The organism is Shigella sp. FC1544 (genome assembly GCF_001722145.1).
GTDB lineage: Bacteria > Pseudomonadota > Gammaproteobacteria > Enterobacterales > Enterobacteriaceae > Escherichia > Escherichia coli.
On the sequence record NZ_MECT01000044.1, the window covers coordinates 1 to 42,355 of the forward strand.

Consider the following 42,355-nt stretch of genomic DNA (forward strand, 5'->3'; position numbering starts at 1 on the left):
TGAGCGACATAATCTGAATCTGAGACAACATCTGGCAAGGCTGGGACGGAAGTCACTGTCGTTCTCAAAATCGGTGGAGCTGCATGACAAGGTCATCGGGCATTATCTGAACATAAAACACTATCAGTAAGTTGGAGTCATTACCGACCCCAAATACAAAATAATGGCAAATCATCATGGGATAATTTTTGATGAGCAGCGAAAACGTTACATTATAGGATCGATAACAGTCTCTATTGATGAAATGACCAATGCTCTCGATCCGGTCGAATTAGCGGAAATTATTAATAAAAAGCACCATGCTGTAATTAATGGCAAAAAGTTTAAAAATAGCCGGGCTATCTCTTGTCGATCCTTTAATCGTTATTTTTCTGTTTCGACAGATTACAGACCTAAACTTGAAGCACTATTAGCATGCTCACAAATGTTAGGTATAAATCAAGTTGTTGCACATAACGGTAATGGTGGAAGAGAATGTATAGGTGAAACGGGGACAGTTTTAGGTCTTAACGCCCGTGACAGTAAACATGCTGGAAGAATGTTCAGCATGCATAATTGCCAAATTAACCCTGGTGCAGGGCCTGAGATAACCACTCCCTGGAAGTCTTACCAGCATGAAAAAAACAGAAATGGACTTATGCCTTTGATTAGAAGGCGCACAATGTTACAGCTCTGAACCATAGACAACATGAATATTAATGTTACTATCTGGTTGAGACTGTTGATAAAACGTAAAAAGGAATGCTCTGTTCCTGCAACTGAACAGGCGTGAAACGCGATCCAACAGGATGGATACCGTTTTGTCAGCCAGTTTTATAGATCACACTTATGAGTATGCGTGTTTCATTTACGGCCAGGAATGCTGATGATGACAACATTACTACCCGTTTTCACTAAGCCTTCCCCGTTGGCGCTCAATGCTCTGCGCGCTGGTCGTATTTGTCGTTTCCTTCTTATCCCGGATGGAAGAATCCGCTGAACGTCGTTCGGCGGCAGTTGTAACACGCGTCGTTTGCTTACAGGGATTATGGCGGGCCGATTATGGATAAGAGTAAGCGCCATCTGGCGTGGTGGGTTGTCGGGGCACTGGCGGTGGCTGCCGTCGTGGCGTGGTGGCTGTTGCGCCCGGCGGGTGTGCCGGAAGGCTTTGCTGTCAGCAATGGGCGCATTGAAGCGACGGAAGTGGATATCGCCAGCAAAATTGCCGGGCGTATCGACACCATTCTGGTGAAAGAAGGCCAGTTTGTTCGCGAAGGTGAAGTGCTGGCGAAGATGGATACTCGCGTGTTGCAGGAACAGCGACTGGAAGCCATCGCGCAAATCAAAGAGGCACAAAGCGCCGTTGCCGCCGCGCAGGCTTTGCTGGAGCAACGACAAAGCGAAACTCGCGCCGCGCAGTCGCTGGTTAATCAACGCCAGGCAGAACTGGACTCCGTAGCAAAACGTCATATGCGTTCCCGTTCACTGGCCCAACGAGGGGCTATTTCTGCGCAACAGCTGGATGACGACCGCGCCGCCGCTGAGAGCGCCCGAGCTGCGCTGGAATCGGCAAAAGCTCAGGTTTCTGCTTCTGAAGCCGCTATAGAGGCGGCACGTACCAATATCATTCAGGCGCAAACCCGCGTCGAAGCGGCACAAGCCACTGAACGGCGCATTGCCGCAGATATCGATGATAGCGAACTGAAAGCCCCGCGTGACGGACGCGTGCAGTATCGGGTTGCCGAGCCAGGGGAAGTGCTGGCGGCAGGCGGTCGGGTGCTGAATATGGTCGATCTCAGCGACGTCTATATGACTTTCTTCCTGCCAACCGAACAGGCGGGCACGCTAAAACTGGGCGGTGAAGCACGGCTGATCCTCGATGCCGCGCCAGATCTGCGTATTCCGGCGACCATCAGTTTTGTCGCCAGCGTCGCCCAGTTCACGCCAAAAACCGTCGAAACCAGCGATGAACGGCTGAAACTGATGTTCCGCGTCAAAGCGCGTATCCCACCGGAATTACTCCAGCAGCATCTGGAATATGTCAAAACGGGCTTGCCGGGCGTAGCGTGGGTGCGGGTGAATGAAGAACTTCCGTGGCCTGACGACCTGGTGGTGAGGTTGCCGCAATGACGCATCTGGAACTGGTTCCCGTCCCGCCTGTCGCGCAACTGGCGGGCGTGAGCCAGCATTATGGAAAAACCGTTGCGCTGAACAATATCACTCTAGATATTCCGGCCCGCTGTATGGTCGGGCTGATTGGCCCGGACGGCGTCGGGAAGTCGAGTTTGTTGTCGTTGATTTCCGGTGCTCGTGTCATTGAGCAGGGCAATGTGATGGTGCTGGGCGGCGATATGCGCGACCCGAAGCATCGCCGCGACGTCTGCCCGCGCATCGCCTGGATGCCGCAGGGGCTGGGCAAAAACCTCTACCACACCTTGTCGGTGTATGAAAACGTCGATTTTTTCGCCCGCCTGTTCGGTCACGACAAAGCGGAGCGGGAAGTGCGAATTAATGAGCTGCTGACCAGCACGGGGTTAGCACCGTTTCGCGATCGTCCGGCAGGGAAACTCTCCGGCGGGATGAAGCAAAAACTTGGGCTGTGCTGCGCGTTAATCCACGACCCGGAACTGTTGATCCTTGATGAGCCAACAACGGGGGTTGACCCGCTCTCCCGCGCCCAGTTCTGGGATCTGATCGACAGTATTCGCCAGCGGCAGAGCAATATGAGCGTGCTGGTCGCCACCGCCTATATGGAAGAGGCCGAACGCTTCGACTGGCTGGTAGCGATGAATGCCGGAGAAGTGCTGGCAACCGGCAGCGCCGAAGAGCTGCGGCAGCAAACGCAAAGCGCCACGCTGGAAGAAGCATTTATTAATCTGTTACCGCAAGCGCAACGCCAGGCGCATCAGGCGGTAGTGATCCCACCGTATCAACCTGAAAACGCAGAGATTGCCATCGAAGCGCGCGATCTGACCATGCGTTTTGGTTCCTTCGTTGCCGTTGATCACGTCAATTTCCGCATTCCACGCGGGGAGATTTTTGGATTCCTTGGTTCGAACGGCTGCGGTAAATCCACCACCATGAAAATGCTTACCGGACTGCTGCCCGCCAGCGAAGGTGAGGCGTGGCTATTTGGGCAACCGGTTGATCCAAAAGATATCGATACCCGCCGTCGTGTGGGCTATATGTCGCAGGCGTTTTCGCTCTATAACGAACTCACCGTGCGGCAAAACCTGGAGTTACATGCCCGTTTGTTTCACATCCCGGAAGCGGAAATTCCCGCGCGAGTGGCTGAAATGAGCGAGCGTTTTAAGCTCAACGACGTTGAAGATGTTCTGCCGGAGTCATTGCCGCTCGGCATTCGCCAGCGGCTTTCGCTGGCGGTGGCGGTGATTCATCGCCCGGAGATGTTAATCCTCGATGAGCCTACTTCTGGTGTCGATCCGGTGGCGAGGGATATGTTCTGGCAGTTGATGGTCGATCTCTCGCGCCAGGACAAAGTGACTATCTTCATCTCCACCCACTTTATGAACGAAGCGGAACGTTGCGACCGCATCTCACTGATGCACGCCGGAAAAGTGCTTGCCAGCGGTACACCGCAGGAACTGGTTGAGAAACGCGGAGCCGCCAGTCTGGAAGAGGCATTTATCGCCTATTTGCAGGAAGCGGCAGGGCAGAGCAACGAAGCCGAAGCGCCGCCCGTGGTACACGACACCACCCACGCGCCGCGTCAGGGATTTAGCCTGCGCCGTCTGTTTAGCTACAGCCGCCGCGAAGCGCTGGAACTGCGACGCGATCCAGTACGTTCGACGCTGGCGCTGATGGGAACGGTGATCCTGATGCTGATAATGGGTTACGGCATCAGTATGGATGTGGAAAACCTGCGCTTTGCGGTGCTCGACCGCGACCAGACCGTCAGTAGCCAGGCGTGGACACTCAACCTCTCCGGTTCCCGTTACTTTATCGAACAGCCGCCGCTCACCAGTTATGACGAGCTTGATCGTCGGATGCGTGCGGGCGATATCACGGTGGCGATTGAGATCCCGCCCAATTTCGGGCGCGATATCGCGCGTGGTACGCCCGTGGAACTCGGCGTCTGGATCGACGGAGCGATGCCCAGTCGTGCCGAAACGGTAAAAGGTTACGTGCAGGCAATGCACCAGAGTTGGCTTCAGGATGTGGCGAGCCGACAATCGACACCCGCCAGCCAAAGCGGGCTGATGAACATTGAGACGCGTTATCGCTATAACCCGGACGTAAAAAGCCTGCCAGCAATTGTTCCGGCGGTGATCCCGCTTCTGCTGATGATGATCCCGTCAATGCTAAGCACCCTTAGCGTGGTGCGGGAAAAAGAGCTTGGGTCGATTATCAACCTTTACGTGACCCCCACCACGCGTAGTGAATTTTTGCTTGGTAAACAGTTGCCATACATCGCGCTGGGGATGCTGAACTTTTTCCTGCTCTGCGGCCTGTCGGTGTTTGTGTTTGGCGTACCGCATAAAGGCAGTTTCCTGACGCTCACCTTGGCGGCGCTGCTGTATATCATCATTGCCACCGGAATAGGGCTGCTGATCTCCACCTTTATGAAAAGCCAGATTGCCGCAATTTTCGGAACGGCGATTATCACGTTGATCCCGGCGACACAGTTTTCCGGGATGATCGATCCGGTAGCTTCGCTGGAAGGGCCTGGACGTTGGATCGGCGAGGTTTACCCGACCAGTCATTTTCTGACTATCGCCCGCGGGACGTTCTCGAAAGCGCTGGATCTGACTGATTTGTGGCAACTTTTTATCCCGTTGCTGATAGCCATCCCGCTGGTGATGGGCTTAAGTATCCTGCTGCTGAAAAAACAGGAGGGATGATGCGCCATTTACGCAATATTTTTAATCTGGGAATCAAAGAGTTGCGCAGTCTGCTCGGTGATAAAGCGATGCTGACGCTGATTGTCTTCTCGTTTACGGTGTCGGTGTATTCGTCAGCGACCGTTACGCCAGGATCGTTGAACCTCGCGCCGATCGCCATTGCCGATATGGATCAATCGCAGTTATCGAACCGGATCGTTAACAGCTTCTATCGTCCGTGGTTTTTGCCACCGGAGATGATCACCGCCGATGAGATGGATGCCGGACTGGACGCCGGACGCTATACCTTCGCGATAAATATTCCGCCTAATTTTCAGCGTGATGTCCTCGCCGGACGCCAGCCGGATATTCAGGTGAACGTCGATGCCACGCGCATGAGCCAGGCATTTACCGGCAATGGGTATATCCAGAATATTATCAACGGTGAAGTGAACAGCTTTGTCGCGCGCTACCGTGATAACAGCGAACCGTTGGTATCGCTGGAAACCCGGATGCGCTTTAACCCGAACCTTGATCCCGCGTGGTTTGGCGGGGTGATGGCGATCATCAACAACATTACCATGCTGGCGATTGTATTGACCGGATCGGCGCTGATCCGCGAGCGTGAACACGGCACGGTGGAACACTTACTGGTGATGCCGATAACGCCGTTTGAGATCATGATGGCGAAGATCTGGTCGATGGGGCTGGTGGTGCTGGTGGTATCGGGATTATCGCTGGTGCTGATGGTGAAAGGTGTACTGGGCGTACCGATTGAAGGCTCGATCCCGCTGTTTATGCTGGGCGTGGCGCTCAGTCTGTTTGCCACCACGTCAATCGGCATTTTTATGGGGACGATAGCGCGTTCAATGCCGCAACTGGGGCTGCTGGTGATTCTGGTGCTGCTGCCGCTGCAAATGCTTTCCGGTGGATCCACGCCGCGCGAAAGTATGCCGCAGATGGTGCAGGACATTATGCTGACCATGCCGACGACACACTTTGTTAGCCTCGCGCAGGCCATTCTCTACCGGGGTGCCGGATTCGAAATCGTCTGGCCGCAGTTCCTGACGCTGATGGCAATTGGCGGCGCGTTTTTCACCATTGCGCTGCTGCGATTTAGGAAGACGATTGGGACAATGGCGTAAGGAAGGGAAACTTGACTTCATACTGTGATGTCATACTATTGATGTCATAAAGTGAAGTCATAAGGACATGCCATGAGAACCAAGGTACAGGCTTTACGGAAGAAACAAAAAAATACATTGGATCAAATATTTAAAACTCCTGTTCCTCAAGGGATCAAGTGGTCTGATATAGAGTCACTGGTTAAAGCATTAGGCGGAGAAATTAAGGAAGGAAGAGGTTCGCGTTGTAAGTTCATACTAAATATGAGCGTTGCGTGTTTCCATCGGCCTCATCCGTCGCCAGATACCGATAAAGGCGCTGTAGAAAGCGTGCGTGACTGGTTACTAAGTATAGGGGTAAAACCATGATCAAACTGAAGACGCCAAACACTATGGAGATTGCCGGGCAACCAGCTGTTATTACCTACGTGCCAGAACTGAATGCATTTCGTGGCAAATTCCTGGGCTTGTCAGGTTATTGTGATTTTGTCTCTGACAGCATTCAGGGGCTGCAAAAAGAAGGGGAACTTTCCCTGCTAGAGTATCTTGAGGATTGTAAAGCTGCGGGTATTGAGCCGTATGCGCGTACAGAAAAGATTAAGACCTTTACGTTACGCTATCCAGAATCGCTGAGTGAACGCCTTAATAATGCGGCTGCGCAGCAACAAGTCTCTGTTAATACCTATATTATTGAAACACTGAATGAGCGTTTGAATCATTTATAAATTTTAGCGGCGTACATTACGCAGAATATCTGCCTTTACAGGATCTATCTATGCAACTGAACTTAATTTTATAAATTAAGTTCAGTTAATATCTTTTCTTTCCTCGTTTCAGAAATAACTCAATCTTCCTTCGGCAAGCACTGCAAATGCCCATGCCGCACGCCGCGCTGGGCGATAACGTCATCGGCAAAATGCTGCACGTCGCCCATATCACCTTTCAGCACGGCGATTTCCAGACAGTCGTCGTGATTGATATGCACATGCAGCGTGGCGACGGAGAGATCGTGGTGATGGTGCTGGGTGGAGACAATGCGGCTGGCTAAGTCGCGTTTTTCGTGTTCATACACATAGGAGAGCACCGCGAAACCTTGCGTGCCGTGCTGCTGAGTGGCCTCCTGGGCCAGGGCGCTACGCAGAATATCGCGGATAGCTTCGGAACGGTTGTTATAACCACGACGCTGGCTCAGGCTGTCCAGCGTCTCCAGTAAATCGTCATCAAGCGTGATGGTGACTCGTTGCATTTGCGTTAAACCTTTTCTGTGGCGCGACGGCGCACGGGGAATGCGGGTAATACCGCGTTTTGTAGCACACGTCCGGCGTCAGAGGAAAAGGTTAATTTATCTCCCACCGCCTGGGTTTCGACGATTTGTCCGTTGTCCATCACCATCACCCGCTGGCAAAAGCGTTCTACAAGACGTAAGTCGTGGGTGATGAACAGGCAGGCGGTGCCAAACTGTTGTTGCAGCTTTTTCAGCAGGCGAATGACGCCCGCCTGTAACACGAGATCAAGGTTAGAAACGGTTTCATCCAGAATCAGCAATTTCGGTTCGACCGCCAGCGCGCGTGCCAGGCAGACGCGCTGGAGCTGGCCGCCGCTTAACTGCGGTGGGCGTTTGTCGAGAACGCTGTCATCGAGATCGACCGCCTTCAGCATTTCGCTGGCGCGCGCCAGTTGTTCGGATTTTTTCAGTGATAGCAGGTGGCGCATCGGTTCACGCAGGATCTCGCGCACGGTTTTGCGCGGATTCACGGCACTGATGGAGTCCTGAAACACCATCTGAATATCACGGCGGAAGGCTTTACGTTGGGCGCGATTAAGTTTCGCCAGCGATTCGCCGCGCCAGCTAATATACCCTTGTGAGGGAGACTCTAAGCCTACCAGCAGCCGCGCGAGGGTGCTTTTTCCGCAGCCGCTGCGTCCCAGCAGGGCGACGGTTTCGCCGCTTTTCAGGGTCAGGGAAACGTTATTCAGCACCGCCTGATGTTGATGTTTTCCGCTAAATCCACCGTGGGCATAGTGATGGGAAAGGCCGCTGACGTTAAGTAAGGTCATGATGCCAGCTCCATACCGTAGAGGGCGAGATGAGCGGAAACCAGGCTGCGCGTCACCGTATGTTTGGGGGCGTTAAACAGCGTTTCTACATCGCCCTGTTCGACAATTTTACCTTGTGACATCACCGCCACGTCATCCGCCAGACGCGCCACAACGCCCATATCATGGGTGACCAGCAGCATTCCCGGCGCTTGTTTTTGCATAATGCTTTCCAGCAGATCGAGGATGCGCGCCTGTGCTACCACGTCGAGGTCGGTGGTCAGTTCATCGGCGATGATAAACGGTGATTCACACAGCACCGCCATCGCAATCATCATGCGCTGCAACATGCCGCCGCTCATCTCGAACGGGTACAGCTTCAGCACGCGCGCGGCGTTTTCCAGCCCCACCGCTTCTATGGCAGCGGTAAGCGTAGCGTCATCGGCGGGTTTCCCTAACGCCAGGCAGGTTTCCCGCGCGTGGGTGTGCATGGTGTGTAGCGGATTAAAGGCGCTGCGCGGGTTCTGCATGATGGTGGCAATTTTGATGCCGCGCAGGGCGCAGGGATAAACCGCTTTGCCATCGGCTAAAATTTCCCCCGCCGTCTGGCGAACGCCAGCGGGCAAAATGCCCAGCGTCGCGGCGCAGGTTAATGATTTCCCGCTGCCGCTACCGCCGACTAACGCCAGCACGCGCCCGCGTTGCAGGGTTAACGATACACCGTGTACCAGCGGCTGCGCGGCCTGTAGCGCGATATTACGTAGTTCAATCTGTTGCGGCATTAGTGTGCGTGCTCCGTCACCAGATGAGGGTCCAGATGATCGCGCAGTGCGTCACCCACCAGGTTAAAGGCCATCACGCTGATAAACAGCGCCAGCCCCGGCCAGAACATTTGCAGCGGCTGGGTCCAGATATACTGGCGCGCGTCGTTAATCATCACGCCCCATTCGGCGGTCGGCGCGGTCACACCGAGGCCAAGGAAAGACATCCCCGAGACGTGCAGCATCATATGGCCGATATCCAGCGTTGCCAGCACCAGCAGCGAAGGGATCACCGCGCCTGCCAGATGATCGACAAACACTCGCACATGGCCCGCACCGGAAAGCCGTGACGCCAGCACAAACTCGCGTTGGCGTAGTGAAATCACCAGGCTGCGCACCATGCGTGCATACCACGCCCAGTGCGACAGGGCGATGGCGATAATTACGTTGGTCAGCCCGGTGCCGAGCACGCCAACCATAAAGAACGACAGAATCGAGGTCGGGAAGGTCATAAACATATCGGCGACGCGCATGGTGGCCTGATCAACGCGCCCGCCAATCAACCCGGCGCTGCCGCCAATAACCAGCCCTAATGTCAGCACCAGCAGCAGGCAGGCCATTACCGAACCGAGCGACACGCGGGTCGCTGCCATCAGCCGCGAGAAAATATCGCGACCTAAGTGATCGGTGCCCAGCCAGTGCTGCGCATCCGGCGAAAGCAGGCGCGACGGCAAATCAATCGCCTGGGGGTCATACGGCAGCCACCACTGGCTGGTGAGCGCAATCAGCGCCAGCAGGGCGATAATGATCAGCGCCAGGCGTACCGACCAGCGGGAAGAGAGGAAAAAGTTCACGCGTGCGCTCCTTCATGACGACGAATGCGCGGGTCCAGCGCGGCGTTGAGCAAATCGACAATCAAATTACAGACCACAAAAACCACCACCATCATCAGCGTAAAGCACTGAATCACCGGATAGTCACGGTTAAAAATCGCCGACACCGCATAGCGCCCGACGCCAGGCCAGGCAAAGATGTTTTCGATAATCATCGTCCCGCCAATCAATTCGCCAATGTGCATCCCCACGGCGGTGATCATCGGCAGCGAGGCATTGCGCAGAATATGGCGGCGTTCGGTCTGTTTGTCATTCAGGCCGCGTAGCCGCGCCCAGGTGACGTGACGCTGACCGGCGACGTCCAGCATACTGGCGCGCAGCAGTCGCGCGTTAATCGCCAGCGACATAAAGGCGATGGAAACCGCAGGCAAAATGATGTGCTGCCAGCCGCCGTAGCCCATCGCGGGTAGCCATTGCAGATACACCGAAAACGCCATCACTAGCAAAAATGCCAGCCAGAAGTTGGGCATCGACACGCCAAGAAACGCGATAAAGCGCACGGCGAAATCCGGCAAACGATCGCGGTGGCGCGCCGCCCAGATACCGAGCGGTACGGAAGTGAGCAGAATTAATACCAGCGCCGCACCTGCAAGTTCCAGCGTGGCGGGCAGGAAGTTCAGCATATCGTCCAGCACCGGGCGTTGGCTGGCGAATGAGATACCAAAGTCAAGATGCAGCGCCTTCCACAACCAGGTGCCGTACTGGACGTACAGCGGCTGATCCAGTCCGAGCATGGTGCGGGTAGAGGCCAGCATCTCCGGCGTCGGCGGCAGGTTAGACAGACGCAAATAATCGAGCGCCGGGTCGCCGGTACCGAGGCGCAGCATCAGAAAAATGATCACCGAGGCGGCGAGCACCATCGGGATCAGCAGCAGAAAGCGGCGTAATACGTAACGCAACATTAAGGTTTCACCGGTTTAATCTGTTCGAACGGAATTTCGGTGGCGATCGGCGCGTAGGGGATGTTACCCAGCTCCGGTTTTGATACCACCATCATTGAGATGTAACTGATAGGCAGATAAACCGCCTCGTCATGCAGACGGGTCAGAATGTCGCGATACAGCGCCTGACGTTGCGTTTCGTCATGGGTCGCCAGCACTTCGCCGATCTCTTTATCAATCAGCGGTTTGTCGGCTAATCCTTGCTGTGCCTGGAAGTCAGCGTGCGACGGTACGCGCATTGAACTCAGGAAGGCGTGTGGATCGTATGGCGCGCCCCAGGTGCGGTGGAAAATCATGCCAAAACGACCGTCGCGCTGACGAGCATAGATACTGCTCTCTTCTTCGCCAATCAGCGAGACATCTGCGCCAATCTGGCGCATATCAGCCTGAATGATTTCCGCCATCGATTTGCTTAACGCATCGGTGCCGATGAACGACAGTTCAATGCGCAGCGGCTGACCATTTTTCTCGCGGATGTCTTTGCCCGCAGGCAGCGTCCAACCGGCTTTTTCCAGCAACGCTTTCGCTTTCTGCGGATCGTACTGGCGCGGTTTCAGGCCGAGGTTGGCGTAGGGCACAGAAGGGGCAAACAGGGTGTCGGCGACCTGCTGGGTGCCATACAACGCGTTATCAATCAGCGATTTTTTGTTTACCGCGTAATTAAGAGCTTCACGTACTGCCAGCTCATTGGTGGGGGTTTTGGCGGTATTAAGCGCCAGCATCACGGTTTCGATCGGCTGTGACAGTTGGGTATGGTAAGCCGGGTTCTGGCTAAAGCGGGCGAAGGTATCGAGCGGTAATAACCCTTCGTTTCCGTACAGCAGGTCGATATCGCCAGTTTCAAACGCCACCGCGCGGGTAGTCGGGTCCGGGATGACGTTAAAGGTGATCTTTTTAATCGCTGGCTTTTCGCCCCAGTAGTTTTCGTTACGGACGAAGACATCGTACTGATTCAGTTTCGATTCCTGCAAAATCCACGGTCCGGTGCCAATCGGCGCTTTAATTCCGTTCATGGTTTCATGGTTTTTAAACTGCGAGGGAGCGATAAAACGGAAAGGACGGGGCAGGGCCAGTTCTTGCAGGAAAGGATAGTAGGCGCTTTTCAGGGTAATTTGCAGCTCTGTTTTACTGAGTGCTTTAACATCAACAATCTGGTTTGCCAGCTCCAGCCAGGCGTGACGTTGACGGTTATCGAGCACTGCGCGGAAGTTTTCTGCCGCCGCCTCGGCATCGAACGGTTCACCGTTGGATAATTTCACGTCATCACGCAGGGTGAAGGTCCAGGTTTTACCATCTTCTGAATGAGTCCAGCTTTTTGCCAGCCACGGGATCACCGAACCGTCTGCCTGATATTTCACCAATGGTTCATAAACCATGCTCTGGGCGAACATCTGGTTAGGCGTGTAAAGGTGCGGGTTTAGTGGCCCGACATTCACCGGCCAGGCGGTAGTGATTTCATCTGGTGCAGCGGCATGGACGATAAAAGACGCACAAGCCAGCAGCGCAAATAGAGTGCGGCGGAGTGTGGAGAGCATGATAATCCCAATGGATTAAAATAGATGGCGGAAATAAGTATGACGATTTTAAGTATTCGTCATACTGATTACCTGTTCTGGATCAATAGATGGGCAGTCGGGTGGGCGGATCAGTTAACTGAATCGATCCATTGCACACTGTCGGCGGTGAGCGTAAAGGGGGTGGGGGTGCAGATCGCAAGGCTTAAATTTTCTAGCTGACAATGGCTGACTGACAGCGAGGAGTGATAGGTGCTATCTACGCTGACGATTTGCCAGGCGCTGCCGCCACGCTGTTTAACGATGGCTTCTTTGCGCGTCCAGATGCGCCAGAACATTTCCAGTTGCTGATCAGGATGCACGGCGTCCATTTCAGCGTGTTCCCCGAGGCTGAACACGGCGTTCGCCAGCCAGCGCCAGTTGGCGCGCGGGCGAATCACTTCGATATCGCAGCCGACTTCGCCTTCATCGCTCAACAGCAGAGCGATATCGTCACCGCTATGGCTTAAGTTGAACCATAGCGGCGTTTCCGGCGCGAATGCAGGTTTGCCTTGTTCGCCATAGATGATCTCCGGTAGCGGGGAAAGCGTGTGCGAAAGCAATGCACGCCCCGCCAGCCAGCGTTCGCGTCGTGGACCTTGCGGTGCTTGCTCGCGTAAACCCGGTGGCAGTGGAGCTGCGCTTAAGGTCGAAACTTTCCCCAGAACTATCCGATACATATCAGGGCCAACGTTTAATGGAAAATGAAAGTGCGTATCGTATCACTTGTCGCCTCATCCCGGTAACCGACTTTTCGGTCTGCCTGGCCCCAGTAAAATCGCCAGTTTGCTACCGCCTTTGGTGGTTTCCATCCAGATTTTACACACGCTGGTTAATGGCACCGAAAGTAGCATCCCTACCGGGCCGAGCAGCCATCCCCAAATTAACAATGAAAGAAATACCACCATGGTGGACATCCCCAGGCGATGGCCCATCATCCGTGGTTCTAAAATATTGCCGATGACCATATGGACCACTAAAAACAATGCGCCGACCAGAATACATTCGTAAACACCATTAAACAGCAGCACCTGAATCATTGGCGGTACGGCGGAAATTACCGCGCCGATATTGGGCACGTAGTTGAGCAAAAACGCCAGTACTGCCCACATCAGCGCAAACTGTACGCCCATTAGCGCCAGCCCCAGCCAGACGATGACACCTGTCCATAAACTGAGTAGCGTCTTTAACGCCAGATAATGCGAAACGCCTTTAAGTGCGCGGTGTAATCCTGCGATGTGAATCTGTGGGTTATTCAGCGCAAAACGCATTTTGTAAGGGACGTGGCGCACTTCAAACAGCATAAAAACTACGGTCATCACCAGCAAAAGCACGCTCGCCATTGCCCCGGAAAGCCCGGTCATTAGCGCTGTGGTGAAGGTAACCACTTTTTCCGAGTCCATCCGCTGCAGCATTCGCTCCGGCGACATATGCAAATTAAGAAAAGGCAACATCTCCTGCAATTTAAAAAGTTTGCGCGTCAGCTCCTTATTAAACTTCGGCAGCATAGAGATAAATTCGTTAAACGATGCCGCCAGTACGCCGACCAGCGCGGTTAGTGCGATCAGCATCACCACCACTACAATCGTAATGGCAACGGGGCGTTGTACTCCCCGACGAATAAACCAGGTAACGAGCGGGTTGAGGACGATGGCAAAAAACAGCGCCAGTAACAGCTGCACAATGATATCTGCCGCTGCGTGAATGCCCGCGAGGATCACTACCAGCGAGGCCAACTTGAGCAGAATGTGCATGCCCGTTTTATCGGGTTGAGGGGTTTCCATTGGGGCTTCCTTGTGACTTTTTGTGTTAAGTGTAGCGGGAGTCACGCCAGCAATATTCTGATTCTTACTGCTGATTTTCACGTCAGCACGTGGTAAAAATGAAACACTGTTGTAAAAATGTGGTGATCCTCATACCCGAACCCGTAGCCGAACCCGCGCTAAACGGATTGCGCCTGAATTTGCGCATTGTCTCCATTGTCATGTTTAACTTCGCCAGCTACCTCACCATCGGGTTGCCGCTCGCTGTATTACCGGGCTATGTCCATGATGTGATGGGCTTTAGCGCTTTCTGGGCAGGATTGGTTATCAGCCTGCAATATTTCGCCACCTTGCTGAGCCGTCCTCATGCCGGACGTTACGCCGATTTGCTGGGCCCCAAAAAGATTGTCGTCTTCGGTTTATGCGGCTGCTTTTTGAGCGGTCTGGGATATCTGACGGCAGGATTAACCGCCAGTCTGCCCGTCATCAGCCTGTTATTACTTTGCCTGGGACGCGTGATCCTTGGGATTGGGCAAAGTTTTGCCGGAACGGGATCGACCCTGTGGGGCGTTGGCGTGGTTGGCTCGCTGCATATCGGGCGAGTGATTTCGTGGAACGGCATTGTCACTTACGGGGCGATGGCGATGGGTGCGCCGTTAGGCGTCGTGTTTTATCACTGGGGCGGCTTGCAGGCGTTAGCGTTAATCATTATGGGCGTGGCGCTGGTGGCCATTTTGTTGGCGATCCCGCGTCCGACGGTAAAAGCCAGTAAAGGCAAACCGCTGCCGTTTCGCGCGGTGCTTGGGCGCGTCTGGCTGTACGGTATGGCACTGGCTTCTGCCGGATTTGGCGTCATCGCCACCTTTATCACGCTGTTTTATGACGCTAAAAGTTGGGACGGTGCGGCTTTCGCGCTGACGCTGTTTAGCTGTGCGTTTGTCGGTACGCGTTTGTTATTCCCTAACGGCATTAACCGTATCGGCGGCTTAAACGTAGCGATGATTTGCTTTAGCGTTGAGATAATCGGCCTGCTACTGGTTGGCGTGGCGACTATGCCGTGGATGGCGAAAATCGGCGTCTTACTGGCGGGGGCAGGGTTTTCGCTGGTGTTCCCGGCATTAGGTGTAGTGGCGGTAAAAGCGGTTCCGCAGCAAAATCAGGGGGCGGCGCTGGCAACTTACACCGTATTTATGGATTTATCGCTTGGCGTGACCGGACCACTGGCTGGGCTGGTGATGAGCTGGGCGGGCGTACCGGTGATTTATCTGGCGGCGGCGGGACTGGTCGCAATCGCGTTATTACTGACGTGGCGATTAAAAAAACGGCCTCCGGAACACGTCCCTGAGGCCGCCTCATCATCTTAAAACTTACTGAATAACCAGCGTATTAATGATGTTTTCTGCGGTGGTCTGCGCTTTTTGCTGATCGTCAGCGGGCAGCGTAATTTGCATGGTCAGCAGTTGATTACCCACGTTACCCAGAATAACGGAAGAGTACGCCGTCTGGCCTTTCGCGGAGATAATACTGTCTAACTGCTGCATTTTGTGACCTTTCAGCTCAATGGCTTTATTGGTTACCACTTGCAGCTGCGGATCGTGGCTACGTTGCTGATCTTCCAGACGCTTCGCCAGCACCGCCAGATCTTCTTTCGGATCATCGCCCATGATGACGATGACTGCTTTCTGCCCGGTGGCGTCGGACCAGACATGCATGTTATTGGCCTGCGTTCCCAGCTTACCGCTCTGGTCGGTCATATCCGCTGGCAGCGAGAAACTTAACTTGCCATCAAGCAGGTTGACGGGATTCCCGGTAGCGTTACTTTCCGCGACCGAACCCTGCGCCGTAGCGTTAGTGTCTTTATCATCACAGGCCGCAAGCCCCATAACCAGCAGGCCAATTCCGACATATTTAACCAGATTGCGCATTGACTTCTTCCTTTCGATAAACGGCCATAACGGCTCATTCATCCATCTTATCACAACTCTGATAACGAACCTTTAACTCGCCTGCAAAGCGTTGATTTCGGATTTATCTGCCAGTCTTTTCAACAGCATATTGAGTAATACGCCATACATTGGCAGGAAGAAAACGATACTGATTAACACTTTGAAACAGTAATCGACCAGCGCGATTTCCATCCAGTGTTCAGCCATAAAGGCATCCGGGCTACGCCAGAAGGCAATGAAGAAAAAGGCCAGCGTGTCGCTGACGTTACCGAACAGTGTGGACGCTGTCGGTGCCAGCCACCAGCGGCGACTCTGACGCAGGCGGTTAAAAACGTGCACGTTGAGGATCTGTCCCAGCGCGTAGGCCATGAAACTGGCGGTGGCGATACGGGCGACAAACAGGTTGAAGTGGGCGAGTGCGCCGAATCCCTGCCAGGAACCCATATAGAATAGCGACGAGATGACGTAGGAGATCAGCAACGCCGGGATCATCACCGCAAAGATGATACGACGGGCCAGCGGTGCGCCAAAAATACGCACGGTCAGGTCGGTAGCAAGGAAAATAAACGGGAAGCTAAACGCGCCCCAGGTGGTATGGAAACCCAAAATGGAGACGGGAAGCTGAACCAGATAGTTACTGGAGGTGATCACCAGCAGATGAAATAACGATAACCAGAACAACGCCTTATAGCGTTGAGTTTGCGAGAAAACGTTCATATTGTACCTTTTTGATTAACCATTGGGGTGAGGGAACCCAATACGTACGACACGTCTGTTACCTTAACATAATAACGTGCTTACCCTTTTTTCGAGCCGCAGCATGATACTGCTTTACGTTGACAATGCAATGGTTAATTTTCACGCAATCGTTAACCTGGTTTGCTTACGGACTCACAGGGCGTAAACTAGCGCCGTTTTTTTATGTGATGAGAAGAAAATGACCGATCTCTTTTCCAGCCCTGACCACACACTCGACGCACTTGGCCTGCGCTGCCCGGAACCCGTAATGATGGTGCGCAAAACTGTGCGCAATATGCAGCCCGGCGAAACGTTGCTGATTATCGCCGACGATCCGGCCACTACCCGCGATATTCCTGGGTTTTGTACCTTTATGGAACACGAACTGGTTGCGAAAGAGACGGATGGACTGCCTTATCGTTATTTGATTCGTAAAGGCGGTTGATGGGGGCTGATTGGCTTCGATGCCGCCTTTTCCCCTCACCCTAACCCTCTCCCCAGAGGGGCGAGGGGACCGATCGCGCTCAATGTTGCGATCGGTTTGCCTTATCTCCTGCGCAACAATCTTAACGCATTCGCTGTCACCAGCACCGTCGCACCCGTATCTGCCAGCACCGCCAGCCATAGTCCGGTCATCCCTAAAAGCGTGGTGACGAGGAAGATCCCTTTCAGTCCCAGCGCAATGGTGATGTTCTGGCGGATATTGGCGTGAGTGGCGCGTGCCAGTTCAATCATTTGCACCAGGCCGCGCAGGTGGTTATGGGTTAATGCTGCATCAGCGGTTTCCAGCGCCACGTCTGTGCCACTGCCCATTGCAATCCCAATGGCGGCAGCTTTCATCGCTGGCGCGTCGTTAATACCGTCACCGACCATCGCCAGCGGCGCATGTTGATTCAGCTCGGTCACCGCTTTGACTTTATCTTCCGGCAACAGGCCCGCTTTAAACTCCAGCCCCAGCTCCCCGGCAATTGCCGCCGCTGCGCGTGGATTATCGCCGGTGAGGATCACCCCTTTGACGCCCAGCGCGTTCAGTTCACTGATGGCAGTTGCAGCATCGGCGCGCAGGGTATCCTGCAATGCAATGATACCCAGCACGTCATCATTACGTACTACCAGCACAACCGTTTGCCCGGCGCTTTCCAGTTCATTAATCAAACCAGCAAATGCATCAGCGGGATGTTTCCCGGCAGCGCATATCAACACGCGCTCACCGTTAACCTGCGCTTCAATGCCAGACCCGACCAGCGCCCGCTGTGATTCGGCGGCGGGAATGGCGAGTGCAGCAACCTGTGCTTCGCGCACGATGGCCTGCGCCAGTGGATGCGTCGCGCTCTGCTCGACCGCCGCCGCCAGTGTCAGCAGTTCAGATTCACTAATACCCGTTGCCGGATGAATCGCGGTAACGCGCGGTTTACCGACGGTCAGCGTACCGGTTTTATCAAACGCCACCTGAGTAACACGACCTAGTTGTTCCAGCGCCGCTCCGCCTTTAATCAACGCCCCACGACGCGCTGCTGCCGCCAGCCCGGAGGTAATCGCCGCGGGCGTGGAGATAACTAACGCACACGGGCAGCCAATCAGCAGCAGCGTCAGGCCTTTATAAATCCACTCCTGCCAGCTGGCGGCAAACAGCAGCGGTGGCACCAGCGTCACCAGCAGGGCGACGGCCATAATCGCTGGCGTATAAATACGGCTGAAACGGTCGATAAACCGCTCAATGGGGGCGCGGCGCTCTTCGGCTTCTTCGATCAGTTTCAGAATCCGGTCAATGGCGCTGGCACCCGGTTCTGACAGCACTTCCAGCGTTACCAGACGGTCTACGCTGGTGGCTCCTGCAGGAACTTTATCGCCCGTCGCGCGCTCCACCGGAATGGATTCTCCGGTCAGGGCGCTTTCATCAAAACTGGCAAACGGTGAGAGCAGTTTACCGTCGGCAGGCAAACGCCCACCTGCGGCGACTTCAATCACATCGCCAGGCCGCAGGCTGTTAATCGCCACCTCTTCCCGCTCACCGTTACGCAGGCGCGTGGCGGTTTCTGGTTTCAGCGCCATTAACGCGCTAACGCCCTGACGCGCGCGGCTGGCGGCCCAGCCTTCCAGTCGTTCACCAATCAAAAACAGCAGCAACACCATCGCAGCTTCAGCCGTTGCGCCAATAAACAGTGCACCAATAGCGGCTACGCTCATTAAGGTTTCAATGGCGAAGTAGCTGCCGGATTTGATCAGCCGTAATGCCTGATGAGCAATCGGGTACAGCCCAACCAGCGTGGTCGCGATAAACGCCAGTTGCCCGAACGGATGATTGAACTGCTCCAGACCCCAGCTGATTGCCATCATCACGATTAGTGTAATCAGCGGCAGATTCTCTTTCAGGCGCGATGCTTGTGGCTCGTCGGCGGCCTGCCCATCGCGCAGGGAATAGCCCGCTTTTTGCACCGCAGATTCAACTTGTGCACGAATGTCATTGTCGGCATCAACCACCAGTTTTTCGGTGGCGAACAACACCTGCACCTGATTCACACCTGCAAGCTGGCGCACGGCATTTTCTACCTTGCGCGCACAGGTGGCGCAGTCCATGCCACTGACTTTCCAGCTATAGCGGGTGCCGGAGACGTTTTCAGAGAGCGTTGGCGAGCTGGAGCATGCGCCGTCGCAGCAACAGTCGTTGGCGTTCTGTACCGTGGTTAGCGGTTTGAACGCAGCAAATTGAGGGGCTTTCTTGCCGTGATTGTCAGGTGTCGACATGGCATACTCCGGTTAAGTTTTTTCTCATTAACCGAAGGATACACTCTGGAGTCGACTCCAGAGTCAAGTTTTATCAGAGATACAGTGAGCGGACGATGAGGAAGTGACCGGCAAAGTAGCAGGCCGCAGCAATCGCGTTATCCGCACGGAAGCGTCGGCGATAGTGGCTCCCCAGCCAGACAAAGTTACTGATAAACAGCAACGAAGCGCCAACAAACGCAGAGAGCGCCGGAGCGGTCGGACGGAAGAACCACAGTTCACCTGCCAGCCACACCATCACCAGCGTCATGCCGATAAACGTGCAGATAGGCCAACGATACTCTTCCAGCCGCGTCCAGATAATCGCCAGTAACAGCGCACCCAGAACCAGCAACACCAGTGGCAGAGGCCAGAAGAAAGAGAGCGTCATCTGACTGGCGAAATAGATGGTGTACAGCAGGTGCGAGAGGAAAAACGCGCCGATGGCGTACATCAGACGTTGACGTGGCAACAGGGTTAGCGCATCGCCCAGCAGTGAGGCGCACAGCCCTGCCAGCACCAGATAGCTAATGGCGTCGAACATCGGCGCTTGCCAGGCCAGTAACAGCAGGAGAAGAAGGGTTAACGGTTTAAACACCCAGCGTTGCCAGGTTGGCCCACGATACGATGCATCCACAGATAGCCATGCGGAAAGACAGACAGCGATAAACGACCAAAGCATCTTAGTTCCTTGAATTCGTTATTTTTTCGTAAGCGGAATGCCTACGGTCTTGCTTCCAGTTTAGTGGCGAGGGTGGACGGATGACAACACCATAACTGGCAGGGTATGCTTATTTCCGCATTTTCCGATGAGGGATAAAGATGAGCAAACCACCTCTTTTCTTTATTGTTATCATTGGCTTAATTGTCGTCGCCGCATCGTTTCGTTTTATGCAACAGCGACGGGAAAAAGCTGATAATGATATGGCTCCGCTCCAGCAAAAGCTGGTGGTGGTGAGCAACAAGCGGGAAAAACCGATTAACGATCGCCGTTCGCGCCAGCAGGAAGTGACTCCGGCAGGCACCAGTATGCGCTATGAGGCAAGCTTCAAACCGCAAAGCGGAGGAATGGAGCAGACGTTTCGCCTCGACGCCCAGCAGTACCATGCCCTGACAGTGGGCGATAAAGGTACGCTGAGCTATAAAGGAACGCGCTGTGTTAGCTTTGTTGGCGAACAATAAGGTTATTTTTTAACTTTAAATTTCTTCTGCCAGACCAGCAGTTCAAACACGCCGAAAAGGAAAATCCGCACCTTTTCGGCGGTGGTCATCTGCGGGCCATCTTTCGGTAAAGTGGATTTCAATAGCGCCAGCTGCATACCATGCATCAGCACGGTAAAAATCAGCGCCACGTTAACGAAAATATTCAGCGGGCGCGGGAAGGGATGCACCAGATTGAGGATTAAAAATCCCCAAACGCAGAGCATTAACAAACGACCAATATTAATCAGCATCACTTTCTCCTTGTGCTTCGCGTTGATACAGCCGATAAGCCACCTGACCCGCCACTTTTTCCCGATGTAATGACCAGTTTGCCGGAACAGTGGGCAGACCGTTTTCGACTTCGCTTTCGACATAAATCAGGGCTTCGTCAGCCAGCCAGCCGTTATCTTCCAGTAAATTTATCGTCTCTTCTAACAAGCCACGGCGGAACGGTGGATCGACAAACACGATATTATGCGGTGTACCTTTTTGCGCCAGGAATGACATCGCGTTGCTGTTCACCACGCGTGCATTGCCTGCTTTTAGTGTCGCCAGATTCTTAATTAACTGCTGAGAAACCGCGCGATCCATCTCAATCAACGTGGCCCCCGCAGCGTAGCGCGATAACGCTTCCAGTCCCAGCGCGCCGCTCCCGGCGAAGCAATCCAGACATTGGGCGTCAACAATGACCGGAGCCAGCCAGTTAAACAACGTTTCGCGTACGCGGTCGGTGGTGGGGCGCAGACCTGGGCTATCAGGAACCGGGAGTTTACGGCCTCGCCACTGCCCGCCAATAATGCGGATTTGGCCGCTGCCGGAATGATTCGGTTTTTTCATGATAAATTGCTCAATCCGCCAGATAACACATACTTGCAGGCGGTGATGTGAATTAAGTTAAGTGATAGACTATTTCATCATTTTTTTAGCTGCTATGTACATAGCGTTAACGCTGTGCCATGAAGCAACAGCGAGGAGTGTAGTCGCAAATGGCGAAAGAAAAAAAACGTGGCTTTTTTTCCTGGCTGGGCTTTGGTCAAAAAGAGCAGACCCCGGAAAAAGAGACAGAAGTTCAGAATGAACAACCGGTTGTAGAAGAAATCGTTCAGGCGCAAGAGCCTGCGAAGGCTTCTGAACAAGCCGTCGAAGAGCAACCGCAGGCGCATACTGAAGCCGAGGCGGAAACTTTTGCTGCCGACGTTGTGGAAGTCACTGAACAGGTTGCTGAAAGTGAAAAAGCGCAGCCTGAAGCGGAAGTCGTTGCACAGCCGGAACCGGTCGTAGAAGAAACGCCGGAGCCAGTGGCTATCGAACGTGAAGAGCTGCCGTTGCCGGAAGACGTCAACGCCGAAGAGGTTTCGCCAGAAGAGTGGCAGGCTGAAGCGGAAACCGTAGAGATTGTCGAAGCGGCGGAAGAAGAAGCGGCTAAAGAAGAAATCACCGACGAAGAGCTGGAAGCACAGGCGCTGGCTGCCGAAGCGGCAGAAGAGGCAGAAGAGGCGGTGATGGTGGTTCCTCCGGTAGAAGAGCAGCCGGTGGAAGAAATCGCTCAGGAGCAGGAAAAACCGACCAAAGAAGGTTTCTTCGCGCGCCTGAAACGCAGCCTGTTAAAAACCAAAGAAAATCTCGGTTCCGGATTTATCAGCCTGTTCCGCGGTAAAAAAATCGACGATGATCTGTTTGAGGAGCTGGAAGAACAGCTGTTGATCGCCGATGTGGGCGTGGAAACCACACGTAAAATTATCACCAATCTGACGGAAGGCGCATCCCGCAAGCAGCTTCGTGATGCCGAGGCGCTCTATGGCCTGCTGAAAGAAGAGATGGGCGAGATTCTGGCGAAAGTCGATGAGCCGCTGAATGTTGAAGGTAAAACGCCGTTCGTGATCCTGATGGTGGGCGTCAACGGTGTGGGTAAAACTACGACGATTGGTAAGCTGGCACGTCAGTTTGAGCTGCAGGGTAAATCGGTGATGCTGGCGGCGGGCGATACTTTCCGTGCAGCAGCGGTTGAACAGCTTCAGGTCTGGGGTCAGCGCAACAATATTCCGGTGATTGCCCAGCATACCGGTGCGGATTCCGCCTCTGTTATCTTCGACGCCATTCAGGCAGCTAAAGCGCGTAATATCGACGTCCTGATTGCCGATACCGCCGGACGCCTGCAGAACAAATCGCACCTGATGGAAGAGTTGAAGAAAATCGTCCGCGTGATGAAGAAACTCGACGTTGAAGCGCCGCATGAAGTTATGCTGACTATTGATGCCAGTACCGGGCAGAATGCGGTAAGCCAGGCCAAACTGTTCCACGAAGCCGTTGGCTTAACCGGCATCACGCTAACGAAACTGGACGGCACGGCGAAAGGCGGGGTAATTTTCTCGGTGGCTGACCAGTTTGGTATCCCTATCCGCTACATTGGTGTCGGCGAACGTATTGAGGATTTGCGTCCGTTTAAGGCGGACGACTTTATAGAGGCACTTTTTGCCCGAGAGGATTAACAATGATTCGCTTTGAACATGTCAGCAAGGCTTATCTCGGTGGGAGACAGGCGCTGCAGGGCGTTACGTTCCATATGCAGCCGGGTGAGATGGCGTTTCTGACCGGTCATTCCGGCGCAGGGAAAAGTACCCTCCTGAAGCTGATCTGTGGGATTGAGCGGCCCAGCGCCGGGAAAATCTGGTTTAGCGGCCATGACATCACGCGTCTGAAAAACCGTGAAGTTCCGTTTCTGCGCCGCCAGATTGGCATGATTTTCCAGGATCACCATCTACTGATGGACCGTACTGTCTACGATAACGTGGCGATCCCGCTGATTATCGCTGGTGCCAGCGGTGACGATATTCGTCGCCGGGTGTCGGCGGCACTGGATAAAGTCGGGCTATTGGACAAAGCGAAGAACTTCCCTATTCAGCTTTCCGGCGGTGAACAACAGCGTGTTGGCATTGCCCGCGCGGTGGTGAATAAGCCCGCGGTACTGCTGGCGGATGAACCGACCGGTAACCTAGACGACGCGTTGTCGGAAGGGATTCTACGTCTGTTTGAAGAGTTTAACCGCGTTGGGGTAACCGTATTGATGGCAACGCACGACATCAACCTGATTTCACGGCGTTCCTATCGCATGCTCACCCTGAGCGATGGTCACTTGCATGGAGGCGTGGGCCATGAATAAGCGCGATGCAATCAATCATATTCGGCAGTTTGGTGGGCGTCTGGATCGCTTCCGTAAATCGGTCGGCGGCTCAGGCGACGGCGGTCGTAACGCACCGAAACGCGTGAAATCCTCGCCAAAACCGGTAAATCGCAAAACCAACGTTTTCAACGAACAGGTGCGCTATGCCTTCCACGGCGCATTGCAGGATCTGAAAAGCAAACCGTTCGCCACGTTTTTAACGGTGATGGTTATCGCCATCTCCCTGACGCTGCCCAGCGTCTGTTATATGGTGTACAAAAACGTTAATCAGGCGGCGACGCAGTATTATCCGTCACCGCAAATCACTGTTTACTTGCAAAAAACGCTGGACGATGACGCCGCTGCGGGCGTGGTGGCACAGTTGCAGGCCGAGCAAGGCGTGGAGAAAGTGAACTATCTTTCTCGTGAAGACGCACTGGGCGAGTTCCGTAACTGGTCTGGTTTTGGTGGTGCGCTGGATATGCTGGAAGAAAACCCGCTTCCGGCAGTGGCGGTGGTGATCCCGAAACTCGATTTTCAGGGGACGGAATCACTCAATACGCTGCGTGATCGTATCACGCAGATTAACGGCATTGACGAAGTGCGGATGGATGACAGCTGGTTTGCCCGTCTGGCGGCGTTGACCGGGCTGGTCGGGCGCGTTTCGGCGATGATCGGCGTGTTGATGGTGGCGGCAGTGTTCCTCGTCATCGGCAACAGCGTACGTCTGAGCATCTTTGCTCGCCGTGACTCCATCAACGTGCAGAAACTGATTGGTGCGACGGATGGTTTCATCCTTCGCCCGTTCCTGTATGGTGGCGCACTGCTGGGATTTTCTGGCGCATTGTTGTCATTAATTTTGTCAGAAATTCTGGTGCTGCGATTGTCATCGGCGGTTGCGGAAGTGGCACAGGTTTTCGGAACGAATTTTGATATCAATGGTTTATCGTTCGATGAATGCCTGCTATTGCTGCTGGTATGCTCGATGATTGGCTGGGTGGCAGCGTGGCTTGCCACGGTACAACATTTACGCCACTTTACGCCTGAATAATAAAAGCGTGTTATACTCTTTCCCTGCAATGGGTTCCGTAGCAGGGAAAGAGATCCCGTTGTCTCTTCCCGGTATTTCATCTCTATGTCACATTTTGTGCGTAATTTATTCACAAGCTTGCATTGAACTTGTGGATAAAATCACGGTCTGATAAAACAGTGAATGATAACCTCGTTGCTCTTAAGCTCTGGCACAGTTGTTGCTACCACTGAAGCGCCAGAAGATATCGATTGAGAGGATTTGAATGACTGACAAAATGCAAAGTTTAGCTTTAGCCCCAGTTGGCAACCTGGATTCCTACATCCGGGCAGCTAACGCGTGGCCGATGTTGTCGGCTGACGAGGAGCGGGCGCTGGCTGAAAAGCTGCATTACCATGGCGATCTGGAAGCAGCTAAAACGCTGATCCTGTCTCACCTGCGGTTTGTTGTTCATATTGCTCGTAATTATGCGGGCTATGGCCTGCCACAGGCGGATTTGATTCAGGAAGGTAACATCGGCCTGATGAAAGCAGTGCGCCGTTTCAACCCGGAAGTGGGTGTGCGCCTGGTCTCCTTCGCCGTTCACTGGATCAAAGCAGAGATCCACGAATACGTTCTGCGTAACTGGCGTATCGTCAAAGTTGCGACCACCAAAGCGCAGCGCAAACTGTTCTTCAACCTGCGTAAAACTAAGCAGCGTCTGGGCTGGTTTAACCAGGATGAAGTCGAAATGGTGGCCCGTGAACTGGGCGTAACCAGCAAAGACGTTCGTGAGATGGAATCACGTATGGCGGCACAGGACATGACCTTTGACCTGTCTTCCGACGACGATTCCGACAGCCAGCCGATGGCACCGGTGCTCTATCTGCAGGATAAATCATCTAACTTTGCCGACGGCATCGAAGATGATAACTGGGAAGAGCAGGCGGCAAACCGTCTGACCGACGCGATGCAAGGTCTGGACGAACGCAGCCAGGACATCATCCGCGCGCGCTGGCTGGACGAAGACAACAAGTCCACGTTGCAGGAACTGGCTGACCGTTACGGTGTTTCCGCTGAACGTGTACGCCAGCTGGAAAAGAACGCGATGAAAAAACTGCGCGCTGCTATAGAAGCGTAATTTCCGCTATTAAGCAGAGAACCCTGGATGAGAGTCCGGGGTTTTTGTTTTTTGGGCCTCTACAATAATCAATTCCCCCTCCGGCAAAACGTCAATCCCCACGCAGATTGTTAATAAACTGTCAAAATAGCTATTCCAATATCATAAAAATGGGGTATGTTTTAGCAGAGTATGCTGCTAAAGCACGGGTAGTCATGCATAAAACGAAATAAAGTGCTGAATCACAACACCACAACACACGTAATAACCAGAAGAATGGGGATTCTCAGGATGAATATAAAGGGTAAAGCGTTACTGGCAGGATGTATCGCGCTGGCATTCAGCAATATGGCTCTGGCAGAAGATATTAAAGTCGCGGTCGTGGGCGCAATGTCCGGTCCGGTTGCGCAGTACGGTGACCAGGAGTTTACCGGCGCAGAGCAGGCGGTTGCGGATATCAACGCTAAAGGCGGCATTAAAGGCAACAAACTGCAAATCGTAAAATATGACGATGCCTGTGACCCGAAACAGGCGGTTGCGGTGGCGAACAAAGTCGTTAACGACGGCATTAAATATGTGATTGGTCACCTCTGTTCTTCATCAACGCAGCCTGCGTCTGATATCTACGAAGACGAAGGCATTTTAATGATCACCCCAGCGGCAACCGCGCCGGAGCTGACCGCCCGTGGCTATCAGCTGATCCTGCGCACCACCGGCCTGGACTCCGACCAGGGGCCAACGGCGGCGAAATATATTCTTGAGAAAGTGAAACCGCAGCGTATTGCTATCGTTCACGACAAACAGCAATACGGCGAAGGTCTGGCGCGAGCGGTGCAGGACGGCCTGAAGAAAGGCAATGCTAACGTGGTGTTCTTTGATGGTATCACCGCCGGGGAAAAAGATTTCTCAACGCTGGTGGCGCGTCTGAAAAAAGAGAATATCGACTTCGTTTACTACGGCGGTTATCACCCGGAAATGGGGCAAATCCTGCGTCAGGCACGCGCGGCAGGGCTGAAAACTCAGTTTATGGGGCCGGAAGGTGTGGCTAACGTTTCGCTGTCTAACATTGCGGGCGAATCAGCGGAAGGGCTGCTGGTGACCAAGCCGAAGAACTACGATCAGGTTCCGGCGAACAAACCCATTGTTGACGCCATCAAAGCGAAAAAACAGGACCCAAGCGGCGCATTCGTTTGGACCACCTACGCCGCGCTGCAATCTTTGCAGGCGGGCCTGAATCAGTCTGACGATCCGGCTGAGATCGCCAAATACCTGAAAGCGAACTCCGTGGATACCGTGATGGGTCCGCTGACGTGGGATGAGAAAGGTGATCTGAAAGGCTTTGAGTTCGGCGTATTTGACTGGCACGCCAACGGCACGGCGACCGATGCGAAGTAATCATTAATCGGCAACTTTGGGTTGCCGCCAAATTGCTAATATCGAGTACGTTGCTTCATGCCGGATGCGGCGTAAACGCCTTATCCGGCCTACAAGATCCAAAGAAATCAGTAAATTGCAACACACATTGTAGGCCTGATAAGCGTAGCGCATCAGGCAATTTCTCGTTGGTCATCACTTTTGAAATCAACTTGACGATTAATGCTTCTCCCAGCCGCCCTGTTGCGCCGTAAATCCCAGTGCCTGCATAAACGCCGTCATCACACCGCGATCTTCCACGCCTGCATCCGCCATCCACCAGCATGAAACGCCAGGATTGTTACGCAAAACCTCTTCCAGCAGATATTGCCCCACACCGCGACGTCGGGTGACTTCCCGCACACGCAGGGAATCCAGTGCTCCCTCGGTGCCGCTTAAGATTACCCGTACGGCAGCGAGCAGGCGCTCGTTAAAACGCGCGGCGTAGATACGGTGGTTATCGTCAACCTGTAAAGAGGAAGGGGAATACTCCGGCCAGATCTTTTGCAGGTCAATCCGGTCCTGGTCGCTAAAGTTTTCTAATCGAATGATGGTCAGCTTCATGGGTAACCCGTGTAAATCACAAAAGTGGAACCAGTGTAGCGAAATAATTTAATCGGAGGCTTTCTCTTTTTTATTTCTTTTGGCAGGTGATTAATTTTTTAACAGCAATAATTACAAAGTTAAAACATTAGAGAATGAAAAATACCCAGCATAATCCCCTGAATGGTAGTGAATTATTCCGCCCTTTGTGCCGTTATTTTATGCTGACAAAGGCACTTTTTTCTGTTTATCTATCAATAAATTCAGAATATTATCTGTTCTTAATCGACTGAAAGATAGGGATTTTAATCACTATTATCACAAAATACTGCGCTAAACCCTTAATCAGACAGGCAAAAACAGTGCAGTATAAAAAAAGAACAGTCTGATTTGTTAACACATAAAAACAAAGCAACACAACATCACGAATGGGGATTTTTGACTATGAAACGGAATGCGAAAACTATCATCGCAGGGATGATTGCACTGGCAATTTCACACACCGCTATGGCTGACGATATTAAAGTCGCCGTTGTCGGCGCGATGTCCGGCCCGATTGCCCAGTGGGGCGATATGGAATTTAACGGCGCGCGTCAGGCGATTAAAGACATTAATGCCAAAGGGGGAATTAAGGGCGACAAGCTGGTTGGCGTGGAATATGACGACGCCTGCGACCCGAAACAAGCCGTTGCGGTCGCCAACAAAATCGTTAATGACGGCATTAAATACGTTATTGGTCATCTGTGTTCTTCTTCTACCCAACCTGCATCAGATATCTACGAAGACGAAGGTATTCTGATGATCTCACCGGGAGCTACCAACCCGGAGCTGACCCAACGCGGTTATCAACACATTATGCGTACTGCCGGGCTGGACTCTTCCCAGGGGCCAACGGCGGCAAAATACATTCTTGAGACGGTGAAGCCCCAGCGCATCGCCATCATTCACGACAAACAACAGTATGGCGAAGGGCTGGCGCGTTCGGTGCAGGACGGGCTGAAAGCGGCTAACGCCAACGTCGTCTTCTTCGACGGTATTACCGCCGGGGAGAAAGATTTCTCCGCGCTGATCGCCCGCCTGAAAAAAGAAAACATCGACTTCGTTTACTACGGCGGTTACTACCCGGAAATGGGGCAGATGCTGCGCCAGGCCCGTTCCGTTGGCCTGAAAACTCAGTTTATGGGGCCGGAAGGTGTGGGTAACGCATCATTGTCGAATATTGCCGGTGATGCTGCCGAAGGCATGTTGGTCACTATGCCAAAACGCTATGACCAGGATCCGGCAAACCAGGGCATCGTTGATGCGCTGAAAGCAGACAAGAAAGATCCGTCCGGGCCTTATGTCTGGATCACCTACGCGGCGGTGCAATCTCTGGCGACTGCCCTTGAGCGTACTGGCAGCGATGAGCCGCTGGCGCTGGTGAAAGATTTAAAAGCTAACGGTGCAAACACCGTGATTGGGCCGCTGAACTGGGATGAAAAAGGCGATCTTAAGGGATTTGATTTTGGTGTCTTCCAGTGGCACGCCGACGGTTCATCCACGGCAGCCAAGTGATCATCCCACCGCCCGTAAAATGCGGGCGGGTTTAGAAAGGTTACCTTATGTCTGAGCAGTTTTTGTATTTCTTGCAGCAGATGTTTAACGGCGTCACGCTGGGCAGTACCTACGCGCTGATAGCCATCGGCTACACCATGGTTTACGGCATTATCGGCATGATCAACTTCGCCCACGGCGAGGTTTATATGATTGGCAGCTACGTCTCATTTATGATCATCGCCGCGCTGATGATGATGGGCATTGATACCGGCTGGCTGCTGGTGGCGGCGGGATTCGTCGGCGCAATCGTCATTGCCAGCGCCTACGGCTGGAGTATCGAACGGGTAGCCTATCGCCCGGTGCGTAACTCTAAGCGCCTGATTGCGCTCATCTCGGCAATCGGCATGTCCATCTTCCTGCAAAACTACGTTAGCCTGACTGAAGGTTCGCGTGACGTGGCGCTGCCCAGTCTGTTTAACGGTCAGTGGGTGGTGGGGCATAGCGAAAACTTCTCTGCCTCTATTACCACCATGCAGGCAGTGATCTGGATTGTTACTTTCCTCGCCATGCTGGCGCTGACGATTTTCATTCGTTATTCCCGTATGGGGCGCGCCTGCCGTGCCTGCGCGGAAGATCTGAAAATGGCGAGCCTGCTTGGCATCAACACCGACCGGGTGATTGCTTTGACCTTTGTTATTGGCGCGGCGATGGCGGCAGTGGCTGGCGTACTGCTCGGTCAGTTCTACGGCGTCATTAACCCCTATATCGGCTTTATGGCCGGGATGAAAGCCTTTACCGCTGCGGTGCTCGGTGGGATTGGCAGCATTCCAGGGGCGATGATTGGTGGGCTGATCCTGGGGATTGCGGAGGCGCTCTCTTCTGCCTATCTGAGTACGGAATATAAGGATGTGGTTTCATTTGCCCTGCTGATTCTGGTGCTGCTGGTGATGCCGACCGGTATTCTGGGTCGCCCGGAGGTAGAGAAAGTATGAAACCGATGCATATTGCAATGGCGCTGCTCTCTGCCGCGATGTTTTTTGTTCTGGCGGGCGTCTTTATGGGCGTGCAACTGGAGCTGGATGGCACCAAACTGGTGGTCGACACGGCTTCAGACATCCGTTGGCAGTGGGTGTTTATCGGCACGGCGGTGGTCTTTTTCTTCCAGCTTTTGCGACCGGCTTTCCAGAAAGGGCTAAAAAGCGTTTCCGGACCGAAGTTTATTCTGCCCGCGATTGATGGCTCCACGGTGAAGCAGAAACTGTTCCTCGTGGCGCTGTTGGTGCTTGCGGTGGCGTGGCCGTTTATGGTGTCACGTGGGACGGTGGATATCGCCACTCTGACCATGATCTACATTATCCTCGGTCTCGGGCTGAATGTGGTTGTTGGTCTTTCTGGTCTGCTGGTGCTGGGGTACGGCGGTTTTTACGCCATCGGCGCTTACACCTTTGCGCTGCTCAATCACTATTACGGCTTGGGCTTCTGGACTTGTCTGCCGATTGCCGGGTTAATGGCAGCGGCGGCGGGCTTCCTGCTCGGCTTTCCGGTGCTGCGTCTGCGCGGTGATTATCTGGCGATCGTTACCCTCGGCTTCGGCGAAATTGTGCGCATATTGCTGCTCAATAACACCGAAATTACCGGCGGCCCGAACGGAATCAGTCAGATCCCGAAACCGACTTTCTTCGGCCTTGAGTTCAGCCGTACAGCCCGTGAAGGCGGTTGGGACACGTTCAGTAATTTCTTTGGCCTGAAATACGATCCCTCCGATCGCGTCATCTTCCTGTATCTGGTGGCGTTGCTGCTGGTGGTGCTAAGCCTGTTTGTCATTAACCGCCTGCTGCGGATGCCGCTGGGGCGTGCGTGGGAAGCGTTGCGTGAAGATGAGATCGCCTGCCGTTCGCTGGGCTTAAGCCCGCGTCGTATCAAGCTGACCGCTTTTACCATCAGTGCCGCGTTTGCCGGTTTTGCCGGAACGCTGTTTGCTGCGCGCCAGGGCTTTGTCAGCCCGGAATCCTTCACCTTTGCTGAATCGGCGTTTGTACTGGCGATAGTGGTGCTCGGCGGTATGGGATCGCAGTTTGCGGTGATTCTGGCGGCAATTTTGCTGGTGGTGTCGCGCGAGTTGATGCGTGATTTCAACGAATACAGCATGTTAATGCTCGGTGGTTTGATGGTGCTGATGATGATCTGGCGTCCGCAGGGCTTGCTGCCCATGACGCGCCCGCAACTGAAGCTGAAAAACGGCGCAGCGAAAGGAGAGCAGGCATGAGTCAGCCATTATTATCTGTGAACGGCCTGATGATGCGCTTCGGCGGCCTGCTGGCGGTGAACAACGTCAATCTTGAACTGTACCCGCAGGAGATCGTCTCGTTAATCGGTCCTAACGGTGCCGGAAAAACCACAGTCTTTAACTGCCTGACCGGATTCTACAAACCCACTGGAGGCACCATTTTACTGCGCGATCAGCATCTGGAAGGTTTACCGGGGCAGCAAATTGCCCGCATGGGCGTGGTGCGTACCTTCCAGCATGTGCGTCTGTTCCGTGAAATGACGGTGATTGAAAACCTGCTGGTGGCGCAGCATCAGCAACTGAAAACCGGGCTGTTCTCTGGCCTGTTGAAAACGCCATCCTTCCGTCGCGCCCAGAGCGAAGCGCTCGATCGCGCCGCGACCTGGCTTGAGCGCATTGGTTTGCTGGAACACGCCAACCGTCAGGCGAGTAACCTGGCCTATGGTGACCAGCGCCGTCTTGAGATTGCCCGCTGCATGGTGACGCAGCCGGAGATTTTAATGCTCGACGAACCTGCGGCAGGTCTTAACCCGAAAGAGACGAAAGAGCTGGATGAGCTGATTGCCGAACTGCGCAATCATCACAACACCACTATCTTGTTGATTGAACACGATATGAAGCTGGTGATGGGAATTTCGGACCGAATTTACGTGGTCAATCAGGGGACGCCACTGGCAAACGGTACGCCGGAGCAAATCCGTAATAACCCGGACGTGATCCGTGCCTATTTAGGTGAGGCATAAGATGGAAAAAGTCATGTTGTCCTTTGACAAAGTCAGCGCCCACTACGGCAAAATCCAGGCGCTGCATGAGGTGAGCCTGCATATCAATCAGGGCGAGATTGTCACGCTGATTGGCGCGAACGGGGCGGGGAAAACCACCTTGCTCGGCACGTTATGCGGCGATCCGCGCGCCGCCAGCGGGCGAATTGTGTTTGATGATAAAGACATTACCGACTGGCAGACGGCGAAAATCATGCGCGAAGCGGTAGCGATTGTCCCGGAAGGGCGTCGCGTCTTCTCGCGGATGACGGTGGAAGAGAACCTGGCGATGGGCGGCTTTTTTGCCGAACGCGACCAGTTCCAGGAGCGCATAAAGTGGGTGTATGAACTGTTTCCACGTCTGCATGAGCGCCGTGTTCAGCGGGCAGGCACCATGTCCGGCGGTGAGCAACAAATGCTGGCGATTGGTCGCGCGCTGATGAGCAACCCGCGTTTGCTGCTACTTGATGAGCCATCGCTCGGTCTTGCGCCGATTATCATCCAGCAAATTTTCGACACCATCGAGCAGCTGCGCGAGCAGGGGATGACTATCTTCCTCGTCGAGCAGAACGCCAACCAGGCGCTAAAGCTGGCGGATCGCGGCTACGTGCTGGAAAACGGCCATGTGGTGCTCTCCGATACCGGCGACGCGCTGCTGGCGAACGAAGCAGTGAGAAGTGCGTATTTAGGCGGGTAATAACACGTTGATTGATAAGGAGTCAAAAGACTCCTTTGAGACAGGTGACAAATGTAAAATTGCCTGATGCGCTGCGCTTATCAGGCCTACTGGGTGAGTTGCAATATATTGAATTTGCACGATCTTGTAGGCCGGATAAGGCGTTTACGCCGCATCCGGCATGAAACGATGAGTAATCTGTAGAGTTTGATTCAGACCTTCTATTTTTCCGCTTATCCGTGCCCCATCTCCCATTTTCCCTCACCCACGCCGTCACCGCCTTGTCATCTTTCTGACACCTTACTATCTTACAAATGTAACAAAAAAGTTATTTTTCTGTAATTCGAGCATGTCATGTTACCCCGCGAGCATAAAACGCGTGAATTCGCGCATTCGGTACAACAAGAGAGATAAACGATGAAACCGTTACATTATACAGCTTCAGCACTGGCGCTCGGACTGGCGTTAATGGGGAATGCACAGGCAGTGACGACCATTCCGTTCTGGCATTCTATGGAAGGGGAACTGGGTAAAGAGGTGTATTCTCTGGCCCAACGTTTTAACGCCGAAAATCCGGATTACAAAATTGTACCGACCTATAAAGGCAACTACGAACAGAATTTAAGCGCGGGGATTGCCGCATTTCGTACCGGCAACGCTCCGGCTATTTTGCAGGTTTATGAAGTTGGCACCGCCACCATGATGGCATCGAAAGCCATTAAACCGGTAATATGACGTGTTTAAAGAGGCGGGGATTCAATTCGATGAGTCGCAGTTTGTGCCGACGGTTTCCGGTTACTACTCCGACAGCAAAACGGGCCACTTACTCTCCCAGCCATTCAACAGCTCGACTCCCGTTCTCTATTACAACAAAGACGCCTTCAAGAAAGCGGGGTTAGACCCGGCACAGCCGCCGAAAACCTGGCAGGATCTGGCGGACTATGCCGCGAAACTGAAAGCCTCCGGCATGAAGTGCGGCTACGCCAGCGGCTGGCAGGGCTGGATCCAACTGGAAAACTTTAGCGCTTGGAACGGTCTGCCGTTTGCCAGCAAAAACAACGGCTTTGACGGCACAGATGCGGTGCTGGAGTTCAACAAGCCGGAGCAGGTGAAACACATCGCCATGCTCGAGGAGATGAACAAGAAGGGCGACTTCAGCTACGTCGGTCGTAAGGATGAATCCACCGAGAAGTTCTATAACGGTGATTGCGCGATGACCACCGCCTCTTCCGGTTCTCTTGCCAACATTCGCGAGTACGCCAAATTTAACTACGGCGTAGGCATGATGCCTTACGACGCCGATGCGAAAGATGCGCCACAAAACGCCATTATCGGCGGAGCCAGCCTGTGGGTGATGCAGGGTAAAGATAAAGAAACGTATACCGGTGTGGCGAAGTTCCTCGATTTCCTCGCGAAGCCAGAAAACGCTGCCGAGTGGCATCAGAAAACCGGTTATCTGCCAATCACCAAAGCAGCGTATGACCTGACCCGTGAGCAGGGCTTTTATGAGAAAAACCCAGGGGCGGATACCGCGACGCGTCAGATGCTGAATAAGCCGCCGTTGCCGTTCACCAAAGGGCTGCGTCTGGGCAACATGCCGCAGATCCGCGTGATTGTGGATGAAGAGCTGGAGAGCGTGTGGACCGGTAAGAAGACACCACAGCAGGCACTGGATACCGCCGTTGAGCGTGGGAACCAGTTACTGCGCCGCTTTGAGAAATCGACGAAGTCTTAATCAGTGTAATGTCGGATGCGTTTCGCTTATCTGACCTGGCATCGCGTGTAGGCCGGATAAGCGAAGCGCATCCGGCACAGTTCAGGAATTAACCGTAATGTCATCATCCCGTCCGGTGTTCCGCTCGCGCTGGCTGCCTTATCTGCTGGTCGCGCCGCAGCTCATCATCACCGTTATCTTTTTTATCTGGCCTGCGGGCGAAGCGTTGTGGTACTCGCTGCAAAGCGTCGATCCGTTTGGTTTCTCCAGCCAGTTTGTCGGTCTGGATAACTTCGTCACGCTGTTCCATGACAGCTACTATCTAGACTCCTTCTGGACGACGATAAAATTCAGCACCTTTGTCACCGTCAGCGGTTTGCTGGTATCGCTGTTCTTTGCGGCGCTGGTGGAGTACATCGTGCGCGGCAGCCGTTTCTATCAAACCTTGATGCTGCTGCCGTATGCCGTGGCTCCCGCCGTTGCCGCCGTATTGTGGATCTTCCTGTTTAACCCCGGTCGCGGGCTGATCACCCATTTTCTCGCTGAGTTCGGCTACGACTGGAACCACGCGCAAAACAGCGGTCAGGCAATGTTTCTGGTGGTGTTTGCCTCGGTGTGGAAGCAAATCAGCTACAACTTTCTGTTCTTCTATGCCGCGCTGCACTCCATTCCCCGTTCGTTGATCGAAGCCGCAGCCATCGACGGTGCAGGGCCGATTCGCCGCTTCTTTAAGATTGCGCTGCCGCTTATCGCCCCGGTGAGTTTCTTCCTGCTGGTAGTGAACCTGGTGTATGCCTTCTTCGACACCTTCCCGGTGATCGACGCCGCCACGTCCGGCGGGCCGGTTCAGGCCACCACGACGCTGATTTATAAGATCTACCGCGAAGGTTTTACCGGACTGGATCTGGCTTCGTCTGCCGCACAGTCGGTGGTGTTGATGTTCCTCGTCATCGTGCTGACGGTGGTGCAGTTCCGCTATGTTGAAAGCAAGGTGCGTTACCAATGATTGAGAACCGTCCGTGGCTGACGATATTCAGCCATACCATGCTGATCCTCGGGATCGCGGTGATCCTCTTCCCGCTGTACGTGGCGTTTGTCGCGGCGACGCTGGATAAACAGGCCGTCTATGCCGCGCCGATGACGCTCATCCCCGGCACACATCTGCTGGAAAATATCCACAACATCTGGGTTAACGGGGTAGGTACGAATAGCGCGCCGTTCTGGCGGATGTTGCTTAACAGCTTTGTGATGGCGTTCAGCATTACGCTCGGCAAAATTACCGTCTCGATGCTCTCGGCATTTGCCATTGTCTGGTTTCGTTTTCCGCTACGTAACCTCTTCTTCTGGATGATTTTTATCACCCTGATGCTGCCGGTTGAAGTACGTATCTTCCCGACGGTGGAAGTCATCGCCAACCTGAAGATGCTCGACAGCTACGCCGGTTTAACGCTGCCGCTGATGGCCTCGGCGACCGCCACGTTTCTGTTTCGCCAGTTCTTTATGACGCTGCCGGATGAACTGGTGGAAGCGGCGTGGATCGACGGCGCATCGCCAATGCGCTTCTTTTGCGACATCGTTTTTCCGCTCTCCAAAACTAATCTGGCGGCGCTGTTTGTGATCACCTTTATTTACGGCTGGAACCAGTATTTGTGGCCGTTGTTGATTATTACCGACGTGGATCTCGGCACCACCGTGGCAGGGATCAAAGGGATGATCGCCACTGGCGAAGGCACCACGGAATGGAACTCAGTGATGGCGGCGATGTTGTTAACCCTGATCCCACCAGTAGTGATTGTTTTAGTGATGCAGCGTGCCTTCGTGCGCGGCCTGGTCGATAGTGAGAAATAAGATGGCAGGACTGAAATTACAGGCAGTAACCAAAAGCTGGGATGGCAAAACCCAGGTCATTAAACCGCTGACCCTTGATGTGGCTGATGGCGAATTTATCGTGATGGTCGGGCCGTCTGGCTGCGGGAAATCGACGCTGCTGCGTATGGTTGCCGGGCTGGAGCGGGTGACCGAAGGCGATATCTGGATCAACGACCAGCGCGTGACTGAAATGGAGCCGAAAGATCGCGGGATTGCGATGGTGTTCCAGAACTACGCGCTTTATCCGCATATGAGCGTCGAAGAAAACATGGCGTGGGGGCTTAAAATTCGCGGCATGGGCAAGCAGCAAATTGCCGAGCGCGTTAAAGAAGCGGCGCGCATTCTGGAGCTGGACGGTCTGCTCAAACGTCGCCCGCGTGAGCTATCCGGCGGTCAGCGTCAGCGTGTAGCGATGGGCCGCGCGATTGTGCGCGATCCGGCGGTGTTCCTGTTTGATGAGCCGCTCTCTAACCTCGATGCCAAGCTGCGCGTGCAGATGCGTCTTGAACTGCAACAGTTGCACCGTCGCCTGAAAACGACTTCACTCTACGTTACTCACGATCAGGTTGAAGCGATGACGCTCGCCCAGCGAGTAATGGTGATGAACGGCGGCGTTGCCGAACAGATTGGCACACCAGTTGAAGTCTACGAAAAGCCCGCCAGCCTGTTTGTAGCGAGTTTTATCGGCAGTCCGGCGATGAACCTGCTGACAGGCCGCGTGAATAACGAAGGCACGCATTTCGAACTGGACGGCGGTATTGAGCTGCCGCTAAACGGTGGCTACCGTCAGTATGCCGGGCGTAAAATGACTCTCGGCATTCGCCCGGAACATATTGTGTTAAGCTCGCAGGCAGAAGGCGGCGTACCGCTGGTGATGGACACGCTGGAGATCCTCGGCGCAGATAACCTGGCGCACGGACGCTGGGGCGAGCAGAAGCTGGTGGTGCGACTGGCGCATCAGGAGCGCCCGACGGCAGGCAGCACGCTGTGGCTGCATCTGGCGGAAAATCAGCTGCATCTTTTTGATGGTGAAACAGGACAACGAGTATGAGTAACTGGCCTTATCCCCGCATCGTCGCTCATCGTGGCGGCGGTAAGCTGGCCCCGGAAAACACCCTGGCGGCAATCGACGTCGGGGCAAAATACGGTCATAAGATGATCGAATTTGACGCGAAGTTATCGAAAGATGGCGAGATCTTCCTGCTCCATGACGACAATCTCGAACGCACCAGCAACGGCTGGGGCGTCGCGGGTGAACTGAACTGGCAGGATTTACTGCGCGTGGATGCGGGCAGTTGGTACAGCAAAGCGTTTAAAGGTGAGCCGCTGCCGTTGCTTTCGCAGGTGGCGGAACGCTGTCGCGAACACGGGATGATGGCGAATATCGAAATCAAACCCACCACTGGCACTGGACCATTAACGGGCAAAATGGTGGCGCTGGCGGCACGCCAACTGTGGGCCGGTATGACGCCGCCGCTGCTGTCATCGTTTGAGATTGATGCTTTAGAAGCTGCACAGCTGGCGGCACCGGAACTGCCGCGTGGTTTATTGCTTGATGAGTGGCGCGACGACTGGCGCGAACTGACCGCGCGGCTGGGCTGCGTCTCTATTCATCTCAATCATAAGTTACTCGATAAAGCGCGAGTGATGCAGTTGAAAGACGCCGGATTACGGATTCTGGTTTATACCGTCAATAAACCCCAGCGCGCGGCAGAGTTGCTGCGCTGGGGCGTGGATTGCATCTGTACCGATGCGATTGACGTGATTGGTCCGAACTTTACGGCCCAATAGTTTTCAACGGAATGTCAGGCTGCGGCTTGCTGGGCTGATTCAGCATGTCGCCGTTTCTCCTCTCCGGCAGCATATGCTGCTGATTCAACGAACTATCCGGATTACGGTTGCTGTTTAACATCCCGCCGTTGGTGTTGGGCAGCATTTGCTGCCGGGCGGGATTTCGCTCCCCCGGCTGTGACTGCAACACCCGCTGAGAATTATTGTTTATCTGGTTTTCTAAATGCTGCTGTTGCAACTGAGTTTGCGTTTTCAGTTGCTGATTCAGCATCCCTTTTTGCTGGATTTGCTGAGTTTGCATCTGGGTTTGCATCCGCTGCTGGCTGGGTATCTGATACCCCGGCTGGTTAGGGTTGTTCAGAGTATTAATGGGCTGTGCAAAGCCGACAAACGGCAGGAGTGCCGTAAGAATCAGAAGTCGTTTCATCGCGTATCCTCCTCTGAAGATATCCTTTAAGTTTACTCGCTTCCCGACAAAACGATGATTAATTCAGAGTTATATACCAGGCTTAGCTGGGGTTGCCCCTTAATCTCTGGAGAATAACGATGATAAAACCGACGTTTTTACGCCGGGTAGCCATTGCTGCTCTGCTCTCAGGAAGTTGTTTTAGCGCCGTCGCCGCGCCTCCTGTTTCTTACGGCGTGGAGGAAGATATCTTCCATCCGGTACGCGCGAAACAGGGGATGGTGGCGTCTGTCGATGCCACTGCCACCCAAGTGGGGGTAGATATTCTAAAGGAGGGCGGGAATGCCGTTGATGCCGCCGTGGCGGTGGGCTACGCGCTGGCGGTAACGCATCCGCAGGCAGGGAATCTGGGCGGTGGTGGTTTTATGCTGATCCACTCGAAAAATGGCAATACCACCGCTATCGATTTCCGCGAGATGGCACCCGCTAAAGCGACCCGCGATATGTTCCTTGATGACCAGGGCAACCCGGACAGCAAAAAATCACTCACTTCGCATCTAGCTTCCGGCACGCCCGGTACGGTCGCTGGTTTCTCGCTGGCGTTGGATAAGTACGGCACTATGCCGTTGAACAAAGTGGTGCAGCCCGCGTTCAAACTGGCACGCGATGGTTTTATCGTTAACGATGCTTTGGCAGACGATCTCAAAACCTACGGTAGCGAAGTGTTGCCGAATCACGAAAACAGCAAAGCTATCTTCTGGAAAGAGGGCGAACCGCTGAAAAAGGGCGACAAGCTGGTGCAGGCGAACCTGGCAAAGAGCCTGGAGATGATTGCCGAAAACGGCCCGGACGAATTCTATAAAGGCACGATAGCGGAACAGATTGCCCAGGAGATGCAGAAAAACGGTGGCTTGATCACTAAAGAAGATTTAGCGGCGTATAAAGCGGTCGAACGCACACCGATAAGTGGCGATTATCGCGGGTATCAGGTTTACTCCATGCCACCGCCATCCTCCGGCGGGATCCATATCGTACAAATCCTCAATATTCTGGAAAACTTCGATATGAAGAAATACGGCTTTGGCAGCGCCGATGCGATGCAAATCATGGCAGAAGCGGAGAAATACGCCTACGCCGACCGCTCGGAATATCTTGGCGACCCGGATTTTGTCAAAGTACCGTGGCAGGCGCTGACCAATAAAGCCTATGCCAAATCTATTGCCGATCAAATTGATATCAATAAAGCGAAGCCATCCAGCGAAATTCGCCCCGGCAAGCTTGCGCCTTATGAGAGCAATCAAACTACCCATTACTCAGTGGTGGATAAAGATGGTAACGCGGTGGCGGTGACCTATACGCTGAACACCACCTTCGGTACGGGCATTGTCGCGGGCGAGAGCGGTATTCTGCTTAATAATCAGATGGATGATTTCTCCGCTAAACCGGGCGTACCGAACGTTTACGGGCTGGTGGGCGGTGATGCCAACGCCGTCGGGCCGAATAAACGTCCGCTGTCGTCAATGTCACCAACGATTGTGGTGAAAGACGGTAAAACCTGGCTGGTCACCGGTAGCCCTGGCGGGAGCCGGATCATCACTACAGTGCTGCAAATGGTGGTGAATAGCATCGATTATGGCATGAACGTCGCCGAAGCGACCAATGCGCCGCGTTTCCACCATCAGTGGTTGCCGGACGAGCTGCGTGTCGAAAAAGGGTTTAGCCCGGATACGCTCAAGCTGCTGGAAGCAAAAGGTCAGAAAGTGGCGCTGAAAGAGGCGATGGGCAGTACACAAAGCATTATGGTTGGGCCGGACGGTGAGTTGTACGGCGCATCCGACCCGCGCTCGGTGGATGATTTAACGGCGGGGTACTAAGGTTAGCGGCCCTCTTCGTGGGAAGAGGGCTATTTTGTCAGGGCAAGCCGAAGGTAGCCTTTTTTATTTCGTAATCCTGTAGATATTCTTCCAGCGGCTTTGCCGTTCCCAGAGAATGAATTTCACCACTGTCTTTATCAATAATAAAAGGTGCGTTACCAGCTAAGCGCGCGGCCTCATCTCCAGTTTCGAGAAATTCTCGTGCTTCGAAACAGAAATACCAGCCCTGGCTAAAGCGTCCATGTAGAGTAATGACGACCGGGAGATCTGCATCATCAAGGTAATGGTTCGCTTTCGCGAATGCGTCGTGATAAGTAATCATAATTATAATAAATATTATTGTTGAGTGTTATATTATTATTCCTGTGTGATACATTGAGCAAAGACGCGTTCATCTTCGTCAAAGATATTATTAAATGCTGGTTTTGAAAAAAGTTCATCGGATAAGATATAGTCACGAAATAAGTATCTGCTAATATTTTATGATTTCTTTTTCAGAACGTCGAACGGGATTTTCTTATTTAAGATATCAGAATCTTATGATTCGGGTAAAATTCTAAATAAATCAACATGTCATTAAAATCATCATAGCCATTAGCTATTTCGGCTAAAATAGAGACTACATGTCTTCGGTCCATCTCACTTAAGGAGTGTAGTTCCGTTGTAAGTTTTTCCATAGCTTGCACTGCTAAATTTCGAACAAGGAATTTTCTGCTGGTAATCTCTAAAAAGATGGCATGGTTTACAATGATTTTTGTTTCCTTTTGATTATTATGAACAACTGTCCATGATTTCGTTTAAGAATGAAGAGAAATCACTAAACGAACTGAATATATTTTCTGTGCCAATATTATCTCTAATTTCAAAAAAGTTACTTTTAATGTCATAAGTAAATATTGAAATGCTATCATCCCCGATCACTAACCGTTCTTGTAGATCAGGGTTTATGAAATCATCATTATTTCTATAAAATTCATTTACGGCAAAAAGGTTTTTAACTGAAGGTTCTGGAATCGAGAGGCTAAATAATCGTAATCCATTAACTTCGAATCCATCCATTGCTCTTAAAAAAGTAAGATAATCAGGTTGATTCTTAAAAAGAATACTAACTTCATTACATAACTTCTCCAGGCAATTAGTTGAATTAGAATTAAATTCTATTTGGATTATACTTTCAATAAATGATTCCTTGAGCGGTGCTTCAAATGGATAGTCTAAATCATTCATCATTTTTATTAATTTATTTATTTGGGTTTTAGTCATCATTTTGTGTGGTCCATAATATTTTTATATGAACGCATCCCGTTTGCAAGGCATCCATTGTTTTGACATGACGGGTAGGTTGCAGCTTTATATCCGGCTTTATTGCAGCCGTAACGCTGCGAGCCCCTATGTAATTCGCCGACTCACCCCTTATTTTCACGGCGGACTTCAAGCCCAAAATACTGTTCAGGTTTAGTGAGTCACGGTCTTACCTGTCTTTGTCATCACTCTGGCCGCCATAGCAACCTTTCAGCATTCACCCTTTTGTTAAGAGTTCATTGTTTAATGGTATCAGCGATTAATATGGTCTGATACTGACGTGGTTCCTGTCATACTTACGGTCATGGGCGGTTATCGCCCATACTGTTCGTGCCAGCTTGTTTGCCATGGC

At 53.2% G+C, this 42,355-nt stretch carries 44 protein-coding genes and 2 pseudogenes; 27 read left to right on the plus strand and 19 right to left on the minus strand.

Annotated elements, in window-relative coordinates; translation table 11 throughout:
* The 8 genes and pseudogenes from BGK49_RS03515 to BGK49_RS03540 all read left to right on the plus strand — a co-directional run.
* A partial coding sequence (locus BGK49_RS03515) for an IS1 family transposase (RefSeq protein ID WP_001554957.1) occupies positions 1-130 on the plus strand: 130 nt, incomplete at its 5' end.
* 15 nt (positions 131-145) lie between these two features.
* Positions 146-676 (plus strand): annotated as a pseudogene (locus BGK49_RS25255) (DUF4049 domain-containing protein); the annotation flags it as partial.
* Positions 677-865: 189 nt separating this feature from the next.
* Positions 866-979, plus strand: coding sequence for a protein YhiY (gene yhiY, locus BGK49_RS30840; RefSeq protein WP_001296785.1), 114 nt, complete (start codon positions 866-868; stop codon positions 977-979).
* Between the two features lie 62 nt (positions 980-1,041).
* Positions 1,042-2,109: an HlyD family secretion protein gene (locus BGK49_RS03520; RefSeq protein ID WP_000361465.1), complete on the plus strand. Its 1,068-nt coding sequence runs from the start codon at positions 1,042-1,044 to the stop codon at positions 2,107-2,109.
* Positions 2,106-4,841, plus strand: a complete 2,736-nt coding sequence (rbbA, locus tag BGK49_RS03525; RefSeq protein ID WP_000149136.1) for a ribosome-associated ATPase/putative transporter RbbA — start codon at positions 2,106-2,108, stop codon at positions 4,839-4,841. The genes BGK49_RS03520 and rbbA overlap by 4 nt, the downstream gene beginning before the upstream one ends.
* On the plus strand, positions 4,841-5,965 hold the full coding sequence (locus BGK49_RS03530; RefSeq protein WP_001216257.1) for an ABC transporter permease: 1,125 nt from the start codon (positions 4,841-4,843) through the stop codon (positions 5,963-5,965). The genes rbbA and BGK49_RS03530 overlap by 1 nt, the downstream gene beginning before the upstream one ends.
* Before the next feature lie 72 nt (positions 5,966-6,037).
* A complete protein-coding gene (locus BGK49_RS03535) occupies positions 6,038-6,313 on the plus strand; it encodes a type II toxin-antitoxin system HicA family toxin (RefSeq protein ID WP_001259385.1) in 276 nt (91 codons plus the stop codon).
* Positions 6,310-6,669 (plus strand): type II toxin-antitoxin system HicB family antitoxin, encoded by a 360-nt coding sequence (locus tag BGK49_RS03540; RefSeq protein ID WP_000593559.1) that lies wholly within the window; start codon positions 6,310-6,312, stop codon positions 6,667-6,669. The genes BGK49_RS03535 and BGK49_RS03540 overlap by 4 nt, the downstream gene beginning before the upstream one ends.
* 119 nt (positions 6,670-6,788) lie before the next feature.
* Here the strand turns inward: BGK49_RS03540 and nikR are convergent, their stop codons facing one another.
* The 8 genes from nikR to BGK49_RS03580 all read right to left on the minus strand — a co-directional run bounded on the left by nikR (position 6,789) and on the right by BGK49_RS03580 (position 13,913).
* On the minus strand, positions 6,789-7,190 hold the full coding sequence (gene nikR, locus BGK49_RS03545; RefSeq protein ID WP_001190062.1) for a nickel-responsive transcriptional regulator NikR: 402 nt from the start codon (positions 7,188-7,190) through the stop codon (positions 6,789-6,791).
* Positions 7,191-7,195: 5 nt separating this feature from the next.
* A complete protein-coding gene (gene nikE / locus BGK49_RS03550) occupies positions 7,196-8,002 on the minus strand; it encodes a nickel import ATP-binding protein NikE (RefSeq protein ID WP_000173710.1) in 807 nt (268 codons plus the stop codon).
* Positions 7,999-8,763, minus strand: coding sequence for a nickel import ATP-binding protein NikD (nikD, locus tag BGK49_RS03555; protein WP_001136222.1), 765 nt, complete (start codon positions 8,761-8,763; stop codon positions 7,999-8,001). Before nikD ends, nikE begins: the two co-directional genes overlap by 4 nt.
* Positions 8,763-9,596 (minus strand): nickel ABC transporter permease subunit NikC, encoded by an 834-nt coding sequence (nikC, locus tag BGK49_RS03560; protein ID WP_001008964.1) that lies wholly within the window; start codon positions 9,594-9,596, stop codon positions 8,763-8,765. The genes nikD and nikC overlap by 1 nt, the downstream gene beginning before the upstream one ends.
* Positions 9,593-10,537 (minus strand): nickel ABC transporter permease subunit NikB, encoded by a 945-nt coding sequence (gene nikB / locus BGK49_RS03565; RefSeq protein ID WP_000947068.1) that lies wholly within the window; start codon positions 10,535-10,537, stop codon positions 9,593-9,595. Before nikB ends, nikC begins: the two co-directional genes overlap by 4 nt.
* Positions 10,537-12,111 (minus strand): nickel ABC transporter substrate-binding protein, encoded by a 1,575-nt coding sequence (gene nikA / locus BGK49_RS03570; RefSeq protein WP_000953380.1) that lies wholly within the window; start codon positions 12,109-12,111, stop codon positions 10,537-10,539. Before nikA ends, nikB begins: the two co-directional genes overlap by 1 nt.
* Positions 12,112-12,221: 110 nt before the next feature.
* On the minus strand, positions 12,222-12,809 hold the full coding sequence (acpT, locus tag BGK49_RS03575; RefSeq protein ID WP_000285784.1) for a 4'-phosphopantetheinyl transferase AcpT: 588 nt from the start codon (positions 12,807-12,809) through the stop codon (positions 12,222-12,224).
* A 54-nt stretch (positions 12,810-12,863) separates the two neighbouring features.
* Complete coding sequence (locus BGK49_RS03580) at positions 12,864-13,913, minus strand: AI-2E family transporter (RefSeq protein ID WP_000449758.1); 1,050 nt, start codon at positions 13,911-13,913, stop codon at positions 12,864-12,866.
* A gap of 98 nt (positions 13,914-14,011) precedes the next feature.
* Between BGK49_RS03580 and BGK49_RS03585 the strand changes: the two genes are divergently transcribed.
* Positions 14,012-15,256: an MFS transporter gene (locus BGK49_RS03585; protein WP_005027356.1), complete on the plus strand. Its 1,245-nt coding sequence runs from the start codon at positions 14,012-14,014 to the stop codon at positions 15,254-15,256.
* Between the two features lie 3 nt (positions 15,257-15,259).
* Here BGK49_RS03585 and dcrB read toward each other — a convergent pair whose 3' ends face one another.
* Positions 15,260-15,817 (minus strand): phage sensitivity protein DcrB, encoded by a 558-nt coding sequence (gene dcrB / locus BGK49_RS03590; protein WP_001245291.1) that lies wholly within the window; start codon positions 15,815-15,817, stop codon positions 15,260-15,262.
* Between the two features lie 72 nt (positions 15,818-15,889).
* On the minus strand, positions 15,890-16,555 hold the full coding sequence (locus tag BGK49_RS03595) for a 7-cyano-7-deazaguanine/7-aminomethyl-7-deazaguanine transporter (RefSeq protein ID WP_001100471.1): 666 nt from the start codon (positions 16,553-16,555) through the stop codon (positions 15,890-15,892).
* A 220-nt stretch (positions 16,556-16,775) separates the two neighbouring features.
* On the opposite strand from BGK49_RS03595, the gene tusA reads away from it, so the two are divergent.
* On the plus strand, positions 16,776-17,021 hold the full coding sequence (tusA, locus tag BGK49_RS03600) for a sulfurtransferase TusA (RefSeq protein ID WP_000130621.1): 246 nt from the start codon (positions 16,776-16,778) through the stop codon (positions 17,019-17,021).
* A 101-nt stretch (positions 17,022-17,122) separates the two neighbouring features.
* Here the strand turns inward: tusA and zntA are convergent, their stop codons facing one another.
* Both zntA and BGK49_RS03610 read right to left on the minus strand, forming a co-directional pair.
* Entirely contained in the window at positions 17,123-19,321 is a 2,199-nt protein-coding gene (zntA, locus tag BGK49_RS03605) for a Zn(II)/Cd(II)/Pb(II) translocating P-type ATPase ZntA (RefSeq protein ID WP_000106548.1), read from the minus strand.
* Positions 19,322-19,394: 73 nt separating this feature from the next.
* A complete protein-coding gene (locus tag BGK49_RS03610; protein ID WP_000964718.1) occupies positions 19,395-20,021 on the minus strand; it encodes a lysoplasmalogenase in 627 nt (208 codons plus the stop codon).
* Positions 20,022-20,161: 140 nt separating this feature from the next.
* Here BGK49_RS03610 and BGK49_RS03615 point away from each other — a divergent pair, with 140 nt between their 5' ends.
* Positions 20,162-20,521, plus strand: a complete 360-nt coding sequence (locus BGK49_RS03615; RefSeq protein WP_000042899.1) for a DUF2500 domain-containing protein — start codon at positions 20,162-20,164, stop codon at positions 20,519-20,521.
* A gap of 2 nt (positions 20,522-20,523) precedes the next feature.
* Here the strand turns inward: BGK49_RS03615 and BGK49_RS03620 are convergent, their stop codons facing one another.
* Both BGK49_RS03620 and rsmD read right to left on the minus strand, forming a co-directional pair.
* A complete protein-coding gene (locus BGK49_RS03620; protein WP_001295207.1) occupies positions 20,524-20,793 on the minus strand; it encodes a DUF1145 family protein in 270 nt (89 codons plus the stop codon).
* Positions 20,783-21,379: a 16S rRNA (guanine(966)-N(2))-methyltransferase gene (gene rsmD / locus BGK49_RS03625; RefSeq protein ID WP_000743193.1), complete on the minus strand. Its 597-nt coding sequence runs from the start codon at positions 21,377-21,379 to the stop codon at positions 20,783-20,785. Before rsmD ends, BGK49_RS03620 begins: the two co-directional genes overlap by 11 nt.
* Positions 21,380-21,528: 149 nt before the next feature.
* Between rsmD and ftsY the strand changes: the two genes are divergently transcribed.
* From ftsY to livJ, 5 genes are all read left to right on the plus strand, one after another.
* Entirely contained in the window at positions 21,529-23,031 is a 1,503-nt protein-coding gene (gene ftsY / locus BGK49_RS03630; RefSeq protein ID WP_001040632.1) for a signal recognition particle-docking protein FtsY, read from the plus strand.
* A gap of 2 nt (positions 23,032-23,033) precedes the next feature.
* Entirely contained in the window at positions 23,034-23,702 is a 669-nt protein-coding gene (gene ftsE, locus BGK49_RS03635) for a cell division ATP-binding protein FtsE (protein WP_000617723.1), read from the plus strand.
* Positions 23,695-24,753, plus strand: coding sequence for a permease-like cell division protein FtsX (gene ftsX, locus BGK49_RS03640; RefSeq protein ID WP_001042015.1), 1,059 nt, complete (start codon positions 23,695-23,697; stop codon positions 24,751-24,753). The genes ftsE and ftsX overlap by 8 nt, the downstream gene beginning before the upstream one ends.
* A 244-nt stretch (positions 24,754-24,997) precedes the next feature.
* Positions 24,998-25,852 carry an RNA polymerase sigma factor RpoH gene (gene rpoH, locus BGK49_RS03645; protein WP_000130217.1) on the plus strand — a complete coding sequence of 285 codons (855 nt, stop codon included), beginning with the start codon at positions 24,998-25,000 and terminating at the stop codon, positions 25,850-25,852.
* A 270-nt stretch (positions 25,853-26,122) separates the two neighbouring features.
* Positions 26,123-27,226, plus strand: a complete 1,104-nt coding sequence (gene livJ / locus BGK49_RS03650; protein WP_001021996.1) for a branched chain amino acid ABC transporter substrate-binding protein LivJ — start codon at positions 26,123-26,125, stop codon at positions 27,224-27,226.
* 198 nt (positions 27,227-27,424) lie between these two features.
* On the opposite strand, the gene panM is transcribed toward livJ, so the two are convergent.
* Positions 27,425-27,808, minus strand: coding sequence for an aspartate 1-decarboxylase autocleavage activator PanM (gene panM, locus BGK49_RS03660; RefSeq protein WP_000778779.1), 384 nt, complete (start codon positions 27,806-27,808; stop codon positions 27,425-27,427).
* Positions 27,809-28,231: 423 nt separating this feature from the next.
* Here panM and livK point away from each other — a divergent pair, with 423 nt between their 5' ends.
* The 10 genes and pseudogenes from livK to ugpQ all read left to right on the plus strand — a co-directional run bounded on the left by livK (position 28,232) and on the right by ugpQ (position 38,421).
* Positions 28,232-29,341 (plus strand): high-affinity branched-chain amino acid ABC transporter substrate-binding protein LivK, encoded by a 1,110-nt coding sequence (gene livK, locus BGK49_RS03665; RefSeq protein WP_000827696.1) that lies wholly within the window; start codon positions 28,232-28,234, stop codon positions 29,339-29,341.
* Between the two features lie 47 nt (positions 29,342-29,388).
* Positions 29,389-30,315, plus strand: coding sequence for a high-affinity branched-chain amino acid ABC transporter permease LivH (gene livH, locus BGK49_RS03670; protein ID WP_001295111.1), 927 nt, complete (start codon positions 29,389-29,391; stop codon positions 30,313-30,315).
* A complete protein-coding gene (livM, locus tag BGK49_RS03675; RefSeq protein ID WP_000803797.1) occupies positions 30,312-31,589 on the plus strand; it encodes a branched chain amino acid ABC transporter permease LivM in 1,278 nt (425 codons plus the stop codon). The genes livH and livM overlap by 4 nt, the downstream gene beginning before the upstream one ends.
* A complete protein-coding gene (gene livG, locus BGK49_RS03680) occupies positions 31,586-32,353 on the plus strand; it encodes a high-affinity branched-chain amino acid ABC transporter ATP-binding protein LivG (RefSeq protein ID WP_000082101.1) in 768 nt (255 codons plus the stop codon). The genes livM and livG overlap by 4 nt, the downstream gene beginning before the upstream one ends.
* A 1-nt stretch (position 32,354) precedes the next feature.
* Positions 32,355-33,068 (plus strand): high-affinity branched-chain amino acid ABC transporter ATP-binding protein LivF, encoded by a 714-nt coding sequence (gene livF, locus BGK49_RS03685; protein WP_000416883.1) that lies wholly within the window; start codon positions 32,355-32,357, stop codon positions 33,066-33,068.
* 396 nt (positions 33,069-33,464) lie between these two features.
* Positions 33,465-34,782 (plus strand): annotated as a pseudogene (gene ugpB, locus BGK49_RS03695) (sn-glycerol-3-phosphate ABC transporter substrate-binding protein UgpB).
* 97 nt (positions 34,783-34,879) lie between these two features.
* Positions 34,880-35,767 carry a sn-glycerol-3-phosphate ABC transporter permease UgpA gene (ugpA, locus tag BGK49_RS03700; RefSeq protein ID WP_000099285.1) on the plus strand — a complete coding sequence of 296 codons (888 nt, stop codon included), beginning with the start codon at positions 34,880-34,882 and terminating at the stop codon, positions 35,765-35,767.
* Positions 35,764-36,609, plus strand: a complete 846-nt coding sequence (ugpE, locus tag BGK49_RS03705) for a sn-glycerol-3-phosphate ABC transporter permease UgpE (RefSeq protein ID WP_000572168.1) — start codon at positions 35,764-35,766, stop codon at positions 36,607-36,609. The genes ugpA and ugpE overlap by 4 nt, the downstream gene beginning before the upstream one ends.
* A gap of 1 nt (position 36,610) precedes the next feature.
* Positions 36,611-37,681, plus strand: coding sequence for a sn-glycerol 3-phosphate ABC transporter ATP binding protein UgpC (ugpC, locus tag BGK49_RS03710; RefSeq protein WP_000907794.1), 1,071 nt, complete (start codon positions 36,611-36,613; stop codon positions 37,679-37,681).
* The gene (gene ugpQ / locus BGK49_RS03715) at positions 37,678-38,421 is read left to right on the plus strand and encodes a glycerophosphodiester phosphodiesterase (RefSeq protein WP_000073588.1); all 744 of its coding nucleotides are present in this window, start codon (positions 37,678-37,680) and stop codon (positions 38,419-38,421) included. The genes ugpC and ugpQ overlap by 4 nt, the downstream gene beginning before the upstream one ends.
* Here ugpQ and BGK49_RS03720 read toward each other — a convergent pair.
* The gene (locus BGK49_RS03720) at positions 38,408-38,848 is read right to left on the minus strand and encodes a DUF2756 family protein (protein WP_000825995.1); all 441 of its coding nucleotides are present in this window, start codon (positions 38,846-38,848) and stop codon (positions 38,408-38,410) included. The genes ugpQ and BGK49_RS03720 overlap by 14 nt on opposite strands.
* 119 nt (positions 38,849-38,967) lie before the next feature.
* Here BGK49_RS03720 and ggt point away from each other — a divergent pair, with 119 nt between their 5' ends.
* Entirely contained in the window at positions 38,968-40,701 is a 1,734-nt protein-coding gene (gene ggt / locus BGK49_RS03725) for a gamma-glutamyltransferase (RefSeq protein ID WP_000595118.1), read from the plus strand.
* A gap of 37 nt (positions 40,702-40,738) precedes the next feature.
* On the opposite strand, the gene BGK49_RS03730 is transcribed toward ggt, so the two are convergent.
* The 3 genes from BGK49_RS03730 to yrhA all read right to left on the minus strand — a co-directional run bounded on the left by BGK49_RS03730 (position 40,739) and on the right by yrhA (position 41,967).
* The gene (locus tag BGK49_RS03730) at positions 40,739-41,023 is read right to left on the minus strand and encodes a YrhB family protein (protein WP_000634159.1); all 285 of its coding nucleotides are present in this window, start codon (positions 41,021-41,023) and stop codon (positions 40,739-40,741) included.
* Between the two features lie 199 nt (positions 41,024-41,222).
* Complete coding sequence (yrhD, locus tag BGK49_RS28985) at positions 41,223-41,378, minus strand: protein YrhD (RefSeq protein ID WP_001307436.1); 156 nt, start codon at positions 41,376-41,378, stop codon at positions 41,223-41,225.
* Positions 41,379-41,472: 94 nt separating this feature from the next.
* Positions 41,473-41,967: a protein YrhA gene (gene yrhA / locus BGK49_RS03735; protein WP_000988496.1), complete on the minus strand. Its 495-nt coding sequence runs from the start codon at positions 41,965-41,967 to the stop codon at positions 41,473-41,475.
* Positions 41,968-42,355: the final 388 nt, after the last annotated feature.

Coding starts and splice junctions, on each gene's coding strand:
- livJ (WP_001021996.1), top strand. CDS start 26,123: ATGAATATAAAGGGTAAAGCGTTACTGGCAGGATGTATCGCGCTGGCA.
- ggt (WP_000595118.1), top strand. CDS start 38,968: ATGATAAAACCGACGTTTTTACGCCGGGTAGCCATTGCTGCTCTGCTC.
- BGK49_RS03620 (WP_001295207.1), bottom strand. CDS start 20,793: ATGCTGATTAATATTGGTCGTTTGTTAATGCTCTGCGTTTGGGGATTT.
- dcrB (WP_001245291.1), bottom strand. CDS start 15,817: ATGCGCAATCTGGTTAAATATGTCGGAATTGGCCTGCTGGTTATGGGG.
- yhiY (WP_001296785.1), top strand. CDS start 866: ATGATGACAACATTACTACCCGTTTTCACTAAGCCTTCCCCGTTGGCG.
- tusA (WP_000130621.1), top strand. CDS start 16,776: ATGACCGATCTCTTTTCCAGCCCTGACCACACACTCGACGCACTTGGC.
- rpoH (WP_000130217.1), top strand. CDS start 24,998: ATGACTGACAAAATGCAAAGTTTAGCTTTAGCCCCAGTTGGCAACCTG.
- BGK49_RS03580 (WP_000449758.1), bottom strand. CDS start 13,913: ATGGAAACCCCTCAACCCGATAAAACGGGCATGCACATTCTGCTCAAG.
- BGK49_RS03610 (WP_000964718.1), bottom strand. CDS start 20,021: ATGCTTTGGTCGTTTATCGCTGTCTGTCTTTCCGCATGGCTATCTGTG.
- yrhD (WP_001307436.1), bottom strand. CDS start 41,378: ATGGAAAAACTTACAACGGAACTACACTCCTTAAGTGAGATGGACCGA.
- BGK49_RS03585 (WP_005027356.1), top strand. CDS start 14,012: ATGAAACACTGTTGTAAAAATGTGGTGATCCTCATACCCGAACCCGTA.
- ftsY (WP_001040632.1), top strand. CDS start 21,529: ATGGCGAAAGAAAAAAAACGTGGCTTTTTTTCCTGGCTGGGCTTTGGT.
- nikE (WP_000173710.1), bottom strand. CDS start 8,002: ATGACCTTACTTAACGTCAGCGGCCTTTCCCATCACTATGCCCACGGT.
- BGK49_RS03535 (WP_001259385.1), top strand. CDS start 6,038: ATGAGAACCAAGGTACAGGCTTTACGGAAGAAACAAAAAAATACATTG.
- rsmD (WP_000743193.1), bottom strand. CDS start 21,379: ATGAAAAAACCGAATCATTCCGGCAGCGGCCAAATCCGCATTATTGGC.
- panM (WP_000778779.1), bottom strand. CDS start 27,808: ATGAAGCTGACCATCATTCGATTAGAAAACTTTAGCGACCAGGACCGG.
- BGK49_RS03730 (WP_000634159.1), bottom strand. CDS start 41,023: ATGATTACTTATCACGACGCATTCGCGAAAGCGAACCATTACCTTGAT.
- ugpC (WP_000907794.1), top strand. CDS start 36,611: ATGGCAGGACTGAAATTACAGGCAGTAACCAAAAGCTGGGATGGCAAA.
- BGK49_RS03720 (WP_000825995.1), bottom strand. CDS start 38,848: ATGAAACGACTTCTGATTCTTACGGCACTCCTGCCGTTTGTCGGCTTT.
- BGK49_RS03530 (WP_001216257.1), top strand. CDS start 4,841: ATGCGCCATTTACGCAATATTTTTAATCTGGGAATCAAAGAGTTGCGC.
- nikA (WP_000953380.1), bottom strand. CDS start 12,111: ATGCTCTCCACACTCCGCCGCACTCTATTTGCGCTGCTGGCTTGTGCG.
- nikB (WP_000947068.1), bottom strand. CDS start 10,537: ATGTTGCGTTACGTATTACGCCGCTTTCTGCTGCTGATCCCGATGGTG.
- livF (WP_000416883.1), top strand. CDS start 32,355: ATGGAAAAAGTCATGTTGTCCTTTGACAAAGTCAGCGCCCACTACGGC.
- ftsE (WP_000617723.1), top strand. CDS start 23,034: ATGATTCGCTTTGAACATGTCAGCAAGGCTTATCTCGGTGGGAGACAG.
- livG (WP_000082101.1), top strand. CDS start 31,586: ATGAGTCAGCCATTATTATCTGTGAACGGCCTGATGATGCGCTTCGGC.
- nikD (WP_001136222.1), bottom strand. CDS start 8,763: ATGCCGCAACAGATTGAACTACGTAATATCGCGCTACAGGCCGCGCAG.
- BGK49_RS03520 (WP_000361465.1), top strand. CDS start 1,042: ATGGATAAGAGTAAGCGCCATCTGGCGTGGTGGGTTGTCGGGGCACTG.
- BGK49_RS03615 (WP_000042899.1), top strand. CDS start 20,162: ATGAGCAAACCACCTCTTTTCTTTATTGTTATCATTGGCTTAATTGTC.
- BGK49_RS03540 (WP_000593559.1), top strand. CDS start 6,310: ATGATCAAACTGAAGACGCCAAACACTATGGAGATTGCCGGGCAACCA.
- acpT (WP_000285784.1), bottom strand. CDS start 12,809: ATGTATCGGATAGTTCTGGGGAAAGTTTCGACCTTAAGCGCAGCTCCA.
- livK (WP_000827696.1), top strand. CDS start 28,232: ATGAAACGGAATGCGAAAACTATCATCGCAGGGATGATTGCACTGGCA.
- yrhA (WP_000988496.1), bottom strand. CDS start 41,967: ATGATGACTAAAACCCAAATAAATAAATTAATAAAAATGATGAATGAT.
- rbbA (WP_000149136.1), top strand. CDS start 2,106: ATGACGCATCTGGAACTGGTTCCCGTCCCGCCTGTCGCGCAACTGGCG.
- livH (WP_001295111.1), top strand. CDS start 29,389: ATGTCTGAGCAGTTTTTGTATTTCTTGCAGCAGATGTTTAACGGCGTC.
- zntA (WP_000106548.1), bottom strand. CDS start 19,321: ATGTCGACACCTGACAATCACGGCAAGAAAGCCCCTCAATTTGCTGCG.
- ugpQ (WP_000073588.1), top strand. CDS start 37,678: ATGAGTAACTGGCCTTATCCCCGCATCGTCGCTCATCGTGGCGGCGGT.
- ugpE (WP_000572168.1), top strand. CDS start 35,764: ATGATTGAGAACCGTCCGTGGCTGACGATATTCAGCCATACCATGCTG.
- BGK49_RS03595 (WP_001100471.1), bottom strand. CDS start 16,555: ATGAACGTTTTCTCGCAAACTCAACGCTATAAGGCGTTGTTCTGGTTA.
- ftsX (WP_001042015.1), top strand. CDS start 23,695: ATGAATAAGCGCGATGCAATCAATCATATTCGGCAGTTTGGTGGGCGT.
- nikR (WP_001190062.1), bottom strand. CDS start 7,190: ATGCAACGAGTCACCATCACGCTTGATGACGATTTACTGGAGACGCTG.
- ugpA (WP_000099285.1), top strand. CDS start 34,880: ATGTCATCATCCCGTCCGGTGTTCCGCTCGCGCTGGCTGCCTTATCTG.
- livM (WP_000803797.1), top strand. CDS start 30,312: ATGAAACCGATGCATATTGCAATGGCGCTGCTCTCTGCCGCGATGTTT.